Annotated in this window: 54 protein-coding genes and 1 rRNA gene (1 of these 55 only partly in view); 14 read left to right on the top strand and 41 right to left on the bottom strand. The window is 70.7% G+C overall.

Going from position 1 to position 56,313, the window contains the following annotated elements:
- Nucleotides 1-1,254 carry the 3' portion of an ABC transporter permease gene (locus tag ACYVDG_RS25740; protein ID WP_460758834.1) on the top strand. The gene continues 384 nt to the left of window position 1, outside the view, so the window shows 1,254 of its 1,638 coding nt (coding positions 385-1,638); its start codon lies beyond the left edge, outside the window; it ends in the stop codon at nucleotides 1,252-1,254.
- Nucleotides 1,255-1,328: 74 nt separating this feature from the next.
- Here the strand turns inward: ACYVDG_RS25740 and ACYVDG_RS25735 are convergent, their stop codons facing one another.
- Together ACYVDG_RS25735 and ACYVDG_RS25730 are read right to left on the bottom strand one after the other, a co-directional pair.
- Nucleotides 1,329-3,053, bottom strand: coding sequence for a solute symporter family protein (locus tag ACYVDG_RS25735; protein WP_460758831.1), 1,725 nt, complete (start codon nucleotides 3,051-3,053; stop codon nucleotides 1,329-1,331).
- Nucleotides 3,053-3,385 (bottom strand): DUF485 domain-containing protein, encoded by a 333-nt coding sequence (locus ACYVDG_RS25730; protein WP_460758828.1) that lies wholly within the window; start codon nucleotides 3,383-3,385, stop codon nucleotides 3,053-3,055. The genes ACYVDG_RS25735 and ACYVDG_RS25730 overlap by 1 nt, the downstream gene beginning before the upstream one ends.
- Before the next feature lie 633 nt (nucleotides 3,386-4,018).
- Between ACYVDG_RS25730 and ACYVDG_RS25725 the strand changes: the two genes are divergently transcribed.
- Nucleotides 4,019-4,309, top strand: coding sequence for a hypothetical protein (locus tag ACYVDG_RS25725; protein WP_460758825.1), 291 nt, complete (start codon nucleotides 4,019-4,021; stop codon nucleotides 4,307-4,309).
- A 115-nt stretch (nucleotides 4,310-4,424) separates the two neighbouring features.
- On the opposite strand, the gene ACYVDG_RS25720 is transcribed toward ACYVDG_RS25725, so the two are convergent.
- From ACYVDG_RS25720 to ACYVDG_RS25710, 3 genes are all read right to left on the bottom strand, one after another.
- Entirely contained in the window at nucleotides 4,425-5,507 is a 1,083-nt protein-coding gene (locus tag ACYVDG_RS25720) for a GNAT family N-acetyltransferase (protein WP_460758823.1), read from the bottom strand.
- 171 nt (nucleotides 5,508-5,678) lie between these two features.
- A complete protein-coding gene (locus tag ACYVDG_RS25715) occupies nucleotides 5,679-6,443 on the bottom strand; it encodes a GAF and ANTAR domain-containing protein (protein ID WP_460758820.1) in 765 nt (254 codons plus the stop codon).
- A 101-nt stretch (nucleotides 6,444-6,544) separates the two neighbouring features.
- A complete protein-coding gene (locus ACYVDG_RS25710) occupies nucleotides 6,545-7,270 on the bottom strand; it encodes a GAF and ANTAR domain-containing protein (protein WP_460758816.1) in 726 nt (241 codons plus the stop codon).
- A gap of 299 nt (nucleotides 7,271-7,569) precedes the next feature.
- Between ACYVDG_RS25710 and ACYVDG_RS25705 the strand changes: the two genes are divergently transcribed.
- A complete protein-coding gene (locus ACYVDG_RS25705; protein WP_460758813.1) occupies nucleotides 7,570-8,169 on the top strand; it encodes a sigma factor in 600 nt (199 codons plus the stop codon).
- A gap of 209 nt (nucleotides 8,170-8,378) precedes the next feature.
- Here the strand turns inward: ACYVDG_RS25705 and ACYVDG_RS25700 are convergent, their stop codons facing one another.
- Nucleotides 8,379-8,999 (bottom strand): TetR/AcrR family transcriptional regulator, encoded by a 621-nt coding sequence (locus ACYVDG_RS25700; RefSeq protein ID WP_460758811.1) that lies wholly within the window; start codon nucleotides 8,997-8,999, stop codon nucleotides 8,379-8,381.
- Nucleotides 9,000-9,040: 41 nt separating this feature from the next.
- On the opposite strand from ACYVDG_RS25700, the gene ACYVDG_RS25695 reads away from it, so the two are divergent.
- Nucleotides 9,041-10,084 (top strand): DUF2867 domain-containing protein, encoded by a 1,044-nt coding sequence (locus ACYVDG_RS25695; RefSeq protein WP_460758808.1) that lies wholly within the window; start codon nucleotides 9,041-9,043, stop codon nucleotides 10,082-10,084.
- A gap of 34 nt (nucleotides 10,085-10,118) precedes the next feature.
- On the opposite strand, the gene ACYVDG_RS25690 is transcribed toward ACYVDG_RS25695, so the two are convergent.
- The 6 genes from ACYVDG_RS25690 to hutH form a co-directional block, all read right to left on the bottom strand.
- On the bottom strand, nucleotides 10,119-10,718 hold the full coding sequence (locus ACYVDG_RS25690) for a CueP family metal-binding protein (RefSeq protein WP_460758806.1): 600 nt from the start codon (nucleotides 10,716-10,718) through the stop codon (nucleotides 10,119-10,121).
- Between the two features lie 188 nt (nucleotides 10,719-10,906).
- Entirely contained in the window at nucleotides 10,907-12,142 is a 1,236-nt protein-coding gene (gene hutI, locus ACYVDG_RS25685) for an imidazolonepropionase (RefSeq protein ID WP_460758803.1), read from the bottom strand.
- Nucleotides 12,139-13,518: a formimidoylglutamate deiminase gene (locus ACYVDG_RS25680; RefSeq protein ID WP_460758800.1), complete on the bottom strand. Its 1,380-nt coding sequence runs from the start codon at nucleotides 13,516-13,518 to the stop codon at nucleotides 12,139-12,141. Before ACYVDG_RS25680 ends, hutI begins: the two co-directional genes overlap by 4 nt.
- Entirely contained in the window at nucleotides 13,515-14,753 is a 1,239-nt protein-coding gene (locus ACYVDG_RS25675) for an allantoate amidohydrolase (RefSeq protein WP_460758798.1), read from the bottom strand. The genes ACYVDG_RS25680 and ACYVDG_RS25675 overlap by 4 nt, the downstream gene beginning before the upstream one ends.
- Nucleotides 14,750-16,423 carry a urocanate hydratase gene (hutU, locus tag ACYVDG_RS25670; protein WP_460758795.1) on the bottom strand — a complete coding sequence of 558 codons (1,674 nt, stop codon included), beginning with the start codon at nucleotides 16,421-16,423 and terminating at the stop codon, nucleotides 14,750-14,752. Before hutU ends, ACYVDG_RS25675 begins: the two co-directional genes overlap by 4 nt.
- A gap of 19 nt (nucleotides 16,424-16,442) precedes the next feature.
- On the bottom strand, nucleotides 16,443-17,990 hold the full coding sequence (gene hutH, locus ACYVDG_RS25665; RefSeq protein WP_460758793.1) for a histidine ammonia-lyase: 1,548 nt from the start codon (nucleotides 17,988-17,990) through the stop codon (nucleotides 16,443-16,445).
- 133 nt (nucleotides 17,991-18,123) lie between these two features.
- Between hutH and ACYVDG_RS25660 the strand changes: the two genes are divergently transcribed.
- Nucleotides 18,124-18,891: an IclR family transcriptional regulator gene (locus ACYVDG_RS25660; protein ID WP_460758791.1), complete on the top strand. Its 768-nt coding sequence runs from the start codon at nucleotides 18,124-18,126 to the stop codon at nucleotides 18,889-18,891.
- Here the strand turns inward: ACYVDG_RS25660 and ACYVDG_RS25655 are convergent.
- The gene (locus ACYVDG_RS25655; RefSeq protein ID WP_460758789.1) at nucleotides 18,880-19,566 is read right to left on the bottom strand and encodes a hypothetical protein; all 687 of its coding nucleotides are present in this window, start codon (nucleotides 19,564-19,566) and stop codon (nucleotides 18,880-18,882) included. The genes ACYVDG_RS25660 and ACYVDG_RS25655 overlap by 12 nt on opposite strands.
- A 145-nt stretch (nucleotides 19,567-19,711) precedes the next feature.
- Here ACYVDG_RS25655 and ACYVDG_RS25650 point away from each other — a divergent pair, with 145 nt between their 5' ends.
- Nucleotides 19,712-19,972 (top strand): hypothetical protein, encoded by a 261-nt coding sequence (locus ACYVDG_RS25650; RefSeq protein ID WP_460758786.1) that lies wholly within the window; start codon nucleotides 19,712-19,714, stop codon nucleotides 19,970-19,972.
- 272 nt (nucleotides 19,973-20,244) lie between these two features.
- Here the strand turns inward: ACYVDG_RS25650 and ACYVDG_RS25645 are convergent, their stop codons facing one another.
- From ACYVDG_RS25645 to uvrC, 10 genes are all read right to left on the bottom strand, one after another.
- Nucleotides 20,245-20,616 carry an RNA polymerase-binding protein RbpA gene (locus ACYVDG_RS25645; RefSeq protein WP_460758784.1) on the bottom strand — a complete coding sequence of 124 codons (372 nt, stop codon included), beginning with the start codon at nucleotides 20,614-20,616 and terminating at the stop codon, nucleotides 20,245-20,247.
- Nucleotides 20,617-20,696: 80 nt separating this feature from the next.
- Nucleotides 20,697-20,933 carry a preprotein translocase subunit SecG gene (gene secG, locus ACYVDG_RS25640; protein WP_460758780.1) on the bottom strand — a complete coding sequence of 79 codons (237 nt, stop codon included), beginning with the start codon at nucleotides 20,931-20,933 and terminating at the stop codon, nucleotides 20,697-20,699.
- A 288-nt stretch (nucleotides 20,934-21,221) separates the two neighbouring features.
- Nucleotides 21,222-22,001: a triose-phosphate isomerase gene (gene tpiA / locus ACYVDG_RS25635; protein ID WP_460758777.1), complete on the bottom strand. Its 780-nt coding sequence runs from the start codon at nucleotides 21,999-22,001 to the stop codon at nucleotides 21,222-21,224.
- Nucleotides 22,002-22,044: 43 nt separating this feature from the next.
- On the bottom strand, nucleotides 22,045-23,229 hold the full coding sequence (locus ACYVDG_RS25630) for a phosphoglycerate kinase (RefSeq protein WP_460758774.1): 1,185 nt from the start codon (nucleotides 23,227-23,229) through the stop codon (nucleotides 22,045-22,047).
- A gap of 134 nt (nucleotides 23,230-23,363) precedes the next feature.
- Entirely contained in the window at nucleotides 23,364-24,368 is a 1,005-nt protein-coding gene (gene gap, locus ACYVDG_RS25625) for a type I glyceraldehyde-3-phosphate dehydrogenase (protein ID WP_460758772.1), read from the bottom strand.
- A gap of 329 nt (nucleotides 24,369-24,697) precedes the next feature.
- Entirely contained in the window at nucleotides 24,698-25,678 is a 981-nt protein-coding gene (gene whiA / locus ACYVDG_RS25620; protein WP_330094586.1) for a DNA-binding protein WhiA, read from the bottom strand.
- 201 nt (nucleotides 25,679-25,879) lie between these two features.
- Complete coding sequence (locus ACYVDG_RS25615) at nucleotides 25,880-26,305, bottom strand: DUF488 domain-containing protein (RefSeq protein WP_460758770.1); 426 nt, start codon at nucleotides 26,303-26,305, stop codon at nucleotides 25,880-25,882.
- Nucleotides 26,306-26,429: 124 nt separating this feature from the next.
- Nucleotides 26,430-27,407 (bottom strand): gluconeogenesis factor YvcK family protein, encoded by a 978-nt coding sequence (locus tag ACYVDG_RS25610; protein ID WP_460758768.1) that lies wholly within the window; start codon nucleotides 27,405-27,407, stop codon nucleotides 26,430-26,432.
- 124 nt (nucleotides 27,408-27,531) lie between these two features.
- Nucleotides 27,532-28,416: an RNase adapter RapZ gene (rapZ, locus tag ACYVDG_RS25605; protein ID WP_460758766.1), complete on the bottom strand. Its 885-nt coding sequence runs from the start codon at nucleotides 28,414-28,416 to the stop codon at nucleotides 27,532-27,534.
- Entirely contained in the window at nucleotides 28,413-30,461 is a 2,049-nt protein-coding gene (gene uvrC / locus ACYVDG_RS25600; RefSeq protein WP_460758763.1) for an excinuclease ABC subunit UvrC, read from the bottom strand. The genes rapZ and uvrC overlap by 4 nt, the downstream gene beginning before the upstream one ends.
- A gap of 178 nt (nucleotides 30,462-30,639) precedes the next feature.
- On the opposite strand from uvrC, the gene ACYVDG_RS25595 reads away from it, so the two are divergent.
- Nucleotides 30,640-31,797, top strand: coding sequence for a mechanosensitive ion channel family protein (locus ACYVDG_RS25595; protein WP_460758761.1), 1,158 nt, complete (start codon nucleotides 30,640-30,642; stop codon nucleotides 31,795-31,797).
- 109 nt (nucleotides 31,798-31,906) lie between these two features.
- Here ACYVDG_RS25595 and ACYVDG_RS25590 read toward each other — a convergent pair whose 3' ends face one another.
- The 14 genes from ACYVDG_RS25590 to ACYVDG_RS25525 form a co-directional block, all read right to left on the bottom strand.
- Nucleotides 31,907-32,290, bottom strand: coding sequence for a Rieske (2Fe-2S) protein (locus ACYVDG_RS25590; protein WP_460758760.1), 384 nt, complete (start codon nucleotides 32,288-32,290; stop codon nucleotides 31,907-31,909).
- 135 nt (nucleotides 32,291-32,425) lie between these two features.
- Nucleotides 32,426-33,088: an RDD family protein gene (locus ACYVDG_RS25585; protein WP_460758758.1), complete on the bottom strand. Its 663-nt coding sequence runs from the start codon at nucleotides 33,086-33,088 to the stop codon at nucleotides 32,426-32,428.
- 143 nt (nucleotides 33,089-33,231) lie between these two features.
- Nucleotides 33,232-36,066 carry an excinuclease ABC subunit UvrA gene (gene uvrA, locus ACYVDG_RS25580; protein ID WP_460758755.1) on the bottom strand — a complete coding sequence of 945 codons (2,835 nt, stop codon included), beginning with the start codon at nucleotides 36,064-36,066 and terminating at the stop codon, nucleotides 33,232-33,234.
- A gap of 556 nt (nucleotides 36,067-36,622) precedes the next feature.
- The gene (locus ACYVDG_RS25575) at nucleotides 36,623-36,865 is read right to left on the bottom strand and encodes a hypothetical protein (protein WP_460758752.1); all 243 of its coding nucleotides are present in this window, start codon (nucleotides 36,863-36,865) and stop codon (nucleotides 36,623-36,625) included.
- Nucleotides 36,866-36,926: 61 nt separating this feature from the next.
- On the bottom strand, nucleotides 36,927-37,148 hold the full coding sequence (locus ACYVDG_RS25570) for a hypothetical protein (protein WP_460758749.1): 222 nt from the start codon (nucleotides 37,146-37,148) through the stop codon (nucleotides 36,927-36,929).
- Between the two features lie 233 nt (nucleotides 37,149-37,381).
- Nucleotides 37,382-38,410: a TerC family protein gene (locus ACYVDG_RS25565; RefSeq protein ID WP_460758746.1), complete on the bottom strand. Its 1,029-nt coding sequence runs from the start codon at nucleotides 38,408-38,410 to the stop codon at nucleotides 37,382-37,384.
- Between the two features lie 402 nt (nucleotides 38,411-38,812).
- Nucleotides 38,813-39,895, bottom strand: a complete 1,083-nt coding sequence (locus ACYVDG_RS25560) for a glycosyltransferase family 4 protein (protein ID WP_460758743.1) — start codon at nucleotides 39,893-39,895, stop codon at nucleotides 38,813-38,815.
- Nucleotides 39,896-39,923: 28 nt separating this feature from the next.
- Complete coding sequence (locus tag ACYVDG_RS25555; RefSeq protein WP_460758739.1) at nucleotides 39,924-40,976, bottom strand: copper transporter; 1,053 nt, start codon at nucleotides 40,974-40,976, stop codon at nucleotides 39,924-39,926.
- Entirely contained in the window at nucleotides 40,973-42,172 is a 1,200-nt protein-coding gene (gene steA / locus ACYVDG_RS25550) for a putative cytokinetic ring protein SteA (protein WP_460758737.1), read from the bottom strand. The genes ACYVDG_RS25555 and steA overlap by 4 nt, the downstream gene beginning before the upstream one ends.
- Before the next feature lie 128 nt (nucleotides 42,173-42,300).
- Complete coding sequence (gene recN / locus ACYVDG_RS25545) at nucleotides 42,301-44,013, bottom strand: DNA repair protein RecN (RefSeq protein WP_460758735.1); 1,713 nt, start codon at nucleotides 44,011-44,013, stop codon at nucleotides 42,301-42,303.
- A gap of 48 nt (nucleotides 44,014-44,061) precedes the next feature.
- Nucleotides 44,062-44,988: an NAD kinase gene (locus tag ACYVDG_RS25540; protein ID WP_460758731.1), complete on the bottom strand. Its 927-nt coding sequence runs from the start codon at nucleotides 44,986-44,988 to the stop codon at nucleotides 44,062-44,064.
- A 109-nt stretch (nucleotides 44,989-45,097) separates the two neighbouring features.
- Nucleotides 45,098-45,898 (bottom strand): TlyA family RNA methyltransferase, encoded by an 801-nt coding sequence (locus ACYVDG_RS25535; RefSeq protein ID WP_460758729.1) that lies wholly within the window; start codon nucleotides 45,896-45,898, stop codon nucleotides 45,098-45,100.
- Nucleotides 45,899-45,919: 21 nt separating this feature from the next.
- Nucleotides 45,920-46,099, bottom strand: coding sequence for a hypothetical protein (locus tag ACYVDG_RS25530; RefSeq protein ID WP_460758726.1), 180 nt, complete (start codon nucleotides 46,097-46,099; stop codon nucleotides 45,920-45,922).
- An 86-nt stretch (nucleotides 46,100-46,185) separates the two neighbouring features.
- Nucleotides 46,186-47,001 carry a membrane fusogenic activity family protein gene (locus tag ACYVDG_RS25525; protein WP_460758723.1) on the bottom strand — a complete coding sequence of 272 codons (816 nt, stop codon included), beginning with the start codon at nucleotides 46,999-47,001 and terminating at the stop codon, nucleotides 46,186-46,188.
- A 244-nt stretch (nucleotides 47,002-47,245) separates the two neighbouring features.
- On the opposite strand from ACYVDG_RS25525, the gene ACYVDG_RS25520 reads away from it, so the two are divergent.
- The 4 genes from ACYVDG_RS25520 (at nucleotide 47,246) to ACYVDG_RS25505 (ending at nucleotide 51,127) form a co-directional block, all read left to right on the top strand.
- Nucleotides 47,246-47,596, top strand: coding sequence for an SCP2 sterol-binding domain-containing protein (locus tag ACYVDG_RS25520; protein WP_460758719.1), 351 nt, complete (start codon nucleotides 47,246-47,248; stop codon nucleotides 47,594-47,596).
- Between the two features lie 55 nt (nucleotides 47,597-47,651).
- Nucleotides 47,652-48,941 (top strand): DUF1015 family protein, encoded by a 1,290-nt coding sequence (locus ACYVDG_RS25515; protein ID WP_460758716.1) that lies wholly within the window; start codon nucleotides 47,652-47,654, stop codon nucleotides 48,939-48,941.
- 151 nt (nucleotides 48,942-49,092) lie between these two features.
- A complete protein-coding gene (locus tag ACYVDG_RS25510; protein ID WP_460758714.1) occupies nucleotides 49,093-49,941 on the top strand; it encodes an AAC(3) family N-acetyltransferase in 849 nt (282 codons plus the stop codon).
- Nucleotides 49,942-50,107: 166 nt separating this feature from the next.
- A complete protein-coding gene (locus ACYVDG_RS25505) occupies nucleotides 50,108-51,127 on the top strand; it encodes an HAD-IIA family hydrolase (RefSeq protein ID WP_460758712.1) in 1,020 nt (339 codons plus the stop codon).
- Between the two features lie 20 nt (nucleotides 51,128-51,147).
- Here the strand turns inward: ACYVDG_RS25505 and ACYVDG_RS25500 are convergent, their stop codons facing one another.
- Nucleotides 51,148-51,897 carry a single-stranded DNA-binding protein gene (locus tag ACYVDG_RS25500; RefSeq protein WP_460758709.1) on the bottom strand — a complete coding sequence of 250 codons (750 nt, stop codon included), beginning with the start codon at nucleotides 51,895-51,897 and terminating at the stop codon, nucleotides 51,148-51,150.
- Between the two features lie 199 nt (nucleotides 51,898-52,096).
- Between ACYVDG_RS25500 and ACYVDG_RS25495 the strand changes: the two genes are divergently transcribed.
- On the top strand, nucleotides 52,097-53,101 hold the full coding sequence (locus tag ACYVDG_RS25495) for an MBL fold metallo-hydrolase (RefSeq protein ID WP_460758870.1): 1,005 nt from the start codon (nucleotides 52,097-52,099) through the stop codon (nucleotides 53,099-53,101).
- A gap of 99 nt (nucleotides 53,102-53,200) precedes the next feature.
- Nucleotides 53,201-54,136: a GNAT family N-acetyltransferase gene (locus ACYVDG_RS25490; protein WP_460758705.1), complete on the top strand. Its 936-nt coding sequence runs from the start codon at nucleotides 53,201-53,203 to the stop codon at nucleotides 54,134-54,136.
- On the opposite strand, the gene ACYVDG_RS25485 is transcribed toward ACYVDG_RS25490, so the two are convergent.
- Entirely contained in the window at nucleotides 54,118-54,561 is a 444-nt protein-coding gene (locus ACYVDG_RS25485; protein ID WP_460758867.1) for an NUDIX domain-containing protein, read from the bottom strand. The genes ACYVDG_RS25490 and ACYVDG_RS25485 overlap by 19 nt on opposite strands.
- A gap of 62 nt (nucleotides 54,562-54,623) precedes the next feature.
- Nucleotides 54,624-55,367 carry a tetratricopeptide repeat protein gene (locus tag ACYVDG_RS25480; protein WP_460758703.1) on the bottom strand — a complete coding sequence of 248 codons (744 nt, stop codon included), beginning with the start codon at nucleotides 55,365-55,367 and terminating at the stop codon, nucleotides 54,624-54,626.
- Between ACYVDG_RS25480 and ACYVDG_RS25475 the strand changes: the two genes are divergently transcribed.
- Nucleotides 55,329-56,018, top strand: a complete 690-nt coding sequence (locus ACYVDG_RS25475) for a hypothetical protein (RefSeq protein WP_460758701.1) — start codon at nucleotides 55,329-55,331, stop codon at nucleotides 56,016-56,018. The two genes, ACYVDG_RS25480 and ACYVDG_RS25475, sit on opposite strands and share 39 nt — an antisense overlap.
- 176 nt (nucleotides 56,019-56,194) lie before the next feature.
- On the opposite strand, the gene rrf is transcribed toward ACYVDG_RS25475, so the two are convergent.
- A 5S ribosomal RNA gene (rrf, locus tag ACYVDG_RS25470) occupies nucleotides 56,195-56,310 on the bottom strand.
- Nucleotides 56,311-56,313: the final 3 nt, after the last annotated feature.

Here is a 56,313-nt window from a genome sequence, read left to right as displayed (position 1 = left end):
CTCCGGGCCGGGGTCGTCGGCAGGCACGCACCGCTCGCCGCCGCCCTCGCGGTAGCGGCGATCGCGAACGCGGCGGTGGCGGCCACCGTGGCGGTCGGTTTGGGCGGCGCCGGGATCGACAGCGTCGACTGGGCCGGATCGTGGCTGTTCGGAGCGGCACTGGCGGGCGTGGGACTCGTGTTCGCCGGGGTTGCCGCCGTCACCGCCCAGGTCAGCGAGCACACGGGAAGGTCCGGCGGCCTGGCCGGGCTGGTCGTGGCCGCGGTGTTCCTCGTCCGGGCGATCGGGGACGTCGCCGATTCCCCGCTTTCCTGGCTGTCGCCGATCGCCTGGGCCCAGCGGACCAGTCCCTACGTCGACGACCTGTGGTGGCCGCTGCTGCTGCCGGTCGCCTGCACCGCCGCACTCACCGCGCTCGCCGTCGCGCTGACGTCGAGGCGCGATGTCGGGTCCGGGCTCTGGCCCGCCCGGCGGGGACCCGCCGCCGCGGCAGACTCCTTGGTGAACCCGTACGGCCTGGTCTGGCGGCTGCTGCGCACCGGTGCGGCTGGCTGGGCGGCCGGGATCCTCGCCTTCGCCCTCCTCTACGGCGTCCTGCTCGGCGGGATCGAGGACTTCGCCGCCGAACTGGCAGCGGTCCGCGCCATCCTCGCCGGCTCCGACGGCGGCGTGGTCGACGCCCTGATCGCCCACTTGGTCTCGCTCTTGGCCATCTTCTCGGCGCTCTACGCGGGCTCCTTCGCCCTCCTGCGGGCGCGCACGGACGAGGCCCGCGGGCTGACCGAGCCCGTTTTGGCGGCGGGGATGGGCCGCGTCCGGTGGCTCTGGAGCCACATCGCGGTCTCCGCCGCCCTCGGCACGGGCATCCTTCTCGTGAGCGCGCTCGGGTTGGGCGCGGCCGGTGCGGTGTCGACCGGGGACGCGGGCCTGGTCCCGAGCACCCTGGCTTCCGCCCTGGTCTACACCGCGCCGCTCCTCCTCACGGTCGCCCTGGCGGCAGCCTGCTACGGGTGGGTGCCGAGTGCTGCGCGAACGGCGGTCTGGGTCCTGGTCGGCTACGCCCTCCTCGTGGGCAAGCTCGGCGAACTGTTCGGCGTCGCGCATTGGGCACCCGGACTGTCACCGTTCAACGCGGTGCCCCGGATGCCCGCCGAAGACTTCGCACCGTCCCCGGTCCTGCTGCTGCTCGCGCTCTCGGCGGTGCTGGTGGCCGCCGGTTTCACGGGGTTCCGCCGACGCGACGTCGCCGCCTGAGCCGCACGGAGCCCGCTCTCCGGCCCCGGAGCCGCAGGGCCGGGGCACTGAACCTCCCCGGCCCGGGGCGCGGTTCAGTCGCGGTCGGCGCCCCACCCCGTGAGCGAGCGCACCCGGAGTTCGGTGAAGCGTGCGCTGTTGCGTTCCGGGGAGAGCAGGCTGCCCACGATCGCGCAGGCGAAGCCGACCGGCACCGCGACCAGGGCGGGGTTCTCCATCGGGAAGTACTGGATGTCGATCCACGTGGGCAGAACCGACAGGTTCTCTCCGGTGACCGGATCGACCTTGCCCGACATCACCGGGGAGAACAGCATCAGCAGCATGGTCGCGGACAGCCCGCCGTAGATCCCCCACTCCACGCCCTTGGTGTTGAAGCGGCGCCAGAACATGGTGAGGACGATGACCGGGAGGTTGGCGGCGGCCGCGATGGCGAAGGCCAGCCCCACGAGGAAGGCAACGTTCTGTTCCTGGGCCTGCACGGCCAGGATGATGGAGACCGCGCCGATCAGGCATGCGGAGAAGCGGGCCACGCTCACCTCCTGGGACTCGCGCGGGCGGCCCCACATGAGGATGTGGCCGAACAGGTCGTGCGCGATCGACGACGACGAGGCCAGGGTGAGGCTGGCGATCACCGCGAGGATGGTGGCCAGCGCCACGGCGGAGATCAGCGCGAGCAGCACGGCGGCACCCACCGGACCGGCGAACATGCGGCCGAGTTCCTCGGCGAGCATCGGCACCGCGGTGTTGCCCGACGGGTCCAGGGACATGATGCGCTCCGAGCCCACCAGCGCGGCGGCGCCGAAACCCAGGGCGAGCGTCATGAGGTAGAAGGCGCCGACCATGACGATGGTCCGGTTGACGGAGGTGCGGGCCGCACGGCCGTCGGTCACCGTGTAGAAGCGGATGAGGATGTGCGGCAGCGCGACCGTCCCCAGGACCAGGGCCAGCCCCAGGCTGATCAGGTCCATCTTGTTGAAGAAGGTCTGTGCCGCGTCTTCGGGCACCTCCACGCCGAAGCGCAGTCCGGGTTCGAGGAAGGCCTGGCCGTGTCCGCTGGCTTCGGCCGCACCGCCCAGCAGGGCCCGCGGGTCGAAGGAGAACAGGGCCATGACCATCACGGTGAGCAGACCGGTGGCGCCCAGCAGAGCCACAGCCTTGATGATCTGCAACCAGGTCGCGGCCTTCATCCCGCCGTACATGACGTAGACGATCATCAGGACGCCCACGAGGACGATCGCTCCGGTCCGGGCCTGGCCCGCGCTCAGCCCCAGGAAGGTGCCGCCGTCGTGCAGGCCGAGCAGGACCGCGACCAGGGCGCCCGCACCCACCATCTGCGCCACCAGGTAGAAGACGCAGACCGTGACGGTGGAGACGGTGCAGGCCAGGCGGACCCGCATGCGTCGCATCCGGAACGCGGGCAGGTCGGCCATGGTGAAGCGGCCGGTGTTGCGCATCAGCTGAGCCATCGGCAGGACGAGGAGCCAGGCCACGAGGAAGCCGATGGAGTACAGGAAGCCGTCGTAGCCCTGGAGGGCGATGATGCCGGCGATCCCGAGGAAGGACGCTGCGGACAGGTAGTCGCCGGTGAGGGCGAGGCCGTTCTGGGTGCTCGAGAACTCGCGGCCGCCCGCGTAGAAGTCGACGGCGCCCTTGGTGGTGCGCCGCGCCCGGACGGTGATGCCCAGGGTGACCAGGACGAACAGGGCGCACAGCCCGAGGGTCCAGGCGTGCGCGACACCGAACTGCCCGCCGAGCGCGCTGCCCACGTCGAGCCCGGTTCCCAGGTGTTGGGGGGCCATCAGCCGATCACCCGCCCGTCGATCGTGCTCTCGTCTTCGGCCCGGTCACGGATCTCCGCGGCCAGCGGATCGATGGAGTGCGTGGAGAATCTGCCGAACGCCCAGGCGAGCACGAAGGTGAGCAGGAACTGTCCGATACCCATCACCAAGGCGACGTTGACGGACTCCGCGATCCGCACGCTCATGAAATCGCGCGCGTAGGCGGTGAGGAGCAGATAGGACACGTAACTGAGCAGGAAGGCACCGATCAGCACCCCCGCCTGAAGCGCGAACCTCTTTCGGAGTTTCACGAAACGCGGGTCGACCGACATGCGCTCGCAGGCGTGTGCCATATCGGCCTCCGCGCGTATCCGCGCTGACCTCCCCCCGGCGGTTCGGGAGTTTTCCCCCGAACGCTGGCCACGCCTTCTGGACGTGCCTTCCATGTACTCGACCACGGACTTCCCCCTGAACACGGATCCGCCCCGCACACGCGGGGGTCGGCATTCGCTGCACCGGATCCGCTCCCCCACGGTCTCCGGCTGTCCTTCGGCGCGCGCCACCAAAGGCGCGTCGGCCGGTTTTCCCCGAGTGGTTCCTTTCGTCTGGAAAGACCCTCGACCCCGGGATGGCCAACACACTAACGACGGGCCGGGCACCGTGTTCACCAAATACACAAATCGGCTGGCACCAATAGGGTGACCGGAAACTGGAAAGAGGACGAAGGCCATTCTCGTATGACAGACCGACCCATATCCCCACACTCACCGCAACCGGGGCCACAGCGGCCGCCCTCCGATCACGCCGCCCGGTCGCCCAGGTCACACGCCGCACACGACGGCGCGGCGACCCCTCGGACTTCGCTAGGCTTCGTGACAACCCCGCACCCATGACGGAAACCCGGCTCATCACCCGTTTCCGCTTTCGTACACGTGTATGATTAGGGGTCCGCACTGTTCACGCGATACCGAAGGGAAATCCCCGCCGTGGTCACCGAGGTCTTCACGCGCAAGTACTGCGATCCCCACGCCGTCCGCGAGGAGAAGGTCGAGGCGACTGAGGTCATCCAGTTCGCCTGGGAGGGCTCCGTCCGCGAGGTCGACGCCTGCGAGGAGTGCCTCAAGGAGCACGAGACCCGCTTCGAGCCCCTGGTCGACTACTCCCGTCCGGTGAAGAAGCGCCGCGCCGTCAAGAAGGCCGCGCCCACCACCGCCGACAAGTCCGACACGCCCGAGAGCCCCAGCGGCTCCGAGGACTCCGGCACCGACGACAAGTAGACAACCCGCCCTCGTAGCCCCTCGGGGCCAGCGAGCAACGGCCTCATCGCGTCACCGCGAAACGGGGGTCGGCGACACCCCCAGCGGCCGCCGACCCCCGCGTTCGTGTCCGCACTCAGGGACGGCCTATCGGGCGCGCCACCTGCCCGCCGCGCCGGTCCCGTGTACCGAGTCCGGCCTGGACCGCCTCTGCGACCGGCAGCCGGGCATGCACGTACACACCCTCCTGGGTCTGGACGGAGGCCCCGAACCGGCGCATGATCCGCAGCATCCCGGCGTTGGCGAGCGTGGTCTCGGCCCGCACCTCGGCCAGGCCCCAGTCGGCGGCGATAACCGTGAGCGCGCGGGTCAGGGCGGTGCCCACCCCGTGCCCCTGCCAGGCGTCCTCCACCAGGAAGGCGATCTCGCCCACCCCCGGGTCCAGCGTGTACATCAGGTGTCCCAGCGCCACCGGTTCTTCCCGGCCGTGCGGGCGCACCGCGATGGTCAGGCCGCGTTCGGCGTCGCAGAACACCCTCAGCATGTGCGGGCCGAGTTCACGGATCCCCGCGAAGTAGCGGTTGCGCAGCGTGTCCGGCGAGCATCGGCGGTGCAGGTCGCTCAGGGCGGGAGCGTCGGTCTCGTGGACCTGGCGAAGGGAGAGCCCCAAGCCCTCGGTGGTACGGACGGTGCGGTCGGTGGGCGCCGGCCCGACCGAGGGCATCACCGAGCGCACCAAGGCCTCGGCCCGGCTGGACTCGGTCCACGTGAAGGGGTGCGACCCGCGACTGACCAAGACCCCGCGCAGTGGTCCGACCGGGACCAGCATGGAGGTACCCAGGGCCACGTCGTCGGCGGTGAGGTTGGTCCACCGGGCGTCGTCGGCCAGCAGGAGTTCGGCCAAGGCCTCGGGGAGGCGGTTCGGGTGGGCGCGCAGCCGCGCGGTGAGCAGCAGGGCCCGGGTGACGTCGTCGCCGACCTCGCGCCTCTGGGCGGCGACGGCCGTCACCTTGCCGGTCGGGCACTGTTCGGCCAGTGCCCGGACGGCGGCGCCGTGGTTGCCGGGGATGTCCACGACGAACTCGTCGACCACACCGGAGACGTCGGTGTGGATGGACAGCCCCACGATGTTCCCGCCGTGTTCGGCGAGTGTTCCGACGACCCCCGCGAGGCTGCCGGGGCGGTCCTCGACCGCCGTACGGATACGCCACAGGCTCACGAGCGAACCCCCTTGGGAAGCTGGTGCTCCCTCCGCCGCGCCACGACTCTGTGTAGCGGCGGAGGGCGCGCACCGACGTGGTTCCCACTGTGGCGGCAGGAGGTTTCGCGAGGGTTAGCTGCCCGTTGAGTTCGGTGTGCTGTCTGAGGACATCGCGTCACTCCCCCCGGCTCAGAGCGCGTCGGTGTGGCCCTGGTGCAAGACCTGGTCCGAGTGGATCTGCCCGGAGGCGAGCCGGTGGGCGGTGTCGCTGAGACCGGCGTGCTGAGCCCGCGCGAACCGGCGCAGAGCCTGGAAGGCCTGCTCCATGTCCACACCCCCCGCGTGGGCCAGGAGCCCCTTGGCCTGCTCGATGGTGACCCGGCTGTTGAGTGCGCCCTGGAGCTGTTCGGTGAGCACCTCCCGGTGGCGGATCGTGCGCTCCTGGAGGATGCCGATCGTGGCGATGTCGGCCAGCGCCCGCGCCACCCTCGCGTCCTCGGCCGACAAAGCACCGGAATGCTGGTTGAACAGGTTCAGCGAGCCGATGAGGTCGCTGCGCAACCGCAGCGGAACAGCGTGCACGGACGTGAACCCCTGTTCCCTGGCCTGGGGTGCGAAGACCGGCCAGCGGCCCGTGGCCGCGGCCAGGTCGGGGGCCGTGACCGGCTCCCCGGTCCGGAAGGCGTCCACACAGGGGCCCTCGTCGGTCTGGATCTGGAACAGCTCCAGCAGGCGGGTCTGCTCGTTGGAGGAGGCGACCGGTTGCAGGCTGCCCCGCTGGTCGGAGAGCATGAGCCCCGCCGCGGCGACGTTGAGCAGCTCTACGCAGTGCGCGGCGAGCTGGTGCAACACCTCGGGGACGTCGTAGTCGTCGACCAGGGTGTCGGCCAACTGCACGAAAGCGCCCAACAGATGCGACTCCCGCCGCTCACCGGAAGGTAGTGAGTCGTTCATGGGCTTTCCTCTTCCCTCGCTCCGGGTTCGACGATGCTCTGCTCAGCGCCCTTCTCGATGACTGGTGCCGTGGTTTTCGTCTTCGTTGCCACACCCGCTCCTCACAGTTCGATGTCGGCCGGGGCGAGTCGGCCGGAAACGAGATCGTCGGCTACCTCGTCCACCATGCGGCCCACGGAGAACGCGTGGCCGCGCAGTTTCGCCAAGGCCTGTTCTGCCGAAACGCCCAGGCCCGAGATCAGCATCCCGGTCGCCTGGTGCACTTGGGCGCGCTCCAGCGGCAGTGCCACGACCCACTCCCCCTGGAGCGAGTCCATGCGCAGGGCGAGCAGCGCGAGCGTGGCGATGTCGACGATGCGCAGCGCGGTGGTCACTTCCTCGGCCGACAGCCATCCCGGATCGCTCCGGTACAGGTCCAGAGCTCCGATGCCGATCGCTCCGCGCTGCAACGGAAAGGCGAAGACCGCCCCGACCGGATGGGCTCCGATCTCGGTGGAGAACACCGGCCAACGCGCCCCTGAGTCGGCGGCAACGTCGGGGACCAGGATCGGTCTGCGGGTCGCGTACGCCTCGAACGACGGCCCCTCGCCCAGACTGCTCTGCAACCGCTGCAAGCCGTGGCTCATGTCGTCACTGCCGTACAGCAACTCCCTGGTTCGGTCGCCACCCACCAGCGAAATCGAGGCGCCGTCGACGGGCAGCAGCTCCGTGCACACCTGCCCCACCAGGGACAGCACGTCCGCTCCGTCGGCCCCGTCGCTCAGTGCGGCGGCGACGGCGGACCAGACCTGTTGGAGGGGCTCCTCAGGTTTCCCAGGTGCGCTCACAGGGCAGGCACCGTGATTCCCTTCTGGTCAGTGGAGACGGCCGGGGCCGACAGCGTCGGCGCTCAGCGAACGCCCGGTGATGGGAGGGGCGGAATACCGAGAGCCTTTCCCCGAGTCTGTCACACACGGCGCTGTGGCACTCCCATTGCACGACCGTGGCCGCACATGTTATGACTTGAGAACTCAACTCTCGTAGACCACGGCCCCATGGGGCACGAGGAAACGAAGAGGCGGGTGTACTGCCCCAGAAGACCGGCAGTCGAACCACACGTGTCCGACAGCTGGAGTGGGCGACACCCATGACGAGCTATGTTCACCACACCCCGCCGACGGGCTTCGACGACCTGTTGACGCGTGCGGGCGCCGGTGACGAACAGGCGTTCGCGGCCCTCTACGACCGCGGCGCCGCCACCGTCCACGGCCTGGCACTCCGTGCTCTGCACGATGCCGTGCTCGCCGAGAACGCCACCAAGGCGGTCTGGGTTCGAGTGTGGCGCACGGCCGACGAGTACACACCCGACCAGGGCACGGCGATGGCCTGGGTGATGGCGCTGGCCCACCGCACGGTCGTCGAGCTGATCCGCTCCGACCGGCATGACAGCGGTTCCGCGCGCGTCGCGTCCGCACACACCGGATCGCTCCGTGTCCCAACCGCTCGCGGCGCACCGGACCGGGGAGACCACCTCTCGAGCTCCGCACGGCGCCGGGCCGTCCTCCTTGCCTACTTTCAGGGATACACCTCGGAACAGATCGGTGCCCTCCTAGGGGTGCCGCGCGAGGCCGTCCCGACCATGCTCCACTCCGGGCTGATGCACCTGCGGGCACACCTACGGCGTGCGGACGACACCGGCGCGCGCTCGGCCAGCCTCAACACCGCCGCAGACGCGGACGGGTGGTGAGCGTGACCGGTGACTGACGAGTCCTGCCCCAGCATCCCGCCGCGTTGCTGGGGCAGGACCTGAACCGGATTCTGCGCGACCTGCCGACCTGACCGAACCGGACCCGACAACCGGGTCCCGTCCAGTGGGGCGCGCGGTGTTTCGCGGGGGCGAACACCGCGCGCCCCACAGTTCCCTCTTGCCCGGGGAATCAGGCGTCCGCCACCCCTCTACCCCGTGCTTGGCGGGCCCGGACCGTCGGGCAGGTCCTCGGAGGCCACGACGGTGTCCAGCATGAAGTCGAGGAAGGCCGAAGCATCCCGGCCGGACGGCAGCACCTCGGGCGTCGCGTGGACGAGCTGTGTGTGCCCGAGCCAGGTGGTGAAGGCGAGCAGGGCGTGGTGCCGGGCCGGGACCGGTGACAGGCCGAGGTCCTCGTAGAGAGCCGCGACGTAGGCGATCCGGCGCTCGGTGATCCGGGAGATGGTGGGGGCGACCAGCGGGTGTGCGGCGGTCGCGAGCAGGGCGACCTCGATCCGGTTCTCCGGGGCCCTGGCCGCCCCGGTGGTCACGTCGAGGAACAGCCGCCGGAGTTTGGCGCGGGCGTCCGGCTCGGCCTCCACACGTGCGACCACGGCCTCGGTGTGTTCCCGCTCCCACAGGTCCAGCGCCGCCCCGATCAAGGCGTCGCGGTTGGCGAAGTGCCAGTAGAAACTCCCCTTGGTCGCGCCGAGCCGGGCCGCGATCGGCTCGACCGCCACGGCGCTCAGACCGCCCTCACTGATCGCTGCCAGGGCCGCGCGGGCCCAGTCCCGGGAGGTGAGTCGTCTGCGGGTCTTCTCGTCGGCCATGTCCGTACGGTACCGTATGGAAACGAACCATACGGTTGCGTATGGTGAGGCAGACGGAGGTCGCCATGGGACTCGTCCGCAACACACACCAACGCGTCATCGCCGCGCCCGCCGAAATCGTGGGCGAGCTCGTCGACGCACTCGGAGGCCCGAGGGACCGGCTGTGGCCCAGCCCGGCATGGGAACCGATGCGGCTCGACCGGGCCCTGTCGGTCGGCGCCGACGGCGGGCACGGGCCGATCCTCTACCGGGTGAGCGAGCACGAACCCGGGCGCCGGGTGCGGTTCACCTTCCACCCGGAGGCGGGGTTCCGCGGTTACCACGAACTCGTGGTCGAACGCCTCCCCGACGGGAACACCCTCCTGCGCCACCACGCCGAGGCCGTAGCGCTCGGCACGACGCGCCTGCTGTGGCCCCTGGTGATCCGTCCGATCCACGACGCCATGGTCGAGGACCTGCTCGACAACGCCGAGCACGCCGCGGCCGGACGGCGCCCCCGTCCCCGCCCCTGGTCGCGCTGGGTCCGCCTCCTGCGCCGAGCGGATCCGCCGCCCGTCTGGGCGCGCCCGGCCCCGGACACGGCCCGGCTCGCCCGCACGGCCTTCGACGATCCTGCCCACACCGACGCCTTCTCCGTGGAGCACTGGCCCGGGATGAGCACCGGCCCCCAGGAGTGGGCGGACGCGATCTTCCGCGACCCGCCCCGGTGGGTCCTCGGCCTGCTCCTGCTGCGCGAGGCGCTGGTGGGACTGGTGGGCATCGAACGCGGCGGGCGCGCCGCTTTCGACACGGTCCGTTCCCGCCCAGGGGAGGTCCTTCTAGGCACCGACTCCGGCCACCTGGACTTTCGCGCCTCGGTCCTCGTCGACACGAACAGCCGGGAAGGCGGGGGCGAAGAAGGGGACGGGGACAACCGAGACGCGGTCACGCTCACCACGGTGGTACGCCTGCACAACGGGCGCGGCCGGCTGTACTGGGCCGTGGTCCGCCCCCTGCACCCCCTCGTGGTGCGCGCCATGCTCCGCCGGGCCGCCCGCAGGCTCTCCGAGCGGGCCTGGGGGGCACGGGCCGGTTCGCAGGTCTAGACCGTGTACTGGCCCGGGAGGCGGGAGGCGGCCCTCAGTCCAGTTCGAGCGTGGTCAGGCAGGTGGGGTCGTCCGCTCCGGTGGAGACCTGGGTACTGCCGGAGCGGCCTTCGTACTCGACGGTGACGGTCGCGTCGATGTCGCTGGGCAGCCAGTACCCGGCGAACCCGTTGTCGAAGGTCGGCCCGGTCTCCTCCACCAGTACCGAGTCGTCGGAGTCGTCGGTGATGGTCACTGCGATCTCCTCGTCGCGCAGCTCGCCCAGGCACGAGGTGAGGTTGTGGTTGAAGCACTCGTGGGTGTGGTCCACATAGGGCGCCATGGAGAGGTAGAACTGGTCCTCGGGCAGGTCGAGTTCGACCTCCTGGCCGTCATCCGTGTCGGAGAGCACGAGGGTGTCGGCCTGCACCGAGGCCACGAGGTCGGTGGGCCGCTCCGCCACGGGCATGAGGTCGAGGTGGTCGACGATCTCCACGGCGTCGAGGCCGTCGAGGCCGTGTTCGGCCAACAGCTCCTCACCCGAAGCCGGGGCGGCGTCGCCGTCGGGGACGCTCTCCTCCAGTTCGGGGGTGCCGCACGCCGTGAGGGCCAGCGCCGCCGCGGCTGCGCTCCCGGCCATTGCCGTGTACCTCATACCTGGTTTCCCATCCGATCCCGCGTTGTCGTCGACCGGTGCCAGGCTATGCCCGGACGCGGTGGCCGCAGCAGGGGCTCCTCGATTCCGCCCCTCGGGCCGAAGGCCACCACGGGAGGCAACCTCCGGCCCATCGGCCGGGACCCGTCGGCCCGATTCCCGGGGCCTACCGGCAGGACTCCCGGGACCTACGGCTGGCCGGAGACCAGCGCCCCGTCCTTCCACACCGCCGCCACCTGCGGGACACCGGGGCGGTAGGCCAGGTAGACGTGGTTCGGGGCGTTCAGCAGGGTGAGGTCGGCGCGGGCGCCCGGGGCCAGGTGGCCCACGTCGGTGCGGCGCAGCGCGGTGGCGCCGCCCTTGGTGGCCGCCCAGACGGCCTCGTCCGGGGTCATCCCCATGTCGCGCACCCCCACCGCGATGCAGAACGCCAGGCTCGACGTGAAGCAGGAGCCGGGGTTGCAGTCGCTGGCCAGGGCGACCAAGGCTCCGGCATCGATGAGCGCGCGGGCGTCCGGGTAGGGCTGGCGGGTGGAGAAGTCCACCCCGGGCAGCAGGGTGGCGACCGTCGGCTCCGGGCGTTTGGCGGCTTGTGCGAGGGCGTCGACGTCCTCAGAGGTCAGGTAGGTGCAGTGGTCGACCGAGGCCGCCCCCAGCTCCACCGCCAGCCGGACCCCGGGCCCCTCGCCCAGCTGGTTTCCGTGCACACGGGCCAGCAGGCCCCGTTCCATCCCCGCGGTGAGCACCCGCCTGGAAGCCTCCTCGTCGAAGGCACCGCGCTCGCAGAACACGTCCACCCAGCGGGCGTGCGGCGCGCAGGCGTCGAGCATGGGCCCGGTGACCAGGTCCACGTAGGCCGCGGGGTCGTCGGCGTACTCGGGGGCAACGATGTGTGCGCCGAGGTAGGTGACCTCGTCGGTGACGCGGCCCGCCACCTCCAGGGAGCGCTGTTCGTGGGCGACGGTGAGTCCGTACCCCGACTTCACCTCCAGGGTGGTGGTTCCCTGCCCGTGCGCCTCGCGGACGAACCGGCGGGCGCCGTCGAGGAGTTCGGCGTCGGTGGCCTCGCGGGTGGCGGCGACCGTGGTGCGGATACCGCCCGCGGAATAGGGCTGGCCGCTCATCCGGGCGGCGAACTCCCGACTGCGGTCACCGGCGAAGACGATGTGGGAGTGGCTGTCGACGAAGCCGGGCAGGACGCACCTCCCCGCGGCGTCCACCCGGGCGTCGGCGGCGGGCGCCCGGTCGCGGGGGCCCGCCCAGGCCACCCGTCCGCCCTCCAGCACGAGGGCGGCGTCGGCGATCTCCCCGAGCGGCCCCTCCCCCAGGGCCGGGTCGTTGGTGACCAGGGTTCCGATGTCGTCCACGAGGATCGTCCCGGGCACCCCGGCAGCGGTATCGGTGTGGTTCCAGGGCTCGGTCACAGCAGCTCCTTGATCGCGGCGTCGAGTTCACGGGCGGTGTCGGGCAGGCGGGTGTGGACGCCGTCGCGGACGGTCCACTTGCCGTCCGCCATCACGTGGCGCACGTCGGTGGCGGCCGCGGCGAAGACCACGGCGTCGGTGGCGCGTCCAGGGTCGGCCCCGGCCAGGCGCACGCTGTCCAAGGCCACGTTGACCAGGTCCGCACGGGCCTCCGGGAGCAGGGCGCCGGCATCGTGCCACCCCAGGCCGGTGTGCCCCGCGGTGCTGGCGGCACGCAGCAGTGCGGCGCTGCCCAGGGTGCCCCTGCGGTGGGTTCGCAGGCGTTCGTGAAGTTCGACGGCCCTGGCTTCCTCGAACAGGTCGAGCTGGGCGTGCTGGTCGGTGCCCAGGCTCAGCGGAACGCGCTGGGGCGCGGACACGAGGTCGCCGGTACGCGGCAGGCCGTCGGCGAGATCGCGTTCGGTGGTCGGGCACAGGCACACCGCCGAGCCGTGGTCGCGGATGGTGACCACGTCGGCGTCGGTGAGGTGGGTGGCGTGCACCAGGGTGGTGCGTTCGGTGAGCGCACCCGCCTCGGCCAGGACCCGCACGGGGGTGAGCCCGTGGGCGGCCAGACAGGCGGCGTTCTCGGCGGGCTGCTCAGAGACGTGGACGTGTAGGGGTCGCTCCCCCGCATCGGCGAACCGAGCCACCTCGGTCAGGTCGGCGACGGGGACCGCGCGGACCGAGTGCGCGGCGGCCCCGACCCGGGCGTGCTCCCCCTCGGGCGCGAAAGCGGAGACCCGGTCTTCCCAGGCCCCGACGGTGTCGTCACCGAAGCGCAGTTGGGGACCGGACAGGGGCAGGTGTTTCCCGTCCCCACCGAGCCCGCCGGCCAGGTAGCACACGTCCAGCAGGGTGATCCGGACCCCGGCATCGGCGGCGGCCGCGACCAGGGCCTGGCCCATAGCGTTGGGGTCGCTGTAGCGGTGGCCGCCGGGCCCGTGGTGCAGGTAGTGGAACTCGCCCACGCAGGTCACCCCGGCCAGGGCCATCTCCGCGAAGGCGGCCCGGGCGAGGCGGTGGTAGGAGTCCGGGTCGAGGCGTTCGGCGGCCCGGTACATCGCCTCGCGCCAGGTCCAGAAGGAACCGCCGCCGTTGTGGGTGCGGCCGCGCAGCGCCCGGTGGAACGCGTGCGAGTGCGCGTTGGCCAGGCCGGGGAGGGTGAGTCCGGTGAGGCGTTCGGCGTCGGCCGGGGGCGCACCTCCGGCCGTGACCGAGGCCAGGCGACCGGAGGCGTCAACGGACAGGAGCACCCCGGGTTCGGGGGCGTCGCCGCCCAGCCACGCCCACTCGCACCAGTAGCGACGTTCCCCGTTCGACGGTCGTGCGTTCACGAATCCCCTCCCGGGACGGCTAGCAGGTCCTGGAGAGCGTCGGCCAAGGCGGTGACCCCGGCGTGCCGGTCCTCCGGCCGCGCCCACTCCTCCGGTGAGTGCGACACCCCGGTCGGGTTGCGCACGTACAGCATCGCCGTGGGCACGTGTGCGGAGAGCACGCCCGCGTCGTGTCCGGCACCGGTGGGCAGGACCGGGACCGGCCCGGCCGACTCGGCGGCGCGGGCGCCCACGATCGTGCCCAAGCGGTCGCGCAGGTCGTGGGAGAACTCCACCAAGGGCGTGGTGGACTCCGCCGCCATGGTGTGGGAGACGCCGTGGTCGCGGGAGGCACGCTCGGCGGCCTCGCGCACGCCCTCCACCACCGCGGACAGCGTCGCGTCGTCGGCGGCGCGGGCGTCCAGCCAGGCGCTGACGAGTGAGGGGATCGCGTTGGTGCCGTTGGGGGTGACGTGGCTCTTGGCGACGGTGGCCCGTGCGCCGTGTGTCTCGGCCAGGGCACGGGCCGCCAGGACTGTGTGCGCGAACGGCAGCATGGGGTCGTTGCGGTCCTCCAAACGGGTGGTACCCGCGTGGTCGGCGCGTCCGGTGAAGTCGATCCGCCAGCGCCCGTGCGGCCAGATCGCGCTGGCCACACCGACCGCGTGCGCGGTGTCCTCCAAGGCCCGGCCCTGCTCCACGTGCAGTTCGACGAACACGTCGAAGAGCCCGAGGAGTTCGGGGTCGGCGCCCATCCCCCCAGGGTCCAGGCCCGCTCCCGCCATGGCCCGCTCCCAGGTGGTACCGGAGGTGTCGGTGAGGTTCCGGGCGCGCTCGGGGCTGATCTCCCCGGTGGCCAGGCGGCTGCCCAGGCAGGGCACACCGAACCGGCCGCCCTCCTCCTCCACGAACACGCCCAGGGCCAGCGGCCGCGCGGGCCTGAACCCGCGGGACCGGAGTTCGTCCACGGCGGCCAGGGCGCTGGCCACCCCGAGCGGACCGTCGAAGGCCCCGCCGTCGGGTACCGAATCCAGGTGGGATCCGGTGGCCACGGCACCGGGGCCGGGAGCGCCCCACCAGGCCCACAGGTTGCCGTTGCGGTCGGTCCGCGTGTCCAGGCCGCGGGCGGCGGCCGCCTCGGTGAACCAGGCGCGGGCGTCGGTGTCGGCGCCCGCCCAGGTGTACCGGTGGTAGCCGCCGCTGTCCTCGGAGCGCCCGACGGGGGCCAGGTCGGCCCAGAGCCGGTCGAAGGTCACTCGCCCTCCCTCATCGGGACGCGGATGCCGTGGGTGCCGGCGACGCGCTCGGCGTCCTCGTACCCGGCATCGACGTGGCGGATGACGCCCATGGCGGGGTCGTTGGTCAAGACCCGGTCCAGCTTGGCGGCGGCCAGCTCGGTGCCGTCGGCGACGCTGACCTGTCCGGCGTGGAGGGAGCGGCCCATGCCCACGCCGCCGCCGTGGTGGACGGACACCCAGGAGGCGCCGGAGGCGGTGTTGACCAGGGCGTTGAGGAGCGGCCAGTCGGCGATGGCGTCCGAGCCGTCCTTCATCCCCTCGGTCTCGCGGTAGGGCGAGGCCACCGAACCGGTGTCCAGGTGGTCGCGGCCGATCGCCAGGGGCGCGGAGATCTCCCCGGAGGCCACCAGCTCGTTGAATTTCTGCCCGGCGGCAGCGCGTTCGCCCTGGCCCAGCCAGCAGATGCGGGCGGGCAGGCCTTGGAAGGCGACCCGGTCCTGGGCCATGCGGATCCACCGGGCCAGGTGGGCGTTGTCCGGGAACAGGTCGAGGACGGCCTGGTCGGTGCGGGCGATGTCGGCGGGGTCGCCGGACAGGGCGGCCCAGCGGAACGGGCCCTTGCCCTCGCAGAAGAGGGGGCGGATGTAGGCGGGCACGAAACCGGGGAAGTCGAAGGCGCGCGTGAACCCGCCCTCACGGGCCTCGTCGCGGATGGAGTTGCCGTAGTCGAACACTTCGGCCCCGGCGTCCATGAAGCCGACCATCGCCTCGACGTGCGCGGCCATGGACTCGCGGGCACGGGCGGTGAACTCCTCCGGCTTGGCCGCGGCCAGGTCCTTCCAGTCGCCGAACGCCACGCCCGCCGGCAGGTAGGAGAGCGGGTCGTGGGCCGAGGTCTGGTCGGTGACGATGTCGATCGGCGCGCCGCGGGAGAGGAGTTCGGGGAAGACTTCGGCGGCGTTGCCCAGGAGGCCGATGGACAGCGGGCGGCGCTCGTCGCGGGCGCGCACGGCCAGGTCGAGCGCCTCGTCCAGGCTTTCGGCGCGCACGTCCAGGTAGCGGTGCTCGATCCGGCGGTCGATCCGGCTGCCGTCGCACTCGACCACGATCGCCACACCGTCGTTCATGGTGACGGCCAGCGGTTGGGCTCCGCCCATGCCGCCGAGCCCGGCGGTGAGGGTGACGGTCCCGGCCAGGGTTCCGTTACCGTGCTCGCTCGAACCCAATGTGGCGGCGACCGCCGCGAAGGTCTCGTAGGTGCCCTGGAGGATGCCCTGGGTGCCGATGTAGATCCACGAACCGGCGGTCATCTGCCCGTACATGGTCAGGCCCTCTGCCTCCAGGCGGCGGAACTCGGGCCAGTTGGCCCAGTCCCCCACCAGGTTGCTGTTGGCCAGCAGGACCCGGGGCGCCCACTCGTGGGTGCGCATGATCCCCACGGGCCGTCCGGACTGGACCAGGAGCGTCTCGTCGCCCTCGAGGTCGCGCAGGGACGCGGTGATCCGGTCGAAGCTGCGCCAGTCCCGCGCCGCCTTACCGGTACCGCCGTAGACCACCAGGTCCTCGGGGTGCTCGGCGACCTCGGGGTCGAGGTTGTTGTGGAACATGCGCAGGGCCGCCTCCTGCTGCCAGCCCTTGGCCGACAGGGTGAGGCCGCGGTCCGCGCGGACGGTGCGTGGGGTGCTCATACGAGGGCTCCTTCGGGCTTCAGGCGAGCGGTGTAACGGACTCGGCGGCCTCGACGACCGACCCGTCGGCGACCAGGGCGGCGACGGCTGCGATCTCGGGGGCCAGGTAGCGGTCGGGGCCGGGGCCGGGGACCCGGTCGCGGACCGCGCGCAGGACGGCGCCGGTGGCGGGTCCGGGCTCCAGCGGGGAGCGCAGGTCGAGGGCGCGGGCCGCGGTAAGCAGCTCCACCGCCAGCACGTTGGTGAGGCCGTCCACCGCGCGGCGCAGCTTGCGGGCGGCCGACCAGCCCATGGACACGTGGTCCTCCTGCATGGCCGAGCTCGGGATGGAGTCGACGCTGGAGGGCACGGCCAGGCGCTTGAGCTCGGAGACGATCGCGGCCTGGGTGTACTGGGCGATCATGTGGCCCGAGTCCACCCCGGGGTCGTCGGCGAGGAAGGCCGGGAGCCCGTGGGAGCGCGAGACGTCGAGCATGCGGTCGGTGCGCCGCTCGGCGATCGAGGCGGTGTCGGCGACGGCGATGGCGAGGAAGTCCAGCACGTAGGCGACGGGCGCACCGTGGAAGTTGCCGTTGGACTCCACCCGGCCGTCGTCGAGCACGACGGGGTTGTCGATCACGCTGTCCAGCTCGCGCGCGGCCACGAGCAGGGCGTGGGAGAGGGTGTCACGGGCGGCTCCGGCGACCTGTGGGGCGCAGCGCAGCGAGTAGGCGTCCTGGATCCGGTTGCAGTCGGGACCCCGGTGGGAGGCGACGATCGGCGAGTCGGCGAGCAGGGCGCGCAGGTTCGCGGCTGAGGCGGCCTGCCCGGGGTGCGGGCGCAGGCGCTGGAGCTCCTCAGCGAAGACCCGGTCGGTGCCGAGCTGGGCCTCGACGCTCATGGCCGCGGTGATGTCGGCGACCTTGAGCAGGCGCTCCAGGTCCACGCAGGCCATGGAGAGCATGCCGAGCATGCCGTCGGTGCCGTTGATGAGGGCCAGACCCTCCTTGGCACCGAGCTCCACGGGCCGGATGCCGGCCTCGTCCAGGGCCTCCTCAGCGTCCCGGAGATCACCCGCTGCGTCGCGCACCCGGCCCTCGCCCATGAGGGCGAGGGCCACGTGCGACAGGGGCGCCAGGTCGCCGGAGCAACCCAGGCTGCCGTACTCGTGCACGACGGGGGTGATCCCGGCGTTGAGCAGCGCGGCGAGCGTCTCGACGGTGACCGGCTGGACGCCGGTGTTGCCCGAGGCCAGCGTGCGCAGGCGCAGGAGCATTAGGGAGCGCACGACTTCGCTCTCCACCTCGGGGCCCGCACCGGCGGCGTGCGAGCGGATCAGGGAGCGCTGGAGGCGGGCGCGCAGGTCCGGAGCGATGTGCCGGGTGGCCAGGGCGCCGAACCCGGTGCTGACCCCGTAGGCGGGAACCTCTCCCTTGGCCAGCGACTCGACCCGCTCACGGCCGTGCCGGACGGCCTTGCGGGTCTCCTCGCTGAGGATGACGTGGGCGCCGTCGCGGGCGACGGCGAGGACCTGGGCCGGGGTGAGCGGGGCACCGCCGACGGGAACGGAAGCAACTGCTATGGACATGCCCCCATTCGACCGTGCCGCAAGGCCTGGGAGAAGCCCGGACACGACGGTTCCGTCTGGGATATCAGACATCCGCGTCCGGTGGCGCGGGATACTTGAAGGTGCGGGACACCCGGTGTGCGACGATCGGGGCATGAGTCATGTTCCGGCGGCGACGCGGGCACTGCGGCTGCTGCGCTACCTGGCCTCGCGGCCCGGCCCCGTGTCCGCCACGGCGATCGCGAACGGGCTCGGGCTGCCCCGGTCCAGCGTCTACCAGCTCCTGGAGGCGATGGCCGAAGAGGGCTTCGTGACCCACCTGACCGAGGACCGGCGGTGGGGGCTCGGAGTGGCCGCCTTCGAGATCGGTTCGGCCTACCTGCGCCACGACGGAATCGAGCGCCTAGCCCGCCCGTTGCTGCACCAGCTCACCGAGACCACCGGGGCCACCGCCCACCTGGGGATACTGCACGGGGCGGACACGCTCTACCTCCTCAAGGAGCAGCCTCCGCACGTGCCCGTGCTGATCACCGGGGTGGGGGTGCGCCTGCCCGCCCACCTGACCGCGTCGGGGCGATCGATGCTCGCGCGGCTCCCCCGCTCGCAAGTGCGCGCCCTGTACCCGGACACGGCGGCGTTCACCGACCGCACCGGTCGGGGCCCCACAACGCCGGGGGAACTGCGTACGGTGCTGTCCGAGGAGCGCCAGCAGGGCTGGTCGATCGAGGACGGCCAGGTCACTGAGGGCTTCGTGTCCGTTGCGGCGGCCGCCGTGGACCACAACGGGCGCCCCGCTGCCGCGATCAGTCTGACCGTGCCCAGCGCACGGCCGGTCACCCCGAGGGCGTTGGCCGCACGGGTGCGCGACGCCGCGGGAGAACTCACCCGCAGGCTCAGCGGCAGGGCTGGTTCACCGGCGTAGCGGCGGCGTCCGTTCGACGATGTTGGGCAGGGGCGCGGTGCGCTCCACCATCTTCAGGATGTGCTCCTTACGGTTGCGGGGCACCTGCACGTAGAACTGCGTGGCGGCGTCCGGGTCGACCTCGAGGTCGAGGCTCTCCGCGGTCTCCGCCCAGCCCGGCAGTTCGGCGTCGGTGCGGGGGGTGTCCAGTGCGAACTCGATGAAGTAGGTGACCCTGCGCCCTCCGGTGTGCACCTCGCGGATACGGCGGAACTCCTGCCAGGCGATGAAGGTCCCCTCGCCGGGGAACCACCACTTGCGTTCCTGGAGGACGGTGATGCCGTCGCTGTCGGCGCTGATGCCTTGGCGGGTGATGCGCTGCGGTAGCCCGCGCACGAGGAAGATGTTGCTGCCCGGGCCGATGAAGAACATGATCAGCCCGGCGAACGCCCACAGCGCCACCGAGCTGACCGTGGTCTCCTCGAGCAGCACGTGCCAGAACATGGAGCCCACCACCAGGACGAAACCGAGGGTGAGGGCGGCGGAGAAGTAGGCGGCCGTCATCCACATGCGCGCGTTGGGTCCGCGCAGGCTGACGTAGCGGCGAAGGTGGGACACGCTCGCCGGACGCTGGGTCAGGTCCGAGGGGACACCCCGTGAGGCAGGGGGGAGATCCGGTGGTTCGGGGGAAGCCATGCCCCCATTCTTCCAACTTTCCGGTGTGCTCGGTGCGGTGGCTCACCTTGTTTGTCGGCCCGTTTTGTCGGCGTTTCGTGGCCGCGGGCGGCCAATCCCGGAGAACACCTGATGACCGCGGTCCCCTGGTACTAGGGTCCTGCCCATGAGGCGCAGTACACGCGAGTACGAGACCGAACTCCTGGTGGACGGCGAGGTCCTGGTCCACGCGGGGATCGTGTACCAGGGGCAGACGATGCTCCACGACGAAGGGGTGGACCGCTTCGCACCGCTGGAGCGTTGGGCCCAAGGGGTCGCGGAGAGCCTGGGCGAGCCGGTCACCTGGCGGGCCCGGGCCCACAACGAACCGGAGGCGCGTGGTACGGCTCAGCCGGGTGAAGAGGTTCAGAACCGCCTGGCGCTCTGAGCCCCGCACTTGGCGCACTGGAACTTGCGGTCGTCGCCGAGGATCCAGTCGTGGTCTCCTCCGGTGGGGCACGCTGACATCGACACCAACTCCTCAGTAAGGGGACTTCGGGGGCGGGCGATCATCGTATTTCCCACCAACCACACCAGTCCCGAGAATGAGAAGATGTGCGCCTTCCTCACGTCTGTGCGAAGCGTGTCGCACGCGCCGGGGCCCGCCGCTCGACGAGCGGCGGGCCCCGGTCGGGAGCCGGGTTCGTCCGGCTCCGAGAGCTAATTCTGGGAGGCCTTCATGTGGGCCTCGACAGCGGCGCGGTCCGCGCGGAGCTTCGCGAGGGCCTCGTCGAGGATGAGCTTGCCCTCCTCCACGCTGCGACGCTCCTTCACGTACGCCAGGTGCGTCTTGTACGGCTCGGTACGCGGAGGCGCCGGGGGGTTGGCCTTGTCCTTACCCGCGGGGAAGCCGCAGCGCGGGCAGTCCCACTCGTCAGGCACCGCAGCTTCGCTCGCGAAACTGGGGATGACCTCGTGCAAGTTCGCACAGTAGAACGGAACCCGGACACGGGGAGCGGATTCGCCCCGCTCCGCCTCGCCCATAGGGCCGGCTCCGACTCGGCTGCCACGGATGGCACTGCCACTACCCACGAAAAACTCCTTCGGCGAACTCGCTCACCGATTGACTCGGGCGAGCTTTGTGGTCGAGGGGGCTGCGGCCGGTCGGCGCGCTACATTCCCCGGTTGATCAACAGGCCGAGCACGACGATCGTCACGATCCACACGATCCCGACCGCAACGGTCATCCGGTCGAGGTTGCGCTCGACAACGGAGGATCCGCCGAGCGACGACGTGACACCGCCACCGAACATGTCGGACAGGCCGCCGCCCTTACCCTTGTGCATCAGCACAAGGAGGATCAGCAGCACGCTGAGAAGCATCACAAAGATGGACAGACCGAGGATCACACGCTCACCCGTAGCTCGACCCCGCAGCGGGGGGATGGACACCTCGGCCCCCCATTCCCCACCCGCACCAGCGCCGACAAGAGGGCGCCGACCTGGCAGCGGGTCACGGAAGGAGGAGACCGGGGACGTTTTCGGATTTTACCGTGCCGGCAGCGACACGTGTGGAGAAACCGCGAGGCACGGGAATCCCCACAGCGAAGTCTAGCCCGAACGGGGCACCTGTCGGACACCCCACCCGTCACCCATGGACATCAGAAGGTGACGGGCAGGCATAGACAAGACGTTTGGTCAGCCGTTCTCACCGAAACGAATCACCTTGGCGAACTCATCGGCCTTGAGGCAGGCACCGCCGACCAGGGCTCCGTCAACGTCCTCCTTGGCCATGATGCCGGGGGCGTTGTCACCCTTGACCGAACCGCCGTAGAGCACGCGGACGGCACCGGACACCTCGGAGGAGTACAGCTCGGTCAGGCGCCCGCGGATCGCGGCGCAGACCTCCTGCGCGTCCTCGGGGGTGGCGACCTCGCCGGTACCGATGGCCCACACGGGCTCGTAGGCGACGACGATCTTCTCGGCCTGCTCGACCGGGATCTCCTTCAGGGCACCGTCCAGCTGGGCCAGGACGTGCTCGACCTGGTTCCCGGCCTTTCGAACTTCGAGGCCCTCGCCCACGCACAGGAGCGGGGTGATCCCGTGCCTGTAGGCGGCCTTCACCTTGGCGTTGACCAGCGCGTCGTCCTCGTTGTGGTGCTCACGGCGCTCCGAGTGGCCCACCAGGGCGTAGGAGCAGTCGAGCTTGGCGAGCATCGGACCGGAGACCTCGCCCGTGTAGGCGCCCTTGTCGTGGGCGGAGATGTCCTGCGCACCGAACTTGATGCGCAGCTTGTCCCCGTCCACCAGCGTCTGCACGCTGCGGATGTCGGTGAACGGCGGCAGGACGACGACCTCGGCGTTGTCGTAGTCCTTGTCGTTCAGAGCGAAGGCCAGCTTCTGGACGAGGGCGATGGCCTCCAGGTGGTTGTTGTTCATCTTCCAGTTGCCCGCGATGAGCGGCATGCGCTTGGTCATCTTTGACTCTCTTCAGATCGTCGGGAGAGGGCTGTGTTCGAATTCAGGCGAGTGCGTCGATGCCGGGAAGGTCCTTGCCCTCCAGGTACTCCAGGCTGGCACCGCCGCCGGTGGAGATGTGGCCGAAGGCCGCCTCGTCGAAGCCCAGCGCGCGCACGGCCGCGGCGGAGTCGCCGCCGCCGACCACGGTGAAGGCGCCGGAGTCGATGATCGCCTGGGCCAGCGCGCGGGTGCCGCCCGCGTAGGGGGCCATCTCGAACACACCCATCGGGCCGTTCCAGAACACGGTCTTGGTGTCCGCCAGCTTCTCCGCGAAGAGCGCCTGGCTCTTGGGACCGATGTCCAGGCCCATCCGGTCGGCCGGGATGGCGTCGACGTCGACCTCGGCGTGGGCGGCGTCGGCGGCGAACTTCTCGGCGGCCACGACGTCCACGGGCAGGACGATCTCCACACCCTCGCGCTCGGCGCGCTCGAGGTAGCCGCGGACGGTGTCGAGCTGGTCGGCTTCGAGGAGGCTGGAGCCGACCTCGTAGCCCTTGGCCTTGAGGAAGGTGAACACCATGCCGCCGCCGATGAGCAGGCGGTCGGCGGTACCGAGGAGGTTGTCGATGACACCGAGCTTGTCGGAGACCTTGGAGCCGCCCAGAACCACGGCGTAGGGGCGCTCGGGCTCAGCGGTGAGCTTCCGCAGGACCTCGACCTCGGTCAGGACCAGACCGCCGACAGCGTGCGGGAGCTTGCCGGGCAGGTCGAAGACGCTGGCGTGCTTGCGGTGCACGGCGCCGAAGGCATCGCCCACGTACAGGTCGGCGAGCTGGGCGAAGCGGTCGGCGAGCTCGCCGCGCTCGGCGTCGTCCTTGCTGGTCTCGCCGGCCTCGAAGCGGACGTTCTCCAGCAGCGCGACCTGTCCGTCAGCCAGCCCCGCGGACGTGGCTCGCGCGGACTCACCGGCGGTGTCGGTGGCGAAAGCGACCTCGGTGCCGAGCAGCTCACCCAGGCGGGCGGCGACCGGGCGCAGGGAGTACTGGGGGTCCGGTGCGCCCTTGGGGCGGCCCAGGTGGGCGGCGACGATCACGCGGGCACCGCGCTGCCGGAGCTGGTCGATGGTCGGTAGGGCCGCGCGGATGCGGCCGTCGTCGGTGATGCGGTCACCGTCCAGCGGCACGTTCAGGTCGGCCCGTACGAACACGCGCTTTCCGGAGACGTCGAGTTCGTCGATCGTCCGCATGCTGGTCTCCTCGTTGGGGTGTTGAAGTCTGAAGGCCCCGGACGGGGTCGCGCACGCGACGGCACCCCCACCGCGCGAGGGCGGAAGGGGTGCCGGGTCACGCGACTGCGGCCACGGGGCGGTGGACCCGGTGGTTACAGGTTGGAGCCGACCAGCTTGGCCAGGTCGACCAGGCGGTTGGAGTAACCGAACTCGTTGTCGTACCAGCCGAGGATCTTGACCTGGTTGCCGGCGGCCATGGTCATCCCGGCGTCCAGGGTGCAGGAGGGCGAGGTGCCGACGATGTCGGAGGAGACGATCGGGTCCTCCGTGTAGACCAGGATGTCCTTGAGCGGGCCTTCGGCGGCGGCCTTGAACGCGGCGTTGACCTCGTCCTTGGTGACCTCGCGGTCCAGCGTGACGACCAGGTCGGTGGCGGAGCCGTCCGGGACGGGGACGCGCATGGCGATGCCGTCCAGCTTGCCCGCCAGCTCGGGGATGGCCAGGGCGGTGGCCTTGGCCGCACCGGTGCTGGTGGGGATGATGTTCTGCGCGGCCGCGCGGGCGCGACGCAGGTCTTTGTGCGGCAGGTCCAGGATGACCTGGTCGTTGGTGTACGCGTGCACCGTCGTCATGAAGCCCTGCTGGATACCGAAGTTGTCCAGCAGCACCTTCGCCATGGGCGCCACACAGTTGGTGGTGCAGGAGGCGTTGGAGATGATGTTGTGGTTGGCAGCGTCGTACTTGTCGTCGTTGACGCCCATGACGACGGTGATGTCCTCGCCCTTGGCCGGGGCGGAGATGATGACCTTCTTGGCACCGGCGTCGATGTGCTTCTGGGCGTCCTCGGCCTTGGTGAAGATGCCGGTGGACTCGACGACGACGTCGACGTTCAGGTCGCCCCAGGGAAGCTGGGCCGGGTCGCGCTGAGCCAGGACCTTGACGGTCTTGTCGCCGACGCGGATGAAGTCGTCACCGGCCTCGACCTCGCCCTCGAGGGTGCCGAGCACGGTGTCGTACTTGAGCAGGTGCGAGAGCGTCTTCGTGTCGGTGAGGTCGTTGACCGCGACGATTTCGATGTCGCTGCCGCCAGCGGCGACCGCGCGCCAGAAATTGCGGCCGATACGACCGAAGCCGTTGACGCCTACACGGATGGTCACGGAACCAATCTCCTCACAAATCGCACATCAGTTTCACCCGGGCGCTGCGCCGTACCTCGGGGTATGACCGGTACGGCCCGGCCCGACCGCGTTGAACAGCGTGAACGCGTAACAGGTGTTCACAAAGAGCCTAGCGGAATGCTGACGGGGAGCAGTTCCTACCCCATGTCTGACGACCCGTCACCCTCTCCCGGGTTCGCGACCATCCTGGCATTGCACGGCGGAGAGGTCTATACCATTTTCGGAAGTTATCCGGGAGTTTTCGCAGTTAACAAAGCCGAACATCCGTGTTTCCGCGCCGTTCCGGCCGGTTCCCGGCCAGCGCCCGGTCAGGGGACGAGCATGTCAGGAGTGAGGTTCGCCTCTGTTCCCTCGATGCCCAGATCGCTGGCACGCTTGTCCGCCATGGCCAACAGCCTGCGAATACGTCCAGCGATGGCGTCCTTGGTCAGCGGAGGAACGGACAGTTGGCCGAGCTCCTCCAGGGAGGCCTGCTTGTGCGCCAGGCGCAGCTGGCCGGCGGCCACCAGGTGCTTGGGCGCCTCCTCCCCCAGGATCTCCAGGGCACGCTCCACCCGGGCGCCCGCCGCGACCGCGGCCCGGGCACTGCGCCGCAGGTTGGCGTCGTCGAAGTTGGCGAGCCGGTTCGCGGTGGCCCTCACCTCCCGGCGCATCCTGCGCTCCTCCCAGGCCAGCACGCTCTGGTGTGCGCCCAGCAGGGTGAGCAGCGCCCCGATCGAGTCCCCGTCCCGCACCACCACCCGGTCCACTCCGCGCACCTCACGCGCCTTGGCGTGCACCTTGAGGCGGCGGGCCGCGCCGACCAGGGCCAGCGCGGCTTCGGGGCCGGGACATGTGACCTCGAGTGACATCGAGCGGCCCGGCTCGGTGAGGGAGCCGTGCGCGATGAAGGCGCCGCGCCAGGCGGACTCGGAGTCACAGGCGCCGCCCGCGACCACGTGGCGGGGCAGGCCGCGCACCGGGCGGCCGTTGTTGTCGACCAGGCCGGTCTGCCGGGCCAGGGACTCGCCGTCCTTGATCACCCGCACCACGTACCGGTTCCCCTTGCGCAGTCCGCTCGGCGAGAGCACCACGACCTCGGACTCGTGGCCGAAAACCTCCGAGATGTCCTTGCGCAACCGCCGGGCAGCGGCACCGGTGTCGAGTTCGGCCTCGATCACGATCCGGCCGCCCACGAGGTGCAGGCCTCCGGTGAAACGCAGGATGGTGGACACCTCCGCCTTGCGGCAGCATGGCTTGAGAATCGCCAGACGGCTCAACTCATCCTTCACCACGCCGGTCATCGCCATCGCTGCGATCCTCCCCTTGAACTGGCAGAACACCGGCGCCCCACACTCAGACACCGGGGGTGCCGCCGCGGGCTCTGCCACGGGCGGCTTTCTCGATGCAGACTACGTGACACGCGCCTTAACACCGACCCCCTCACGGCGTGTTGCCGCTCCGCCTTCCCTGCTCACAGGCGGCGTGTCGGCCTTCGTGGCGGTGTGCGGTCAATTGCTCCCGTGCTTGCCGCCGGTACCGGAGTCGGCCAGCAGGGACTCCACGTACTCTCGCAGGACGACCGCGTGGTTGTGCTCGGTGTCCTTGGCGGCGTAGAGCAGGGTGACCGGCCCCCTGCGCGCCGCCGCCAGGATCGGCTCGAGTACCTCGGGGCGGCGGTCCAACTCGGCCCGGTACCGTTCGGCGAACTCGGCGAAGCGTTCCGGGGCGTGCCCGAACCACCTGCGGAGTTCGGGGCTGGGTGCGGCGTCCTTGACCCAGAGATCGCCCGCCACCTCGGTCTTGCGCACGCCGCGCGGCCAGAGGCGGTCCACGAGGAACCGGGGCCCGGGCGGGGACGCCTCCGCCCGACCGGGATGCTCTTCGGCCCGCACCTCGTCGTAGACGCGTTCCAGGTAAACGTGGTGTTCAGCCATGGGACTGCCCTTCCCGGGCCGCGGTCACGGCGAACCCGCGCGCTCCCCAAGAATCGGCCTCCGGGCGGCGCCATCGCCCCACCAAGCCCAGTGGCCTCACCAACCCCGGCACCCAAAGGCCCCTTCAGGCCTCCAGGATGCGTTCCAGGGCCTGGGCCAGCCTGTCGGGATCGTGCCTGGGCGTTCCGTCGCCCCGGCTCAGATCGTCGAGCTCCAGTCGGCCGCCGAGCTGGCCCGCCACCGCCCGGAGCGGCCCGCTGTCCTCCACGCTCCCCCGGTCGGCCAGCACCACGTCCACCCCCAGTTTGGGGGCGTGCTCGTGCAGCACCTCGAGATAGGTCTCGGGACGGAAATCGTCGGTCTCTCCGCGCTGCGGAGAGAGGTTCAGGGCGACCAGGCGTTTGGCGCGGGTGGTGACCAGGGCGTCGGCCAGCTCCGGGACCAACAGGTGCGGGAGCACGCTGGTGAACCAGGATCCGGGACCGAAGACCACCCAGTCGGCCTCGCGCACGGCCTTGACCGCCTGCGGGCTGGCGGGCGGTTCCTCGGGGACCAGCCCGATGGAGCGCACCTGGCCGCTGGTACTGGCACAGGCCACCTGGCCTCGCACCGTGGTGAGCTGGTCGGGCCGTTCCGGGTCGGTCCCCGACACCTCCGCGGCGATCTCCAACGGCACCGACGACATCGGCAGGACCCGGCCGTGGGCGCCCAACAGCTGGCCCACCCAGTCCAGCCCGGCCACGGAGTCGCCCAGGAGCTCCCAGAGGGCGACGATCAAGAGGTTGCCGACCGCGTGGCCGTGCAGGTCACCCTCCGAACGGAACCGGTGCTGGAGCACGTGGCTCCAGGTGTGCCCCCACTCGTCGTCCCCGCACAGCGCGGCCAGGGCCATCCTCAGGTCGCCGGGCGGAAGCACGCCCAGCTCCTCCCGCAGTCGGCCGCTGGAGCCACCGTCGTCGGCGACCGTCACGATCGCGGTGACATCCGTGGTCACCCGGCGTAGCGCCGACAACGAGGCGTGCAGGCCGTGCCCGCCTCCTAGCGCGACCACTCGGGGAGGTCGCGACTCATCGCCGCTGTCCGACGCCGTGCTCTTCGACATGCCTACGGCCTGCCCCCTCCGGACCGGCACCAATAACGACCGGGCCAATGTAAGGGAAGACGCCACACTTGGCGATTCGGTTCGCACCGAGGCCCCAGAGTTGGCCGGTCCCGGTCACGTCCGGTTACTCCCGGCTCACATCCCGGTGCACGACGTGCACGTCCACTCCCTGGGTACGGAGCCGGTCGGCGAACTGTTCGGTCATGGCCACGCTGCGGTGCTTACCCCCGGTACAGCCCACCGCGAGCGTCATGTAGTGCTTGCCCTCGCGCTGGTAGCCGGCGAGCGTCAGCTTCAGAACCTCCGAGTAGGCCTCCAGCATCTCCTTGGCGCCGTCCTGGGAGAGCACGTAGTCACGCACCGGCTCGTCGCGGCCGTTCATCGGTCTGAGCTCAGGCACCCAGTGCGGGTTCGGGAGGAAGCGGCAGTCGAGGACCAGGTCGGCGTCGACCGGAAGGCCGTGCTTGAAACCGAACGAGACCACGTTGGCGCGCGGGCGCACCTCGCCGCTCTCGCCGAAGAAACCGATCACCCGGGCCTTGAGCTGGTGCACGTTGAGCTGGGAGGTGTCGATCACCAGGTCGGCGTCGCCCCGGATGGCCAGCAGCGTCTCGCGCTCGCGGGCGATGCCGTCGGTCACCCGACCGTCCCCCTGCAGTGGGTGCGGGCGGCGGACCCCCTCGAACCGGCGGACCAAGGCGTCGTCCCCGGCCTCCAGGTAGAGCACCCGCGCCGTGATGTCGCGCTTGCGCAGCTCCTCGACCGTGGACAGCAGGTCCTCGGTGAAGGCAAGGGAACGCACGTCCACCACCACCGCGACCCGGGGGACCGCCCCGTGGGTACGGCCCGCCAGCTCGATCATCGTCGGCAGCAGCCCCGGAGGCAGGTTGTCCACCACGAACCAGTCCAGGTCCTCCAAAGCCCTGGCCGCCGTGCTGCGACCCGCACCGGACATCCCGGTGACGATGACCACCTCGGGCGGCAGTTCCCCGCCTAGTTCGACCGTCATGTGTCTCCTCCCCCGTCTGTACTCTGACTTGCCTTCGCCCCGTCGCTCTCCCCATCCCGCCGACCGGGGCCGCCGGACAGGTGCTCGTGAACCGCCTCAGCCAGTTTGGGGCCGATTCCGGGAACGGCGGCGATCTCCTCGGCGCTCGCCGAGGCCAGCCGCTTGACCGAGCCGAACTCCTTGATGAGGGCCGTCCTGCGCGCGGGCCCGAGCCCCGGGAGCTCGTCCAGACTGCTCCCGGTGAGCGCCTTGGCGCGCTTCTGCCGGTGGTACTGGATGGCGAAGCGGTGGGCCTCGTCGCGTACCCGCTGGAGCAGGTAGAGGCCTTCTCCAGTGCGCGGGAGGATCACCGGGTCCTCGTCGTCGGGCAACCACACCTCCTCCAAGCGCTTGGCCAGGCCGCAGACAGCCACGTCGTCGATCCCGAGCTCGTCCAGGGCGCGCCGTGCCGCCGCGGCTTGGGGCCGGGCACCGTCCACAACCACCAGATTAGGGGGGTAGGCGAATCTTCCGGGGGCGGGTTCATCTCTGCCGGAGGATGGCTCCCCCTGGCCTTGGTGGCCGCCGTGGTCATCGGTGTCACCCATGCGGACCACCTCTCCGGAGCGCGCGCTCTCCTCCAGGTAGCGGCGGAAACGGCGCTTGACCACCTCGTACATGGCGGCGACGTCGTGTTGTTCGGCTCCCCCGGCTCCGCTGCCGCGGACCGAGAAGCGGCGGTACTCCGGTTTGCGTACCAGCCCGTCCTCGAAGACCACCATCGACGCCACGACGTGCTCGCCCTGGAGGTTGGAGATGTCGAAGCACTCGATGCGCAGCGGCGCCTCGGGCAGGTCCAGCGCCTCTTGGATCTCGTTGAGCGCCCTGCTGCGGGTACTCAGGTCCCCGGCCCGGTGCGTCTTGTGCCGGGCGAGCGCCTCGCGTGCGTTCTTGTCGACCGTCTCCATGAGGGACTTCTTGTCTCCGCGCTGCGGTACGCGCAGGTCCACCGCCGATCCCCGGTGCTGCGAGAGCCAGGCGGCGAGGGCGCCGGGGTCGGCGGGCTCGTGCGACACCAGGATCTCACGGGGCACCGCAGTACCGGTGCCCTCCGTCTCGTCCGATCCGTCGAGCGGTCCGTAGAGCTGGCCGAGGAGGGTCTCCATGAGCTCATCGGGGCCGGCGTCGGTGACCTTGTCCACCACGTAGCCGCGCTGGCCCCGGATCCGGCCGCCGCGCACGTTGAAGACCTGGACCGCCGCTTCCAAGGGGTCCTCGGCCAGGGCGATGACGTCGCAGTCGGTGGAGTCGGGCAGGACCACGGCCTGCTTCTCCAGGGCGGCGCGCAGGGCCTCGATGTCGTCGCGGATCCGGGCGGCCCGCTCGTACTCCATCTCCTTGGCCGCTTCGGTCATCCGGCCCTCCAGCTCGCGGATGAAGCGACCGGTGTCACCGGCGAGGAAGGAGCAGAAGTCCTCCACCAGCTCCCGGTGCTCTTCGGGGCTGGCCTTGCCCACGCAGGGGGCCACACACTTGCCGATGTAGCCGAGCAGGCAGGGGCGGCCGCTGCTGCGCGCCCCCCGGAAGACCCCGGCCGAACAGGTGCGCACCGGAAAGACCCGCAGCAGCAGGTCGACGGTCTCCCGGATCGCCCAGGCGTGCGAATACGGACCGAAGTAGCGCACCCCCTTGCGCTTGGCGCCGCGCATCACCTGTACTCGTGGGAACTCCTCGTTCAGGGTCACCGCGAGGTAGGGATAGCTCTTGTCGTCCCGGTACTTGACGTTGTACCGCGGGTTGTACTGCTTGATCCAGGAGTACTCGAGCTGGAGCGCCTCGACCTCGGTGCCGACGATCGTCCAGTCGACGTCGGCGGCGGTGGAGACCATCTGCTGGGTACGGGGGTGGAGTCCGGCGAAGTCGCGGAAGTAGGAGGACAGCCTCGACCGCAGGTTCTTGGCCTTGCCCACATAGATCACGCGGTCCGACGCGTCCCGGAAGCGGTAGACACCCGGTTCGGTCGGGATGGAACCGGGTGCGGGTCGCAGGTGAGGAGTCGCAGCCATGGCCCCATTCTGGTGTGTCCCGGGGACAGACGACCACCTCGCCTGGTGGCGCGGCCCGTGTAGCCCATCACTAAACGGCAATCCGACCCGCCAAACGTCACGATTGGATATCTGGATGGTCTACCTTGGGCGGGTACACACGAACTTACCGACATGAACGACAAGGGGGCTCTTCGTCGTGGACGTTGCCCAATGGACCGCGATCGGCATCGCCGTCGCGGTTTCGATGGTCCTGGTCTTCGTTCTCCAGTGGCTGCTCAACCACAAGTTGGGCAAGGTCTGGCCGATGGCCCGCTACGTGGTCGCGCGCTCCGCGATCACCGCCTACACCGCCGCGGCAGTGGTGGGCGCCAACCTCGCGCTCCCCAGCGTGAGCGACGTCGGGTGGAGCACCTACCAGACCATCAATCACGCGATGACGATCCTGATGATCGCGTCCCTGACCGCTCTGATCCTCAGCTTGGCCTACGCGGCCACGGACATGGTCCTGGAGCGCCTCTCGGCCAGCAACGGCGACGCGGACCGCCGCGCCCGCCGCATCCAGACCCAGGTCCGCCTCCTGCGCCGGGTCATCACCTCCATTGTCGTCGTCCTGGCGGTCTCCGCGATCCTGTTCACCTTTCCCGAGGTCCAGGCACTCGGAGCCGGCCTCATGGCCTCCGCCGGTGTGATCGGTATCGTCGCCGGTGTTGCCGCCCAGTCGACCCTGGGCAACCTGTTCGCCGGACTCCAGCTGGCCTTCAGCGACGCCCTGCGGCTCGGCGACGTCGTCGTGGTCGAGGGCGAGTGGGGCCGGGTCGAGGAGCTCAGCCTGGTGAACGTCACCATCAAGATCTGGGACGAGCGCCGCCTGGTCGTTCCGGTGGCCAACTTCACCACGACCAGCTTCGAGAACTGGACGAAACACGGCACCAACATCACCGCCAAGGTGCAGCTTCCCCTGGACTGGGAGGTGCCGATCGGTGAGCTCCGCGAGGAGGCCGGGAAGCTGGTCACCTCCAGCAAGCACTGGGACGGGCGCAGCTGGTCCTGCCAGGTCGTGGACATCAGCGAGACCGGCGAGGTCCTGGTGCGGATCGTCGCCACCGCCGCCGACACCGGCGACCAGTGGCACATCGCCTGCGAGATCCGCGAGCACCTCATCGGCTGGCTGTCCACGAACTACCCGCAGTCCCTTCCCCGCAAGCGCACCGAATTCGTCACCGGCGCCCCCGAGGACGAAGCCGCCTACGCGGCGGAGTTCCCCACGTCGGCGTTCCGCCGTGCCACCGCGGCCTCCGGCGCCGCCCACGACACCAACGGTTCGGCCCAGGCCGGAAACCCCGAAGAGGTTTAGAAGCCTTCTCTCCACCCCGTACACGACGGAGCCCCACCGAGACGCACTCGGTGGGGCTCCGTCGTCGTGTGCCCGTCTCAGACGGCCGCGAGCAGCCAGTACGTGCGGCTCAGTCGAGGATGATGTCGGTACCGTCGATCGTCACGGTGAACGGTTCCAGCGGGTCGTCGGCGGGCCCGGCCACCGGCTCGCCCGAGGCGATGTCGAACTGGCTGCCATGGCACAGGCAGCGGATCACCTCGTCGACTTCCTGGACCGTGCAGCCCCCGTGGGTACAGGAAGCACTGAAGGCCTTGTACTCGCCCTCTTCGGGCTGGGTGACCACCAGCTTGCTGTGGCTGAACACCGCCCCGCCGCCCTCGGGCACCTCCGTGGTCTGACCGACCACGTGGCCGCGCCGGATCTCCTGCGCGGCGGGTGGCTCGCCGCAGGCGCTCACGGCGGTCACGGCCGCCGCGGCCCCCGCCGTACCGAGCAGCCCGCGCCTGCTCATCCCGCACCCGCATGTCCTGTTTCCGGCCACGTCCGAACGCTCCTCACCTGCGCCTGAATTCCAACTACGAACTGTAGTAGAAGAGGGAGGGTGACCTGACCGGGGGTCCCCGTCGGCACTGGAGCCCCCGACGGCTCAGCGGACGTCGAGGACCACGGTTCCGGCGATCCTGTCGTGCAAGCCCTGCTGGTTGGGTCGGTTCCACGCCGCCATGCCGCCGATGAGGACCGCCATCACGAAGACCAGCACGAACCAGAACGCCCCGGTGAAGAACAGCAGTGCGGGGAAGGCGTACAGGGCGGCGCGGACCATCACGGAGGCGAGCGGGATCTCCCCCAGCTGTCCCCCGGAGGCCAGCGGGGCCACCTTCAGGTTCATCACGCGCTTGCCGAAAGTCTGCTTCCAGCGCGAGACCGCGTACGTCTCGTACCCGGTGTACAGGAGGAACACGGTCGGCCAGAGCAGGAACCAGACCCGGGCCCCCAGGTCCATGGTCGAACCGCCGAAGACCGCCCGCGCCCCGGCCCAGGTGAACGCGAAGATCAGGCTCACCACCAGCGCGGGCAGGGCGATCACGGCCAGGTCGACCAGGCGCGCCGCCGCCCGTGCGGACCAGCGGGCCAACGGGTACCTGGCGCCCTCGGCCGGCGGCGGGGGCTGGGGACCCCCGGCGTTCGGCGCACCCTGGGGATCCTTCGCCGGGCCCGGACCCTGGTTCGGCGGGGTGCCCTGGTGGGGCGGATGCCCCCACCGCGTCGTCCCCCGGTCGGGTTCGTGCGGGGGCGGGGCAGCGTTCATGGTGACGACGAACCTCCTGTTGGGGGCGGGCGCGGGTCAGGGCGGGGACATACCCGACTCTACCGAGGCCCGGACAGAGCGAACGCCCGTGCTGTGGGTCCAGGGCCACAGCACGGGCGCCATACCGTCTCGGCGCGCTTCGGCTAGAGCATCTTCGCCAGGAACTGCCCGGTGTAGGACTCGGCGACCGCGGCGACCTCTTCCGGCGTTCCCTCGGCCACGACCAGGCCGCCGCCGGAACCGCCCTCGGGACCCATGTCGATGACGTGGTCGGCGGTCTTGATCACGTCCAGGTTGTGCTCGATGACGATCACCGTGTTGCCGCTGTCAGCCAGCCGGTTGAGGACCCCGAGGAGCTTGCGGATGTCCTCGAAGTGCAGTCCGGTGGTGGGCTCGTCGAGCACGTACACGGTCCGGCCGGTGGAACGGCGCTGCAGCTCGGCCGCGAGCTTGACCCGCTGGGCCTCGCCGCCGGACAGCGTGGTGGCGGGCTGGCCCAGGCGCACATAGCCCAGCCCGACGTCGTCCAGGGTCTGCAGGTGGCGGCGGATCGCGTTGACCGGCTCGAAGAACTCCAGCGCCTCGGTGATCGGCATGTCGAGCACCTCGGAGATGCTCTTGCCCTTGTACTTCACCTGGAGGGTCTCCCGGTTGTACCGGGCACCGTGGCAGACCTCGCAGGGCACGTACACGTCGGGCAGGAACTGCATCTCGATCCGGAGCGTGCCGTCACCGGAGCACGCCTCGCAGCGGCCGCCCTTGACGTTGAAGGAGAACCGCCCCGGCTGGTAGCCGCGCGTCTTGGCGTCGGTGGTCTGCGCGAACAGCTTGCGCACGTGGTCGAAGACGCCGGAGTAGGTCGCCGGGTTGGAACGCGGGGTGCGGCCGATCGGGCTCTGGTCGACGTGCACCACCTTGTCGACCTTGTTCATGCCGTTGACCCGCAGGTGGCGGCCGGGCACGCTGCGCGCGCCGTTGAGCTCCTTGGCCAGGGCCTTGTACAGGATCTCGTTGACCAGCGTGGACTTGCCGGAACCGGAGACCCCGGTGATGGCGGTGAACACACCCAGTGGGAAGGCGACGTCGATACCGTCGAGGTTGTTCTCCCTCGCTCCCCTGACCACGAGCTCGTTCCCCTTGGTGAGGGGGCGGCGCACGGCCGGAAGGGGGATGACCCGCCTCCCGGCGAGGTAGTCGCCGGTGAGCGACTCGGACGAGGTGAGGAGTTCGTCGACGATGCCGGAGACCACGACGTGTCCGCCGTGCTCGCCCGCGCCCGGACCGATGTCCACGACCCAGTCGGCGGAGCGGATGGTGTCCTCGTCGTGTTCGACGACGATGAGCGTGTTGCCGATGTCGCGCAGCCGCTGGAGCGTCTCCAGGAGCCGGGCGTTGTCGCGCTGGTGCAGGCCGATGGACGGCTCGTCCAGCACGTAGAGGACACCCACCAGGCCGGAGCCGATCTGGGTGGCCAGCCGGATGCGCTGGGCCTCGCCCCCGGAGAGCGATCCGGAGGAGCGGGACAGGCTGAGGTAGTCCAGCCCCACGTCCAGCAGGAAGCCGAGCCGCGCGTTGATCTCCTTGAGCACCTGCGCGGCGATGACCATGTCCCGGTCGGACAGCGTGAGGCCGGCCAGGAAGTCCGCGCTGTCGCTGAGCGACATCGAGGCGACCTCCGCGATGGACTTGCCGCCGACGGTGACCGCCAGTACGACCGGCTTCAGGCGGGTGCCATCGCAGGTCGGGCAGGGCACGGACCGCATGTAGCCCTCGAGCCGCTCCCGGGTGTGGTCGCTCTCCACCTCCGCGTGGCGGCGCTTGACCCACGGCACCACACCCTCGAACTCCGTGTAGTAGGAGCGGCTGCGCCCGTACCGGTTCCGGTAACTGACGTGGACCTGGGTGTGGTGGCCCTCCAGGATCGCCTTGCGCGCGGCGCGGGGCAGGCGCTCCCAGGAGGTGTCCATGCCGAAGCCGACCGCCTCGCCCAGGGCCTTGAGGATGCGTTCCCAGTAGCCGCCGTTGTGCCCGCCCGACCAGGGGGCGATGGCGCCCTCGGACAGGGACCTCTCGGGGTCGGGCACCAGCAGGTCGGCGTCGACCTCCATCCGGGTGCCCAGGCCGGAGCAGTCGGGGCAGGCGCCGTAGGGGGCGTTGAACGAGAAGGAGCGCGGTTCGAGCTGTTCGAAGGAGAGGTCGTCGTAGGGGCAGTACAGGTGCTCCGAGAAGACCTTCTCGCGCTCGGGGTCGTCGGTGTCCAGGTCGACGAAGTCCAGGACGATGGTGCCCCCGGCCAGTTTGAGGGCGGTCTCCACCGAGTCGGTGAGCCGGCCGTTGGCGCTGGGCTTGACGCTGAGCCGGTCGACGACCACGGCGATGTCGTGCTTGTCGTAGCGGCCGAGCTTGGGGGCCTCGTCCAGCCGGACCGCCTGGCCGTCGACGACGGCGCGGGTGAAGCCCTTGGACTGCAGGTCCTTGAAGAGTTCGATGTACTCGCCCTTGCGGCCGCGCACGACCGGCGCGAGCACCTGGAAGCGGGTGCCCTCGGTCATCTCCATGACCCGGTCGACGATCTGCTGCGGCGTCTGACGGGCGATCTCGCGACGGCATTCCGGGCAGTGCGGAACACCCACGCGGGCCCAGAGCAGGCGCAGGTAGTCGTAGACCTCGGTGATGGTGCCGACGGTGGAACGCGGGTTGCGGCTGGTCGACTTCTGGTCGATGGACACCGCGGGTGACAGTCCCTCGATGAAGTCGACGTCGGGCTTGTCCATCTGGCCGAGGAACTGGCGGGCGTACGCCGACAGAGACTCGACGTAGCGGCGCTGGCCCTCGGCGAAGATCGTGTCGAAGGCGAGCGATGACTTGCCCGAACCGGACAGGCCGGTGAACACGATCATCGAGTCGCGCGGCAGGTCCAGGGACACGTCCTTGAGGTTGTGCTCCCGTGCTCCACGGACCACGAGTTGTTCGACCATCGAGTGAGACATCCTTCGGCTCTGAGCACAGGACGCGGACTACGTCGCTTGACGTCGCTGGTACCCGTGTGTGGCTTCGCGGTACGGCGGTCGCAGGCCCCTCGGGGCCGCGCGGCCTCGGAACCGGGCCGCTGAGGGAATGCGGGAGGTGGTACTTACTCCCTGCCCGACAAGACTAACGATCGCCGGTGACAGTTTCTTCCACCGCACAGAAGTGGTGGTACCCATAGCGCTCCGGCGCCGCGGGTGCCACCACTATAGACGAACGCGTGTTCGATTTCGCGCGGTTCCCGTCAAGTTCTCCGTGTAATGCCTCAGGGCATCGGTGACGGTTCAGCCGGTTCCGGGAGGTCCGCCGTTGCCGAGGACGGCATTGCCAGCAAGGTCGAGGCCGACTGTGACCGCCATGAGCTCGGGTGCCCGGGTGACGCGGCGGCGTCCGCAGTGCCCAGTTCCCCGGGAATGCGGCACCGCTCCTCGTCGGTGAACGACGCTTCGTCGAGAACAGCGGTCGGGCTGCCGCCCCGGCCCTGCCGCTGGCACTCGTCGATGACCACTACCTCGGGCATGGCACCGGGTCGGCCGTCACCCTCATCGTCAGGTCCAGCGCGGGCGCGCTGTGCGTCAACTCGCCGACCGAAACGAGGTCGGCTCCCGTCTCGGCGATGGCGCGGATCTCGGCCACGACCGCCAGGCCTTCCGGAACGCTCCACGCGGTGGTGATGCCGTGGCTCGACTCATCCCCGGCCCGGGCAGCGGCGACGGCGGTTCGCGCCGCCGGTGCGGGGAACTCTGGCATGGTCCGCGCTCTCCAGTCCTGTGGTTACGCGCCGACAACTTGAGTCTCGCGCGGACCGCTGTCAGAACCGGTTGCGCTGGCTGTCGTCGGCATCCTCGGCGGCAGCGGGCGGGGCGTCGGCAAGCTCGGCGGCCCACCGCCGTGACCACGCGATGACCGGATCGAGGGCCTCGCGGGCGTCGTGGCCGAGCGGGGTGAGGCTGTAGTTGCCGTCGGGCAGCACCTCGGCGAGTCGAGCCTCTTGGAGCTCTGTGAGCCGCTGCCGCAGGACGCTTGACGACATGCCGTCGCAGCGCCGCTGCAGGAGCCGGGAGCGCCAAGCGCTCCCGGCCTCGCATGCCCCGACGCGACTACTACGCGGTGCCCGGTACCTCCCCGCCCGGCGGCCAGGAGGTGGCCGACGTAGTCGTTCACGGCCCAGGTGCTGACCAGCCACGGTTTCCGCACGGTCGATCCGGCCCGTACCACTCCGGCGGAGGCATTTCCGTCCCCAAGAGGCTGCTCCTGGACGCCGGCCTAGGCTTCGCCCTTGTCGGCGGAGACCGCGTCGCGGTCGGCGGCGACGGCCTCCTTCCTGCGTTTGTCGATGCCGGACTTGATCAGGCTGCCGACGACGGTGACGGTCATGATGCCGAGGATGACGGTCAGCGAGACGCCGATACCGACCTCCATGACGTCCACACCGTTCTCGTGCAGGGCGTGCAGGACCATCTTCACACCGATGAAGACCATGATCGCGGACAGGCCCCAGCTGATGTAGGCCAGCCGGTCCATGAGCCCGGCCAGCAGGAAGTAGAGCTGGCGCAGACCCATCAGGGCGAAGGCGTTGGCGGTGAAGACGATGTAGGCGTCCTGGGTAAGGCCGAAGATCGCCGGGATGGAGTCGACGGCGAAGACCAGGTCGATGACGCCGATCGCGACGATGACCAGCAGCATCGGGGTGACGTGGCGGCGGCCGTCGAGCTTCACGGTCAGCTTGGCGCCGTGGTAGTCCTTCGTCACCGGCCAGAAGCGCTTGACCAGGCGCACGACCGGCGTCTGGGTGAAGTCCTTCTCCTCGTCGCCACCCTTCACGTGGTCCCGGAGGATCTTGTAGCCGGTGTAGATGAGGAAGGCGCCGAAGAGGTAGAAGACCTCACTCCAGGCGTTGATGACCTGGGCGCCCAGGACGATGAAGATGCCGCGCATGATGATCGCGAGGACGATGCCGACGAGCAGGACCTCGTGCTGGTACCGCTTGGGAACCGCGAACGCGGTCATCAGCAGGTAGAACACGAAGAGGTTGTCGATGCTCAGGCTCTTCTCGGTGACGAACCCGGCGAAGTACTCGGCACCCGAGGTGACGTTTCCGAAGTACATGACTCCGAGGCCGAACACGATGGCGATGCCGATGTAGAAGGCGGCCCACCAGGCGGCCTGGCGGATCCCGAACTCCTTGGGACCCTTCGTCTTGCTCCACGGGTGGTCGACGATGATCAGATCCAGCGTCAGGATCAGGATCATGGCTGCGATCGTGGCAGCCCAAACCCACAGGGGAACGTTCACGGACGGACTCTCCTCCGGTTGGTGCGCGCGAGCGTTATGCACGCACGACGGTTAACCGGAGGTCTCTCCCGTTCACACGCGGACGGTGTGAACCGGCGGAACCGGGAGCACGCCGATGTACTCCGTGATGACGGCGCCGCCGCGACAGGGATACTCCCCTCACGTGGTGAAGCAGGCGCGAAAAGCGCACCAGAACAGCGTACGCGATCCGAACCAGACCCAAGCATGCCAGTAAAGCCCTCTCTAAGGAAGTCGCCCGCGCGGTTGTAGTCACCACACCTCCGGGACACACCCACCAGACCGCGGGGATATCCGGCCCCGGTGCAGCCGCTAAGGCAAAGGCACCCGGGGGGACGGCTTTGGGCCCGGCTGCCAGGGTGGACCGCCTCGGACGCGGTGCTGTCACCACCGGGCCACGGACTTGTACACCGAGCACGCCGCCTCCACCGCGTCCTCCTCGCTGGGCAGTCCACGGGCCGCCTCACGGGAGCGGGCGCGCAGACGGGCGGCGAGTCCGGGGTCGTCCAGCACCCGGCCGACCGCCGCCGCGAACGCGTCAGGGTCACCGGGCGGCACCATGAGGACCGTCCCCGCGTACAGGTCGGGGATGCCGCCCACCTTGGTGGCGACCACGGGCAGCCCGGCGCGGAGCGCCTCCATGATCACCAGCGAGGCCCCCTCCCACTGACTGGTCAGGCAGAAGACGTCCGCTGCCGCCAGCAGATCCGCGACGTCACTGCGGTGCCCGAGCATGCGCACGTCGGTGTCCATCTCGGCCGCGGTGTCATGGAGCTCCCCCCACAGGGGTCCGTCCCCCGCGATCGCCACCACCGGCTCGGGTACTCGGTCGGCGATCGCCGGTGCCGCCTCGAGCAGCATGTCCAGCCCCTTCTGCTCCGCCAGTCGCGCCACCGTCAGCAGGAGCGGCCGCTCCGGAAGGACGGCCAGGTCCGCCCGGGTGTCCTCCCGGCCCTTCAGCGGCCGCCCCGTCTCCGGTGCGGCGACCACCGCCATCCGGGCATCGCGCGCGCCAGCCTCGTGCAGGCTGCGCACCAAGTCACCGGAGACCCCCAGAACGATGTCCGCCCGGTGGGCCACGATCCGCTCCAGCAGCGGGAAGACCGCCCCCGTCGTCCCCGAAGCGGTGGGCGGGGCGTTGTGCGCCGTGACCACCAGCGGCCGGGTCCCCGCCAACGCGCACAGGGCCCCGGCGTGCACTCCGTGCGCGTGCACCACGTCGGCGCCGCGCAACAGCGCACGCAACCGCAGCAGCGCGCCGGGGTCGCCAAGGGACGGCACCGGGCCGATCTGGACCGGTGAGAAGCGCATCCCGGACGATGACAGTCCGAGCTCCCGATCGACGGAGGGCGGCCCGATCACCGCCACCCGGTATCCGCGCCGGAGCAACCCCTCCCCCAGCGACCGGACATGGCGCCCCACGCCGCCGCTGACGGTCCCGACGACCAGTGCGATCCTGCCGTTCACCGCGTCACCCTCCTGCGTTCGAGTACGGTCAGGGCGCCGCCGGGGACGGCTCGACCGGGCCGGGCAGCGGATCGGGGAGGAACCCGGAGACACCCTCGCCGACGCCGTAGGCAGCGCCGGGCCCTTCGAGGGCGTCAGCGAGAGCGAGCACCGCGGCCACGTCGCCGGTGGGCCGCCCGACCACGTCCACGGTAGTGAAGGGGGGCTCCTCGGCGCGGACCTGGGCCAGCAGTCCTCCGTCCCCGGCCGAGGCGGGGTCCCCCGCTAGGACGGTCGCGCCGATCTCGCTGTGCAGTGCCGCGGTGAGGTCGGACAGGATGCCGTAGGCGGTCTCCTGATCGCCCGTGGGGGTGTGGGAGGGGGCCACCACGATCAGGGCATCGGCCGACCGGGCGGGTGACCCCTCGACGGCGAGCAGGCCGCCCTCTTGGAAGGCGGACAGGACAGTGCCCGCGCCATGGTCGGGGTCGGATCCCTCCGCGTCGGTTTCCTCGGTGTCGTCTGCTGAGTCGTCGGCGCCGTCCGCTTGACCGTCCGAGCCCTCGTCCGCGTCGTCACCCTCGTCGTCGCCGTCGGCCCGGTCGTCCTCCGTGGCGAGCGCCCTGCCGAGTTCGGCTCCGGCCTTGTCGTAAGGGCTACCGGAGAGCCCTGCAGGGTTACCCGAGACCTGGAGCGTGAGTTCGTCGACGAAGGTGGACCCGACGCCGTCCAGCATGGCGTCCTCGAGGAACACGTGGCCGACGGCCTCCCCGCCCGCGTCCGCGATGCGCCCGCCCAGCCCGCGCACAGCCTCCTCTTCGGCCCCGGGCCCGGCGACCAGCACCACGCCCAGGCCGCTCAGGCGGCCCGCCAGGACGTCTCCGGCCACGGCCTCGGCCAACTGGTCGGCACCGGCGTTGAGGCGTTCGGCGTCGTCGCGCTCCTCGCGCAGGTCCTCGCTCTCTCCCTGTAGGTCCGCGCTCTCGGACCGGAGCGTGTTGAGCAGGGGGTCCTGCAGCACCGTGCTGCCCAGGACGAGCCCGACTGTGAGGGCCAGGAAGACCGCCACGACGGAAACGAGGTGATAGCGGAAGTCGATCACAAGAGCCCCGTCATCCAGTAGACGAACGCGTCCCAGCGCGCAGCGAGAAAGGTGAGGTAGTCCTGCCCGGCCGGCGAGCTGTAGGCGGCGACCAGGATGGTGAGCAGGCACGCGGCCACCAGGCCGAACAGTGCCCACGGGGAGATGCGGGACCGGTAGAGGCGGCTCACTCCCTGGGCGTTTACCAGCTTCCCGCCGACCCGGAGCCGGGTGAGGAAGGTACTGGCCATGCCCGAGCGGCCCCTGTCGAGGAACTCCTCCAGCGTGCCGTGGGTGCCGACGGCCACGATGAGGTCGGCGCCGGAGCTGTCGGCGAGCATCATCGCGGCGTCCTCGCTGGTCCCGGAGGAGGGGAACACCACGGTCTCGTAGCCGAGGTCGGTGAGCCGTTGGAGCCCCGGTGCCCGCCCGTCCCGGTAGGCGTGCACCACGAGTTCGGCACCGCTGGCCAGGGCCCGGTCAGAGACGGAGTCGAAGTCACCGACGATGACGTCGGGCCGGTACCCGGCCTCCAACACCGCGTCCGCTCCGCCGTCCACCGCGATGATGACCGGTCGGAACTCGCGGATGTACGGCCGGAGCGCGACGATGTCCTCACGGTGGTGGTAGCCGCGCACCACGACGAGGACGTGGCGGCCCTCCATAGCGGTACCGACCACCGGGATGCCGACGCCGTCCAGGAGCAGGTCGTGCTCACGCTCCAGGTAGGTCATGGTGTTGGCCGCGAAGGCCTCCAGCTGGGTGGCGAGCCCGGCGCGGGCTTCGGCCATGGCCACGGCGACCGTGTCCTTGCTCTGGAGGACCCCCTGCGCCACGATCTCCCGGCCCCGGTACAGGGTGGCGCCCTCGAGTCGCAGGCGCTCCCCGTCCCGGACCCGGGCCAGGACCTCGGGGTCGACGTCGTCCACCAGGGGGATGCCGGCGGCCACGATCACCTCGGGCCCCTGGTTGGGATAGCGGCCGCTGATACCGCGGGCGACGTTGAGCACCGCCGACACCCCGGACCCCACAAGGGCCTCGGCGCTGACCCGGTCCAGGTCGACGTGGTCGATCACGGCGATGTCCCCGGGGCGCAGCCGCCTGGTCAGGTTCTTGGTGCGGCGGTCCGAGCGGACGGGAGCGACCAACCCGGTGGGAAGCTCCCCTTGGGCCCGGCGCGACCGTATGGTGGCTCTGAGCGCATCCGATACCTTCATCACTGACATAATGTCAGAATTTACTTACCCAGAGTCACAACAGCGGTCCGAGCGGCGTTTTCGGGGCAAACCGCCAACGGTGCCCGCGCCCGGTCGGCACGAACACCGCGAAACAGCGCCGGGAGAGTTTACGTGGCCGGGTAGGCGCGCTCCGGGTCGGCGTTGGTCAACAGCTCCTCGGCATGGGCCCTGCCCAGCTCGGAGTCCTCCAGCCCGGCGAGCATCCGCGAGAGCTCGCGGACCCGCCCGCCGCGGTCCAACAGCACGACACCGCTCTCCGTGACCAGCCCGTCGGTGGACTTCTCCACAACCAAGTGCGCGTCCGCGAAAGCAGCCACCTGCGGCAGGTGCGTGACCACGATGACCTGCGCGCGCTGGGCCAACCGGGCCAGGCGCCGACCGATCTCCACCGCGGCCTTGCCACCGACACCGGCGTCCACCTCGTCGAAAACGAAGGTGGGGACCGGGTCCGCGCCAGCGAAGACCACCTCGATCGCCAGCATCACCCGGGAGAGCTCACCACCGGAGGCGCCCTTGTTCAGGGCCAGCGGCGGAGAGCTGGGGTGCGGAGCCAACAGCAGCTCCACCTCGTCGCGGCCGTGCTGGCCGAACTCCTCACCCGTGGTGATGCGTACGCTCACCCGCGCGTGCGGCATGGCCAGCGCGGTCAGCTCCTCGGTGACCGCCGAGCCGAACCGCTCGGCCGCGGCCTGCCGCACCTCGGTGAGCTGAGTCGCCGCCTCGTCCATCCGCGTGTAGAGCTCGTCGGCCTCAGCGCGCAGCTCCTCGATGCGGTCGTCGTCGCCGTCCAGGTCGGCCAGGCGCTTGGCGGCGTTCTGGGCCCAGGCCAGAACGTCGTCCGTGGTCTCGCCGTACTTGCGGGAGAGCTGGGTCAGCAGCGCCCGGCGCTCCTGGATGGCGGCCAGACGGGCCGGGTCGGCATCGACCGACTCCGCGTAGGAGGCGAGCTCGGTGGCGGCGTCGGTGAGGATGTAGGACGCCTCGTCCAGGCGGTCCCCGATGGCGGCCAGCTCGGCATCGTGCTCGCGCACGGCCGTCACGGCCTGGCGGGCGGCCGACAGCAGACCCGCCACATCGGCCTGCACCTCGGCCGCGGCCGGGTCCCCGGTCAGCGCCTCGTGCGCGGTGGTCGACGCGACACGGAGACCGTCGGCGTGGGCGAGCCGCGTCTCCTCCGCGAGCAGGTCGGCGTCCTCCCCCGACTGCGGCTCGGCTTCGGCGATCTCCTCCACCCCGAACCGGAGCATATCGGCCTCCTGGGCGCGCTCGCGCGCCCGCTCGACCAGCTCCTCCAGCTCCGCGGAGACCTCCCGGTGGCGCCGGTAGGCGACGGAGTACCGCTTCATCGCCTTGGCCAGGTCGTCGCCGGCGAACCGGTCCAGCGAGGAGCGCTGGCGATCGGAGCGCAACAGGCGCTGCTGGTCGGACTGGCCGTGCACCGCCACCAGATCGTCGGCGAGGTAGGCGAGCAGGCTCACCGGCGCCGAACGGCCGCCGATGGTGGCCCGGGAGCGCCCCTCCGCCGACACCGCACGGTTGAGGATGAGGACCTCGTCGTCGATGTCGCCGCCGGCTTCCAGTACCCGCTCGGCCACGCGGCCGCGCTCGGGAACGGTCAGCCTGCCCTCGACCATGGCGCGGTCGGCTCCGGGCCGTACCCGCTGCGGGTCGGCGCGTCCCCCGAAGAGCAGCCCCAGCCCGGTGACGACCATGGTCTTACCCGCGCCGGTCTCACCGGTGACGACGGTCAGGCCCGGCGACAGCTCCAACAGGGCCTCGTCAATGACCCCGAGGCCTTGGATGCGGACTTCTTCGAGCACCGATCCCTCTCCTGATAGTTGACACCCTCTGCGTGCGACGGCGCCGGTTCAGCGTCCGTGCGCGGCCCGCCCCCGCCATCCGGCGACCGGAAGGCCGAACTTGGCCACCAGCCGGTCGGTGAACGGCGCACGGTGCAACCGGGCCAGCCGGACCGGCGTATCGGCACGGGTGATCTCGATTCGTGCTCCCGCGGGCAATTCGACCATACGCCGTCCGTCGCACCAGAGCACGCCCGGAGTCGTCTCGGGCAGCACCTCCAGTGCGACCGTGGCGTCCGGACCGACCACCAACGGCCGCGCGAACAGGGCGTGCGCGCTGATCGGCACAACCAACAGGGCTTCCACATCCGGCCACACGACCGGCCCGCCCGCAGAGAAGGCGTGGGCGGTCGAACCGGTGGGGGTCGCGCACACCACCCCGTCACAGCCCCAGCTGGACAGGGGGCGCCCGTCCACCTCCAGGACCATCTCCAGCATGCGGCGGGACTCGGCCTTCTCCAGCGTCGCCTCGTTGACGGCCCAGGAACGGACCGGGGGCGCGCCGTCGCCCCGCCCGCCGTTGAACACCGCCACGTCGAGGGTCATGCGCTCCTCGACGACGTAGTCGCGGCTCACGACGCTGCGCACGGTGGCGCCCAGATCCTCGCGTTCCGCCTCGGCCAAGAAGCCGACGTGCCCCAGGTTGACCCCGAGCAGCGGGGCGCCGGCCGGGCGGGCGAGCTCAGCGGCCCTGAGCAGCGTTCCGTCGCCGCCGAGCACCATGACGAGTTCCACGCCCTCGGCGGCGTCGGCCTCCTCGACGACCTCGACCGGGGACAGGGTGCAACCCGCCTCCTCCAGCCCTTCGACCTCGCTCTTGAGCATGCGTACGGTCAGCCCCGCCCGGCTGAGGCGTTCGTGGACCAACTCGGCGCTGCGCACCGCGGCGGGCCGACCGGTATGGGCCAGCAGGAGAACACTGCGTCCGCTGGTCATCGCCGTCCCCTTACGTTCACTCCCCCACGGGGAGCCTGGTGCTGGCCGGGCACTCGACCGCGCCCGGCCGGGTCACGTTATCGGACTCCAACGACAGGAGGCCACGCCCTCAGGACGGGCCGTCCTGGACCGCCTTCTCGAGCCGGACAGGGTCCAGCGGCGGTGTGTCGGCGCGCATCCACAGGAAGTACTCGACGTTCCCGGAGGGGCCCGGAAGCGGGCTGGCGGTCACGTCCAGCACCCCCAGTCCCAGGGTGAGGGCGTGAGCGGCCACGTCGGAGACTGCCTCGGCGCGCAGCTCGGGTTCGCGGACCACGCCGCCCGCACCCACGCGGGCCTTACCGACCTCGAACTGGGGTTTGACCATCATCGCGAAGTCCGCGTCGGAGGCCGCACAGTCGCGCAGGGGCCCGAGGACCAGTTTGAGGGAGATGAACGACAGGTCACCCACCACCAGGTCGGGGCTGGGCCCGTCGATCTGGTCCGGGGTGAGCTCCCGAACGTTCACGCGCTCCATGACGCGAACCCGGTCGTTGCTGCGCAGCGGCCAGGCGAGCTGTCCGTACCCGACGTCGACCGCCGTGACGTGTGCTGCGCCCCGGCGCAGCAGTACGTCGGTGAACCCTCCGGTGGAGGCACCGGCGTCCAGGGCGTGCCGACCCGACACGTCCAGCCCGAAGGCGTCGAGGGCTCCGACGAGCTTGTGTGCCCCCCGGGAAACGTAGGACGGCTCCTCCGGAGGGGTGCGCACCACGATGGGCTGGTCGGTTCCGATCTGGGTCGCGGCCTTGGATGCCACCATGCCGGCCACACGGACGAAACCGTTCTCGATGATCTCGGCCGCGTGGCCCCGGGAGCGTGCGTGACCGCGGCGGACCAGTTCCGCGTCGAGCCGACTACGTTTTGCCATGGTCACCTAGGATACCGGCCGTTATCGGGAGCTCTGCGTGCTCTGCCCCAGCGCGCCCAGGACCCCGGACAGCTCCTGGTGGAGGGTGTCGAAGACCGCGACGTGCTCGTGGGTGGGCAGCGAGTCCAGGCCGGCCAGCCGTTCCCGCGCCGCTCCGAGCGTCTGTTCCGCCAACGCTTCGGCCTGTTCGCCTGAGTCCATGAATGCCCCGTTCTCCTGGTGTCCCCGGTGGAGTTGGTACCCCCGTAGGGTTGCGCTCTCCGGTGGACTGGTATCCCCGGTGGACTCTACTTCTTGGTGCCCTTGCCCTTGGTGGTGCGTTTGGCAGCGGAGCGCGAGCGCGTGTTCTTGGTGGCGGTCTTGGCCCCTGCTTTGGCTCCGGTCTTGGCCTGGCCCCGGGACGCCGAAGCCTTGGCGGTGGCGGGCTGTTTCGCGGTCTGGGCCTTGGCCGCGTCCTCCTCGGAGGGTTCGGTTTCTGGGCCCTCTTGGTCTCCGCTCTCCCCCGTCGCGTCACCGTCCTCAGCCGTGTTGGCGGCCTCCGAGTCCCCTACGGTGTCGCCCGGTCCGGCACTGGCGGCGGCCTCGTCAGCAGCACCGTCACCCGACACGGCCTCGCCGTCGGGCTCGCCTGTCTCAACGGTCCCGTCGACCCGGGCAGCCGCTTCGTCAGCCGGCTCGTCGGTCAGCTCCTCCGCCGCCCCGGGAAGCGACGAGGCGGCACCGCCGCGGGGCGCCAGGACCCGTTCGACGGCGTGCCGGGCGGCCATCCGCCGCTCGAGCTCGGCGACCCGGCGGGCCATCCGGTCGTACTCGGCGCGGGGGACCACGTCCAGCTGTTCCAGGGCCTGCCTGACCTCGTCCCTGACCAGATCGGCGACGGCCGCCCGGTTGGCCTGGCTGGTCTCGATGAGCTCGCCCGCCAGGGTCTGGATGCTCTGCCCCACCCTCGGGGGCGGCCCCTCTCCGTCCGAAGCAGGGGGCACAGCGGCCCCCGATCCGTTGGCCCGCAACAGCGTCTTGGCCGCGGCGACGGCTTGCTTGCGGGAGAGTTCGGTGAGGCCATTGGCGGCGTCCAGGTAGGTGCGTACCGCGTCGACGACCATGATGACGTGCTCCTTGATGGGACCGCAGGAGGAAAAGGACGAAAAAGGGCAAGGGGAGGGAGGGGCCTCGGTGCTCCAGGGGGGTCGACGCCAACGCTACCGGGGTCGGAGCCCGCGTGACACGCAAACAGCGGAGCCGATCCCACCCGCACCGTCCACCACCGGGGCGATCCGTGCCCTTGTTCCCATTGGCCCGCTTGGCCGGTTGTCGTCCAGTGCCCGGCGAATGGGGCATCATATGCCCATGAGCAGCATCGACGCGTGTCTGGCAGATATCTCCCGGGCGAACGAGCGCATCCTCGCCCAACCCGTGGAACGCCGCCGCGCACACATCGTCGAACGCACCGTGAGCGTGGTCGTCCCGGACGTGGCGACCGTCTTCGACATGCGCCTGACCGTCGACGGCTTCACCGACATCACCCAGCGTTCGATCGGCACCCCGGCACCCGAACCGCAGGTCCGGGTCACCGTCTCCAGCAGCGATCTCGCGGACCTGGCGGCTGACCGGCTGGACCCGGCAAGGGCAGTCCTCACCCGACGGCTGCGGGTCAACGCCAGCATCAGCGACATGCTGCGCCTTCGCCGTGTGCTCTGACCGCACGCCGGGTCGGAGGGCACCGGTGCCGCCAGGCGGCGGGTACCTTGCTGGGATGCCTCGCCAACCTCTCGACCTGGCCCCCTTCCGCGGCCTGCGCTACGCCGCTCCCGACGTCGACCGCTTCATCGACGGGGCCTTCGACATAGCCCGGCTCCTGGCCCCGCCCTACGACATCCCCGACGCGGAGGAAGCCCGGAAGCTCCAGCTCTCCGACCCGCACAACGCGGCGAGGGTCACACTGCCCTTCGAACTCTCCCGGCAGGCGACGACGAGCGACGACGCGGCCCCTCGGCGCTACCTGGCCGCCGCCGACCTCCTGCACAGCTGGATCGCCGACGGGGCACTCGCCCTGGACGGAGACCCCGCGCTGTACGTGTACGAACAGGTCACCGCGGACGGCCGGGTCCAGCGGGGCCTGGTCGGCTCCCTAGGGCTCCCGGAGGAGGGGCCCGAGGCGGCGGAGCCCGCCGTGCGCCCGCACGAAGACGTGGCCGACCCTCCGGTGCGGGACCGCTTCCTCCTGATGGGCACGGCGCGGGCCAACCTCGAACCGATCTTCCTCGTCTACCGGGGCGCGGGCGGAGCGGCCTCGACCGCCACCGAATCCACCGGAGACCGGGACGACCCCGTGGTCTCCACCCGCACCCGTGACGGCGCCGTACACCGGCTCTGGGCGATCACCAGCCCCGACCTGCAGCGCGAGATCTCCGCCGACCTGGCCGGGCGCTCCGCGATGATCGCCGACGGACACCACCGCTACGCGGCCTACCAGCGTCTGCGCAGGGAGGAGAACGACCCCGGTTGGCGCCGCGGGCTGGCCCTGCTCGTGGACAGTGACACCCACCCGCCCCAGCTCGGCGCGATCCACCGGGTCCTGCCAGGCCTGGACACCGGTGCCGCTCTGTCGGCCGCCCGCTCGGTGGCCACCGTGGAACCGGTCCCGGGCCCCGACCCGGACCTCCTGAGCAAGGTGGACACCCCGGCCCTGCTGTTGGTGTCTCCCGGAGGAGATGCCCACCTCGTGAGCGGCTTCGACGAGGACGCACTGGGGCGGGCGATGCCCGACCACTCCCCCGACTGGCGCCGACTGTCCACAGCAGCCCTGCACAAGGTGCTCCTGCCGCTGTGGGGGTTCCCGGAGGACCGCGTGCGCATGGTGCACGACGCACCGGGCGAAGCGGTCTGCGCCGCCCGGAACGAGAAGGGCACCGCCGTCATCGTGCCGCCGCTGCAGGTGGACGAGGTCTACGCCGTCGCCGACCGGGGCGAGCTCACCCCCCGCAAGTCCACGTCGTTCGGGCCCAAACCCCGTACCGGCCTGGTCATGCGCATCCTCGACTGACCGCGTACCGGGGCACTCCGGACGCCGTGCCGTGCGCCGGACTCCCGGAACGGTGCGCAGTTGCCACGGAAACCCGCTGGTTTCGGAACCCGGGCCTCTGCGAGCATGACGGCACCCCGTTCCTTCCCGCCCCCTCAGGAGTAGTGCCACCGTGACGGACCCCGCCCCCGCCCCGATCCCGTACCCGAAGGACCTCGGCGGCCCCCGGACCCGCAGCTCCCTGGTGCAGGACCTTGCCCGGCTGGGCGTCAGGCCCGGCGACACCCTCCTGGTCCACACCTCCCTCAGTTCGCTGGGCTGGGTGTGCGGCGCCACCGAAACCGTCGTCCATTCCCTTCTGGACACGGTCGGCGAGGCCGGAACCCTCGTGGTCCCCACCCAGACCATGGACAACAGCGACCCCTCGAGCTGGGGCAACCCACCGGTCCCGGAGTCCTGGTGGGCCACCATCCGCACCCACGCACCGGCCTTCGACCCGCACACGACCCCGAGCGCCCACATGGGCCGGATCCCGGAGGCGGTGCGCACCTGGCCCAGGGCCGTACGCAGCACTCACCCGCAGACCTCCTTCGCCGCGCTCGGCGCCGACGCCGCCCCCCTCATGGCACCGCACCCCCTCGAATCGGCCCTGGGTGAGCGCTCACCCCTGGCCCGGCTCGAGGAGATCGACGCCCGGGTACTGCTGCTGGGTACCGGTTACGACTCCTGCACCGCCTTCCACCTCGCCGAATACCGCGTGCCGGACCCGCCCACCGAACGCTCCTCCTGCGCGATCCGCACCCCTGAGCGCGAGCGGGCGTGGGTGACCTACAGCGGTACCGCCCTCGACGAGTCCGACTTCCCGGCCCTTGGTTCGGCCTTCGAAGCGACCGGAGCCGTGACCGCCGGTGCCGTGGGTGCCGCGACCGCGCGCCTGTTCTCCCTTCCCGACGCCGTCGCCTTCGCCGTCTCCTGGATGACCGCCCACCGGCCCCAACAGCGAAGCGCCGCCCACCCCTGAGCCGCACCTGAGCGGCCCCTGCCGTGACCTGCGGCGCGGGAGCCCCGGGCCGCGGCCCCTGCGACACAGCGCACACCCGGCCCGGGGGCGCCCGGGACCGGTCGCCCGACGGCGCGGCATAGCCTGGAGGCGACCACTCCCACCGCACGGAATCGGACCTTCCGCCATGTCGCTGCAGGCAGCCGCCCGCCCGCTCAACGAGCTCCACGACGCGATGCTCCTGGACCTGGACGGGGTCGTCTACATCGGCCCGAAGGCTGTTCCCGCCGCCCCGGAAGCCGTGGGCAAGGCTCGCGCCGCGGGCGCCCGGGTCGCCTTCGTGACCAATAACGCCGGGCGCACCCCGGCCCGGATCGCCGAACACCTCACCCACCTGGGGGTGCCCGCCGCCCCCGAGGACGTGGTCACCTCCGCCGAGGCCGCCGCCCGGCTGGTCGCCGACCGGTACCCTGGGGGTTCGGAGGTGTTGGTGGTCGGCGACACCGGCCTGCGGCAGGCCGTCCACCGGATGGGTCTGCGGCCCGTCACGGTCGCCACGGACGCGGTGGTGGCCGTGCTCCACGGCTACTCGCGCACGATGGCCCGCGACCTCCTCGACCAGGGCACGCTGGCGGTCGCCCGCGGCGCGCTCTACGTGGCCAGTAACACCGACGCCACGGCACCCACCGAGTGGGGTGTCACCCCCGCCAACGGCTCCTTCGTCCGGGTGATCGCCCACGCCACCGGGGTAGAGCCGGTGGTCGCCGGAAAGCCGATGCGTCCCCTGCACGAGGAGGGGATGATGCGTACCGGCGCGACCAGCCCTCTCATCGTGGGAGACCGGCTGGACACCGATATCGAGGGGGCCACCACGCACGGCGCCGCCGGCCTCCTGGTCCTGTCCGGGGTCGCGACCCCGCAGGACCTGTTGGCCGCACCCGCCCACCAGCGTCCCCGCTACCTGTCCTGGGACGTGTCCGGGATGAACGAGACCCATCCGGGCCCGGTCCGTCACGGAAGCGGAGAAGGCGCACGCACCGAGTGCGGCGGGTGGACCGTCACCGCAGAGGCCGACGCGGTGCGCCTGTCCGGAACCGGCGACCGGCTGGACGGCTTGCGTGCCCTGTGCACGGCGGTCTGGGCCGACGACTCGATCGACCCTGCGGGCCCCTCGGTCACGGAGGCCCTGACCGCTCTGGGCTGGTAAACCTCGGGGCAGCGGTGCCCTCACCGCTGCGCCCCGCGCACCAGCGCGGTGGAGTCCACCTCCACTTCCAATACGCTTCGGATGCCGCTCCATCCCCGCCAGACGCGGCGGCGCAGCGCACCGGTCACCCGGACCACGTCACCGATCCGCCAGTCGCGCACAGCGGCTTGTGTGTCCGCGTCGAAGGAGACGAGGGTCAGCGAGTCGACCCGCTGGCGTGAGAGGTGCGGTTCGCTCGGCCTGGCCACGCAGATCCGCCAGAACACCAACCGGTCCCCGCTGGGGAGGTCGCGCTCGGTCGGCGCGGCGGTCACCCGGCCGACCGCGACCACCTCGTTCAGGTGGCCGTGGTCGCGTTCCCCACCGGTTTCGACCGTCCCGGTGGTTCCCTTCCCCGCCCCATCAGCGGCGGCCCCGGACCGCGGAACCGGATCACCGTCGCCCGGGGTGCGCGGTGCGGTCTTTCCCTGGGCCTTCTTCGAGGACTTCCTTACGGTCGGCGCAGAGGCGGTGTGCTCCCGGGGAGCCGCCCGGCCCTTTTCCCCCGCGGCCCGCTCGGTCTTCCGGGGCCGCTTCTTGGCCGAGGGCGCTTCCGGCTGTTCCTGGACCTGAGTAGCGGGCTCCGGCCGTTCGGGCGGGGTTCGGTGGGACGTGGTTCCGGAGGACGTGGTCCGGGGTCCGCCGGCGCTCCGGGAACGTTCGGTGCGGGCCGAAGCGGAACGCGGGGACGGGGACATGGCGACGATGTGGGAGAGAGCGGGTGTGAGCACGGGGGCCTTCCCTGTGAGAGTGACCTGGTGTGCGCGCGCTGATTCCAGGATCCCCCGGCCTCCGCCGCTGGAAAAGCCCCACTGGAAATCTGTGGACAACAAGGTGGCCCCCGCCACGAACAGCCATGACACCCTTGTCCTAGAGTCGGGTTCGGTCCGACCCGGGCCGCACGACGCTTGAGGAAGAGGGGTGCCTGCCGTGCACGACGACGTGGACGTCAGCGGTCTGCCCGAGGGGATCGTCCCGCTGGGCAACGAGATCTATGCCATCGACACGATGCTGGCCGGATACCCGGGGGTCGTGTCCGCCTACCTCATCCGCACCGAGCGGCCCTGCATCGTCGAGGTGGGCACCGCCGGTTCGGCACCGGTCCTGCGCGATGCCGTCATCCGGCTCGGCCTGGCCCCCGAGGACCTCGCGACCATCGTGGTGACCCACATCCACCTGGACCACGCCGGCGGCACCGGCGACATGGCGGCACTGTTCCCCAACGCCGAGATCGTCGTGCACGAGCGCGGCGCCCGGCACCTGGCCGACCCCAGCCGCCTGATGGCCAGCGCCAAGATGGTGTGGGGCGACCGCCTGGACAGTCTCTTCGGGCAGATGCAGGCCACCGAAGCCGCCCGCATCCGCTCGGTGGCGGAGTCCGGCGAGATCGACCTCGGCGCCGGACGCAAGCTGGTGTCGCACTACGCCCCCGGGCACGCCAAGCACCACATGGGGCTCGTGGACAGCGGGACCGGCGACCTGTACGTCGGGGACGCCCTCGGCGTCCACAACCCGCTCACCGGGGACCTGCGCCCGGCGACCCCGCCCCCGGACTTCGACATGGAAGCCTGCCTGCGCACCCTGCGCCTGTTCGGCGACATCGGCGCCCAGCGGCTCATGTTCTCCCACTTCGGAGCCGTCGACACGGTGTCGGAGACCATCGACCGCGCCGAGAGCGAACTCCGCCTGTGGGTGGAGACCGTCCGCGACGCGCGGGACACCGGCGGGGACCTGGACCACGCCATCGCGATGGTGCGCGACAAGGTGATCTCCCGGTACCAGCCGCTCCCGCCGGAGGCCTCACCTGAGGCAGCTGCGGTCCTGGACACGCTCAGCGGCCCGGAGGCCAACGTGGGCGGGATCGTGCACTGGCTGGACAAGCTCGCCCAGGAGCAGGCCGAGGCGAAGAAGAAGGCCGCGGAGGAGCGGGCCTGATCCCCTTTTCCGGCCATGGACGCTTCGGTGTTGGACGGCGGAGCGCCGTGCGGAGAAAAACCACGTGCGCCCCCGACACCCCGCGCGTAGCCTCCCGGCATGACGCCCCAGATTCGTGCCATGCGAGCAGCCGACATACCGCGGACCTTCGCCCTCATCCACGAGGCCTTCCCCAGCTTGGTCCTCACGGAGGAAATGATGCGGTGGCGGTTCGACCATCCGCCGCCCATGTTCACCGACCGGCACTTCGTGGCGGTCGAGGGCGAGTCCTTGGTCGGGCACGTCCGGTCCCGGCTGTACACGGGAGGGACCGGACCGCGCAGGGGTTGGACGTATCTGGGGGCCCTGGCCGCTCCGCACCGGGACGGCGACCTCGCGGAACGGTTGATCGCGGCCTCGGAGAACCATCTGGTCGAGCACGGCGCGACCGTACTGCGCACCGACGCGGCGGAGGAGGGTGTCCAGGTCGGCGGTGAGCGGTTCCGCAAGGCTGTCCTCGACCGCGGGGGCTACGAGCTCGCCGAGAACCACCACATCCTGGGCATGGATCTGAGCAAGCTCCCGGCCCCGCCCACCGCGCCGGAAGGGGTCGAGACCCGCCGGTGGTCCGAGTTCGCGGACGACCCGCGGCCGCTCTACGAGATCGACAAGGCGGCCACCGCCGACGAGCCGGGCGAGGAGGACGTCGACTTCATGCCCTACGAGGACTGGTTGGAGACTGTCTGGGGCAACCCGCTGGCCGACCTGGAGATCAGCCTCGCTCTGCTCGCCGACGGGGTTCCCGCCGCCATCTCCTGCTACGTGTCCGACCGGGACCGGCGGATGGAGTCGGCGATGACCGGGGTCCTCCGGCAGTACCGTGGCCGGGGCCTGGGCGGGTACGCCAAGAACACGGCGCTCCACGGTGCCCGGGCACGGGGGTTCACGCACGCCTACACCGGCAACCACGAGACCAACAAGCCGATGCTCGCCATCAACAACCGGATCGGTTACGCCCTGGCCGGAAAAGAGAGCACTTACGCCAAACGGCTCTGATCCCCGCCCGGGCCCTCGGAGCGCTCCCGCGCGCCGGGCAGCCCGAGAACTTCGAGGAGGTGCGCGTACAGGCCGTCCGCCCAAGACAGCTCCTCCTCCGGGGGCAGCCGGTCGAAGGCTCGCACCTCGACGGTCTCGAACTCCCCGCTGAGGGGGTCCAAGCGCACCACGGGTGCGTGTGTGACCACCGTGGTGTGGCCGCCGGACAGCACGTAGTACCCCAAGGGCCGGATGTCACCGAGGGTGGCTCCGGCCTCTTCGTGTGCCTCGCGTCGGGCAGTGGTGTACAGGTCCTCACCGGGTTCCCGGTGCCCTCCGGGGAACTCCCACGCCCGCCGCCGGTTGCGGACCATGAGGGGGCGCCGCGCACAGAAGGTCAAGCACACCACGGAGTCGTACTCTTCGGGGAGTGTGCCCAGGTACACGACTGCGCCGCCGAGCGGCGGCACGCCGCCCGACGACGCGTCGTCGGTGTGCTCTGAGGGGGTCAGTCCCGCCCCTCGCGGCCACCGCGGTGTTCGTCGCGGCCGCCCCGGCCCCGGTCGTCACGCGGGGGACGGTCGTCGCGCCGCTCACGGTCGCCCGTCCGGTCGCGGGCGGCGGCAGCCTCGGCCTCGGTGGCGGCTTCGTCCGCTTCCGCTTCGACGTCGGTCCAGACGATGCCGTCTTCGACATCGATGTCCACCAGCTCGACACCCTCGATGGCAGCGAGGCGCTCGTCGGCGTCGGTCACGCCATCGCGGTCGACGGAAGACGCACGCGCGAAGTACTCGCGGGCGTCCTCGGTGCGGCCGATCTCCTCCAGGACATCGGCGTAGGCGTAGAACAGCCGGGCCACGTAGGGACGGGCCCGACGCTCCTTCAGCTCCGGCACCTGGAGCTCGGCCAGGGCCGCCTTGGCATCGCCCATGTCGCGGCGGGCCCCCGCGGCGACGATGCGCAGCTCGATACGCTCGTCCGCGTCCAGACTCTTGCCAGCGGGGTCGTTGGCGACCTCGAGCGCCCGCTCGGGACGGCCGAGACCGCGCTCACAGTCCGCCATGACCGCCAGGAACGTGTCCCGGCCGCTCATACGGCGTGCCGCGCGCAGGTCGGACAGCGCCTCCTGCCACTTGCCCACGGTGTAGGCGGCGATACCGGATGCCTCACGGACGCTCGGCAGGCGGGATGCCTTGCGCCGGGCGTAAACGGCGTGCTTGTAGGCACGTTCCGGATCCTCGTCCACGAGCATGCCGGCGGCCACGATGTGCTTGCCGACCAGCTCCGCGAGGGACTTGGGAAGCGAGTGCAGGTCACGCTTGGTGTCCTTGTCCAGCTGGTTGTAGCTGGCCTCGTCGGGCAGCGGCGGCGCGATGTCCGCGGGATCCCGGTCCTCACGCGGAGGACGGCGGTCGTCGCGGCGATCGTTGCGCTCGAAGTCGCGGCCACCGCCACGCCTCTCGTCACGGCCGCGGTAGCCTCCACGCTGACCGTCACGCTTTCCCTGGTATCCACCACGGCGGTCATCACGACGGCCACCGCCGCGGCGGTCATCACCGCGGAAGTCACGGCCACCACGGCGATCGCCGCCGCGGTCGTCCCGACGGTCCCGGTCACCACCGCGGTAACCCCCGCGGTTCCCGCCACGATCGTCGCGACGGTCTCCCTGCCTACCCCCGCGGCGGTCATCACCGCGGAAGTTGCGGCGGCCCTCATGGGATCTGTTGTCGCGGGAACCCCCGTAGCCAGACCGGGGGCGGGGCTCGTCACCATGCCCTCGACCGTCAGGCTCACCGGAGCGGTTACCGCTGTGGTCGTTAGCTCCGGAGTCCTCGCGGTCTCCCGATCGGCTGTCGTCAGTCATCCAACCCGTCCGTCAACACTCAAAAGCGCTGCCACCTAGGCAGTAGCAGCGCCAAATAGTACTCGTTCCTTCCAGCTTACGACATGGTCCGCCCACCCATCACCAAAGCCGCAGGACACGACGGTGGGCTTGTCCACAAGAGCCTCGTCTTCACATGTTCACAAGCCCACAAAAAAAGGGGTTGCCCCCGCAGGAACAACCCCCCCAAAGAAAAACCGTGGCAGCGACCTACTCTCCCACCCCACCACAGGGCAGTACCATCAGCGCAAGGAGACTTAACGACCGGGTTCGGAATGAGACCGAGTGTGACCCTCCTGCCAAAACCACCACGGAA

It is taken from the genome of Nocardiopsis oceani, from assembly GCF_054777395.1.
This window is presented reverse-complemented; position numbering and strand designations above follow the sequence as displayed.

Bases quoted from the DNA above. Each gene is read 5' to 3' on its own strand.
- ACYVDG_RS25735 (WP_460758831.1), bottom strand. From the start codon at position 3,053: ATGGCCCCCCAACACCTGGGAACCGGGCTCGACGTGGGCAGCGCGCTC.
- ACYVDG_RS25730 (WP_460758828.1), bottom strand. From the start codon at position 3,385: ATGGCACACGCCTGCGAGCGCATGTCGGTCGACCCGCGTTTCGTGAAA.
- ACYVDG_RS25715 (WP_460758820.1), bottom strand. From the start codon at position 6,443: ATGAACGACTCACTACCTTCCGGTGAGCGGCGGGAGTCGCATCTGTTG.
- ACYVDG_RS25705 (WP_460758813.1), top strand. From the start codon at position 7,570: ATGACGAGCTATGTTCACCACACCCCGCCGACGGGCTTCGACGACCTG.
- ACYVDG_RS25700 (WP_460758811.1), bottom strand. From the start codon at position 8,999: ATGGCCGACGAGAAGACCCGCAGACGACTCACCTCCCGGGACTGGGCC.
- ACYVDG_RS25695 (WP_460758808.1), top strand. From the start codon at position 9,041: ATGGTGAGGCAGACGGAGGTCGCCATGGGACTCGTCCGCAACACACAC.
- ACYVDG_RS25690 (WP_460758806.1), bottom strand. From the start codon at position 10,718: ATGAGGTACACGGCAATGGCCGGGAGCGCAGCCGCGGCGGCGCTGGCC.
- hutU (WP_460758795.1), bottom strand. From the start codon at position 16,423: ATGAGCACCCCACGCACCGTCCGCGCGGACCGCGGCCTCACCCTGTCG.
- hutH (WP_460758793.1), bottom strand. From the start codon at position 17,990: ATGTCCATAGCAGTTGCTTCCGTTCCCGTCGGCGGTGCCCCGCTCACC.
- ACYVDG_RS25660 (WP_460758791.1), top strand. From the start codon at position 18,124: ATGAGTCATGTTCCGGCGGCGACGCGGGCACTGCGGCTGCTGCGCTAC.
- ACYVDG_RS25655 (WP_460758789.1), bottom strand. From the start codon at position 19,566: ATGGCTTCCCCCGAACCACCGGATCTCCCCCCTGCCTCACGGGGTGTC.
- ACYVDG_RS25650 (WP_460758786.1), top strand. From the start codon at position 19,712: ATGAGGCGCAGTACACGCGAGTACGAGACCGAACTCCTGGTGGACGGC.
- tpiA (WP_460758777.1), bottom strand. From the start codon at position 22,001: ATGACCAAGCGCATGCCGCTCATCGCGGGCAACTGGAAGATGAACAAC.
- ACYVDG_RS25630 (WP_460758774.1), bottom strand. From the start codon at position 23,229: ATGCGGACGATCGACGAACTCGACGTCTCCGGAAAGCGCGTGTTCGTA.
- whiA (WP_330094586.1), bottom strand. From the start codon at position 25,678: ATGGCGATGACCGGCGTGGTGAAGGATGAGTTGAGCCGTCTGGCGATT.
- ACYVDG_RS25615 (WP_460758770.1), bottom strand. From the start codon at position 26,305: ATGGCTGAACACCACGTTTACCTGGAACGCGTCTACGACGAGGTGCGG.
- ACYVDG_RS25610 (WP_460758768.1), bottom strand. From the start codon at position 27,407: ATGTCGAAGAGCACGGCGTCGGACAGCGGCGATGAGTCGCGACCTCCC.
- rapZ (WP_460758766.1), bottom strand. From the start codon at position 28,416: ATGACGGTCGAACTAGGCGGGGAACTGCCGCCCGAGGTGGTCATCGTC.
- uvrC (WP_460758763.1), bottom strand. From the start codon at position 30,461: ATGGCTGCGACTCCTCACCTGCGACCCGCACCCGGTTCCATCCCGACC.
- ACYVDG_RS25590 (WP_460758760.1), bottom strand. From the start codon at position 32,290: ATGAGCAGGCGCGGGCTGCTCGGTACGGCGGGGGCCGCGGCGGCCGTG.
- ACYVDG_RS25585 (WP_460758758.1), bottom strand. From the start codon at position 33,088: ATGAACGCTGCCCCGCCCCCGCACGAACCCGACCGGGGGACGACGCGG.
- uvrA (WP_460758755.1), bottom strand. From the start codon at position 36,066: ATGGTCGAACAACTCGTGGTCCGTGGAGCACGGGAGCACAACCTCAAG.
- ACYVDG_RS25575 (WP_460758752.1), bottom strand. From the start codon at position 36,865: ATGCCAGAGTTCCCCGCACCGGCGGCGCGAACCGCCGTCGCCGCTGCC.
- ACYVDG_RS25570 (WP_460758749.1), bottom strand. From the start codon at position 37,148: ATGTCGTCAAGCGTCCTGCGGCAGCGGCTCACAGAGCTCCAAGAGGCT.
- steA (WP_460758737.1), bottom strand. From the start codon at position 42,172: ATGAAGGTATCGGATGCGCTCAGAGCCACCATACGGTCGCGCCGGGCC.
- ACYVDG_RS25540 (WP_460758731.1), bottom strand. From the start codon at position 44,988: ATGACCAGCGGACGCAGTGTTCTCCTGCTGGCCCATACCGGTCGGCCC.
- ACYVDG_RS25535 (WP_460758729.1), bottom strand. From the start codon at position 45,898: ATGGCAAAACGTAGTCGGCTCGACGCGGAACTGGTCCGCCGCGGTCAC.
- ACYVDG_RS25530 (WP_460758726.1), bottom strand. From the start codon at position 46,099: ATGGACTCAGGCGAACAGGCCGAAGCGTTGGCGGAACAGACGCTCGGA.
- ACYVDG_RS25525 (WP_460758723.1), bottom strand. From the start codon at position 47,001: ATGGTCGTCGACGCGGTACGCACCTACCTGGACGCCGCCAATGGCCTC.
- ACYVDG_RS25520 (WP_460758719.1), top strand. From the start codon at position 47,246: ATGAGCAGCATCGACGCGTGTCTGGCAGATATCTCCCGGGCGAACGAG.
- ACYVDG_RS25515 (WP_460758716.1), top strand. From the start codon at position 47,652: ATGCCTCGCCAACCTCTCGACCTGGCCCCCTTCCGCGGCCTGCGCTAC.
- ACYVDG_RS25505 (WP_460758712.1), top strand. From the start codon at position 50,108: ATGTCGCTGCAGGCAGCCGCCCGCCCGCTCAACGAGCTCCACGACGCG.
- ACYVDG_RS25490 (WP_460758705.1), top strand. From the start codon at position 53,201: ATGACGCCCCAGATTCGTGCCATGCGAGCAGCCGACATACCGCGGACC.
- ACYVDG_RS25480 (WP_460758703.1), bottom strand. From the start codon at position 55,367: ATGCTCGTGGACGAGGATCCGGAACGTGCCTACAAGCACGCCGTTTAC.